Here is a 57,671-nt window from a genome sequence, read left to right as displayed (position 1 = left end):
CGCTTATGAATGGACTCGATTGCCCCTACGTCAAGACCGCGTGTCGGCTGTGCAGCAATTAAGAAGTCAGGTGAACGGTCTACTTCACGAGCAATAATTGCCTTTTGCTGATTACCGCCAGAAAGCGCACGTGCTGGTGTATATTCTGAAGGCGTTCTAACATCAAAATCTTCAATTAATTCTTTCGCCTTCTTATAAATTTCTGGATAATTTAATACGGTATTTTTTGAGTAAGGCTTTTGGTAATACGTTTGCAAAACAATATTTTCACCAATCGCAAAATCAAGGACTAACCCGTGCTTATGGCGATCTTCAGGAATATGCCCGATTCCAGACTCTGTTACCTTACGTGGTCTTAGGCCAACTAACTCTTTGTTGTTCAATTTGATTGAGCCTTTATCGGCTTTACGCAAGCCCGCAATGGCTTCAATAAATTCAGATTGCCCGTTTCCGTCTACCCCGGCAAGACCGACAATCTCTCCAGCTTTGATTTCAAGGTTAAGGGATTTTACAGCATCCACACCGCGTGAATCTTTAACGGTTAAGTCTGTAACAGAAAGCACTGTTTCTTTAGGGACTGCTGGTGTTTTATCCACTTTAAAATTAACTTCGCGTCCTACCATCATAGCAGCAAGCTTGTCCTGGTCTGTTTCGCTTACTTCAACTGTTCCGATCCCCTTACCACGGCGGATAACCGTACAACGATCACATACAGCCATGATTTCTTTAAGCTTATGAGTAATTAAAATAATTGACTTCCCTTCTGCTACAAGGGTCTTCATAATTCCAATCAGCTCTTGTATTTCTTGAGGGGTCAGTACAGCTGTCGGTTCATCAAATATAAGAATATCAGCGCCGCGGTACAGCGTCTTCAAAATCTCTACACGCTGCTGCATCCCGACTGAAATGTCTTCAATCTTCGCATGAGGATCGACCGAAAGACCATAACGCTCTGAGATCGCTTTAACTTCTTTTGCAGCCTTTTTAATATTAACGACTCCAAATTTAGTCGGTTCATTTCCCATTACAATATTTTCAGTAACTGTAAATTTATCTACTAACATAAAGTGCTGATGCACCATTCCAATTCCAAGACGATTGGCAATGTTAGGGTCTGTAATTTCAACTTTTTCACCATGTACGCGAATTTCCCCGCGCTCAGGTTGATATAAGCCGAACAGCACGTTCATTAGTGTTGATTTCCCAGCTCCATTTTCACCAAGTAAGGCATGAATCTCACCCTTTTTAAGCTGGAGTGTAATATTATCATTGGCTACAATGCCAGGAAACTCTTTACGGATGTTATTCATCTCAATAACATAACTCATTGGATTCACTCCTTACATATTTAAGAGAAGGTATGTTCATCGCTGATTGCATGTTTGATCGTTTAGCCAAAAAAGAGGCAATGATGGATTGGGCAAACAGCAATCCGTCATTGTCCCTTCGTACTAAGAGATTGTCATTTCATACCATCTGACTCTTTAAGGTAAAACAAAGGCTAGTGTAATACTAGCCTTTGCTTCTGTATAACTATATGGTTGCTTATTCTAAGCCGTTTAGGTATTCTTCGTACTCATCATCTGTTTGAGGTACGCTGATATCACCTGATTGAATTTGTCCTTTGTAATCTTCAACAGCAGATAAAGCTTCTTCAGAAACATTATCTGTAGAAGGAGCAATACCTACAGCATCTTCTTCAAGACCATACTCTAGAATTTCGCCGCCAGGGAAGTCTCCGTTCATTGTTTGCTCAGAAACGATTGCAACAGCAGTATCTACACGTTTAACCATTGAAGTAAGAGTGACAGATTGACCATCGCCGTATTCGCCTTCTTCGTGTTGGTCACGGTCAACACCGATTGCCCAAACATTTTCTCCGTTACGTGCACGGTTGATTGCTTCTGTAAATAACCCGTTACCAGTTCCGCCTGCAGCGTGATAAATGATGTCAGCGCCTTGGCTGTACATTGTGTTTGCGATTTGAGAACCACGAGATGCATCGTTAAAGCTCTCTGCATATTGAACAAGGATTTCAGCATCTGGGTTTACTGCTTTAACACCAGCTTTGAATCCATTTTCGAACTTCTTGATTAGACCACTTTCAACTCCGCCGATGAAACCTACTTTATCGCCTTCTGTTTGAAGACCAGCAATAACACCAACAAGGAAAGAACCTTCATGCTCTTTAAATGTTACGTTAGCAATGTTGTCATACGTATTTTCTTCAGCATCAAGAACCACTGTATCTACAATAGCAAGCTGCGCATCTTCAACTTGCTCAGCAATTGTACGAATTGCATCTTCCATTAAGAAACCAATACCCCATACAAGGTCAGCATCTTCACGCACTAAGTTACGTAAGTTTGGCTCGAAATCATCCATGGTTTGTGATTGAAGGTAACGGTAGCCTGTTCCTTCTTCAAGTCCAACCTCTTCACCAAATGCAGATAAACCTTCCCAAGCTGATTGGTTAAATGATTTATCATCAATTCCCCCAACATCTGTAACCATTGCTACTTTAAAATCTCCAGCTTCAACTGCTTCTTCAGATGAGTCATCCCCACCATCAGCAGGTGTTTCTTCTGCAGTATCACCTGATCCACAAGCAGCAAGAGCAACAGCGGCAGCAACAGACAGTGATAATGTACGTAACCACTTTTTCATTTTATTTCCCCCTTATAAATGTTTGCATGAGAGCACACAAATTAGTATGGCATATTAACAGGATTATTTAGCCATGACCTAAGATCGATCATACCGGCTTTCACCCTGCTTGTCCATCTATTTTGTAAGCGCTATCTTGCAGGCTTGGCGTTGGTAAGACATCAGACTTCTTATCTCTATGAACAACCATCACCAAACGTCATAAATATATCATGATCTTAGACAATAATAAATACTTTTTTTCATTGTTCACAGGATTTGACACACTTTATCTAAGAAAGCGAATTCAATGTGTTATCTACATGGTAATAAATAGGTATAGAGTGTCTTTACAGTAAAAAAAGACCCCTTTATATAAGGAGTCTTCGAATGATTCATTTATATGATTTACTCAAATACATGAATAAATGGTTCCTCACCCGGATTTCGGACAACCATACTTTCTTGCTGTCCGCCAACTGAGGTCACATATAAATTCACTTTAACATTTTGATTGTTAATACGCTGGTTGATCACATCTGCTGCATATTGAGTTAATGCTACAATCTCAGCCTTCCCTTGAAAACGCAGCGGCACCTCAATCGTTAATTCCTGCAATTGATTATCCACGTAGTAGCCGCGGCCAACTACCCCGACATACGTATCAAAGAAGCTTTGTATATCGTCTTTAATTTGACCGAAAGAAGCTGCATCATTGCTTACATCTTCATTAGCAGCACTTGATGGGAACAAATAATACCGTTCATTCATGCGCTGCCACCGCTCAAGACCTTCCCCTGGCTGTGCCGTTGCCTGCATAAAATAGTTTCCTGGAATGGTGGATTGACGAGGCTGCTCGCGGAATAACGCTACTGTAATCGGTACCCTGTCAAACAAGCCTTCTTCACGATTAGGGTCACGCAGCCTTTGTACGATTAAGTCAGCGATACGCTGCCCCTCTTCTTCCATTTTCTCCTGGCTGATTGGTGTTTCATAGAAATAGTAGCGGCCTTGCTCATCTTCTACTCTGAAGTTATAAACACTGTTCATAGAAAGACCAATAACGATACCGCCAAGTTCATAATTCCCCTGTTCACTTCTAACTAAATAATTATGCTCTAAAATATGTGATAAATAACGAGGCTGATTCTCCTCTTGTTCACGTAAGGTAGCCCCTTCCCCAAGCTCTGGGTTTAACCCTTGTTGATTTTCTACTTGGTCATAACGCATTAACCAGCTGTTAATCTCATTTCTATTAATAAACTGTCCTTCACGAAAGAAATAGTTTTCTGGATCAAACTGCTCTTTCGCGATTTGCGTAAGTCCCATTTCTAGATTATCTAAATCCAAACGGTTGTAAATAACTGAATTACCAAACCCTCTAGACTGGCCGTGTAAATACGATCCATCATAAAGCACACTTTGGTAGTAATTCTCAGGTGTTGACACACGTGGAACAATATCTACCACCTGTTCTTCTTGCTGTGATTCTTCTACAACGACTTCATCGGGTTCTTGCTGAAACATCGGGAAACAACCCGTTAAAAACAGTAGTCCCGTTAAGGAGACCAGCCCCAAACGTCTTACCATTGTAACCTTTCCTCCTCTACACCTGCACTAGAAAAGACTACGTAAGCTCTTTTAACAATGCAGCCTCATCCCAAATCTCAATTCCTAGCTCTTCTGCTTTCTTTTTCTTTGAGCCGGCATCTTCGCCTGCAATCACTATATCAGTCTTCTTACTTACACTGCCAGTGACTTTTCCACCAAGTGTTTCAATTTTTTCTTTCGCTTCATCACGTGTCATCTCATAAAGCTTCCCTGTTAATACAACCGTTTTATTGGCAAACGGGCTTTCAGCAGCTTCCATACCACTAACTGGCTTAGGTCCCTTATAAGTCGTATTTACCCCGTATGATTGCAAACGTTTGGTTAACTCTTTTACTTCATCTGTTTCAAAAAAGCGCACAATAGATGCGGCCATTTTCTCGCCGATCTCGTTTACAGCGACCAGGGCCGCTTCATCTGCTTCGATAATCGCTTCAATTGATTCAAATTTCATCGCAAGCGTCTTTGCTGCCTTTGAGCCGACAAAACGAATCCCCAGGCCAAACAACAGCTTTTCAAGCGAGTTCTCTTTTGAAGCTTCGATCGCCTTGATTAAATTATCAACAGACTTCTCACCCATGCGCTCAAGCTTTAACAGCTCAGAACGATCTAATTGATAGAGATCTGCGACGGTGTGAATTAATTTATGATCAAATAATTGAGCAATGACCTTTTCTCCCAATCCATCAATATTCATCGCTTGTCTTGAAACAAAATGAATTAAGCCTTCACGAATTTGTGCCGGGCATTCCGGATTAATGCAGCGAAGTGCCACTTCCCCTTCTAAACGAACTAGCTCGCTTTCGCATTCCGGGCAATGAGTAGGCATGCTGAAGTCCCTCTCTTTGCCGTCACGGCGGTCCGTCAGCACATTCACTACTTCAGGAATAATGTCTCCCGCTTTTTTCACGATCACCGTATCTCCAAGCTTCACATCCTTCTCACGGATCAAGTCCTCATTATGTAAGGATGCGCGCTTAACTGTTGTACCAGCTACAACAACGGGATCAAGAATAGCCGTCGGTGTCACAACCCCTGTTCTGCCTACACTAAGCTCGATATCACGAAGAACTGTTACGACTTCTTCTGCTGGAAATTTAAACGCAGTTGCCCATCTAGGGCTTTTCGCTGTAAATCCAAGCTCTTTTTGTTGTTCGATGGAATCAACCTTGATGACAATCCCGTCAATTTCATAAGGGAGATCTGCACGTTTATCTAACCACTCATTTGTATACTCAATGACTTCTTCAATTGTCGGACAGTGCTTGCTTTCATTATTCACTTTAAATCCAAGCTCTTTTAGGTAAGCGAGGCCTTCGTGATGAGAAAGAAGGTCTTGGCCTTCTGCGTTACCGATCGCATAAATAAAGATCGACAAGTTCCTTTTCGCTGCAATTTTAGGATCTAACTGGCGCAAAGATCCTGCCGCTGCGTTACGAGGGTTAGCAAATTTCTCTTCCCCCGCCTCGCTTTTCGCTTCATTTAACGCTTCAAACGACTTCTTAGGCATGTACGCCTCTCCGCGCACTTCAAGACTTGCTTCTTGCTTCAGCTTTAAAGGAATCGCAGGAATCGTTTTTAAGTTATTCGTAATATCTTCACCGATGGTTCCGTCTCCGCGAGTTGCTCCGCGGATGAACTTCCCATTCTCATACGTGAGTGAGACAGCCAATCCATCAATTTTAAGTTCGCAGCTATACGTTACATTATCGCCTACACGCTCGCGCACACGTCGGTCAAAATCACGTAGGTCTTGATCATTGAAGGCATTTCCAAGACTGAGCATCGGAATTTGATGTTCTACTTTTTCAAAGAAAGGAAGAGGTTCTCCGCCTACACGCACGGACGGAGAATCCTCACTCACTAATTCTGGATGCTCTCCTTCTAGAGCAATCAACTCTTGCATTAGCTGATCATATTCGGCATCTGTTACAAGCGGCTGGTCAAGAACATAATAGTGATAGCCGTACTCTTCTAATTTCTCTCGCAGCGTTTGTACACGCTTTTCTGCCTCTTGTCGATCCATACTCTTCTTCCTTTCCTATTGCTTAGTAATTGGGGCAAACTTAGCAAATAAGCGCTTCACGCCAGTAGGCTGAGGGAAAGCAATATCAAGCTCAACAGCTTCTCCTTCACCTTTAATGCTGACAACGGTCCCTACTCCCCATTTTTTGTGCTCCGCTTTGTCTCCAACAGCCCAAGCAAATTGATCACCGCCCGTTGAAGTCGATACAGATGCACGCACTTTAGGTTTTGCTGCTGGAGCAGAGGCTGTACCGCGTGACGCTTTCATCCAAGCCGGTGTTGGTTTATCCTCGTTCACTTGTTCAAGACACTCTTCTGGAATCTCTGAAATAAAACGAGACGGCGGGTTTGTATTTGTTTTACCATATAAGGTCCGCATCCTTGCATTCGTTATATAAAGCTGCTTTTCAGCTCTCGTAATCCCTACATAGGCAAGGCGACGCTCTTCTTCCATTTCTTCTGCCTCAAAAAGCGAGCGGCTATGCGGGAAGATCCCTTCTTCCATACCAATTAAGAATACTAGCGGGAACTCCAGTCCCTTTGCGGAATGCAGAGTCATAAGCGTGATCGCATCCTTAGGTTTTCCTTCATCTTCATCGTCAAGCTTGTCAATATCTGCGACAAGCGCAAGATCTGTTAAAAATGCTACTAATGATTTATCATCATTTGATTTTTCAAATTCGTTCGTAACCGTTATAAACTCATCAATATTCTCAAGACGGCTCTGTGCCTCGATCGATTGTTCGTTGCGGAGCATATCACGGTAGCCTGTCTTCTCTAGCAGTTCCTCGACTAACTCAGTCACAGATAAATACTCCTGCATTTGAATCCAGTGAGAAAGCTGGTCTCTAAAGTCTTTTAGCTTGCCGACCGTACGAGCTGTCAGGCCCACTTGCTCAATCTCTTGCAAGGCCGCAAAAAGAGAAATGCCTTGTTCAACAGCATATGCCCCAATTTTATCAACAGTTGTCGCACCTATGCCTCGTTTTGGAACGTTAATAATCCGCTGCAAGCTGATATCATCGTCAGGGTTGGCAATAAGACGCAGATACGCAAGAACATCTTTAATTTCTTTACGATCATAGAACTTAGTTCCGCCGACGATGTTGTACTCGATATTAGACTTCACAAAAAATTCCTCAATTACACGTGACTGGGCATTTGTTCGGTAGAGAATCGCAATATCTGAGTTAGTGTGCTCTCCGCTTCTCGTTGCTTCACGGATCTTCTCGACCACAAACTGTGCTTCCGATTGCTCCGTATCTGCACCAAAGTAACCAATCTTCGGCCCGTCGTCATTTTCTGTCCAAAGGTTTTTCGGTTTGCGGTTAAAGTTGTTCTCAATTACTTTATTTGCTGCATTTAAAATCATTTTAGTGGAGCGGTAATTCTGCTCTAGTAAAATAACGGTCGCATTCGGGTAATCTTCTTCAAAGGATAAGATATTAGCAATATCCGCACCCCTCCAGCGATAGATCGACTGATCAGAATCCCCGACAACGCAGATATTTTCATATTTATCACTAAGCATACGGACAAGCATATATTGTGCTTTATTCGTATCTTGATACTCATCTACCAGGATGTACTGAAACTTGCGTTGATAGAATTCTAATACCTCTGGTACAATCTTGAACAGCTCGATTGTTTTCATGATAAGATCATCAAAATCTAAGGCGTGATTTTTCTTTAATTGTTTTTGGTACTCCACATATACTTCAGCTGCCGTTTGATCATATGGTCCCGTAGCTTGACTCATGCAGTCATCAGGCTTCTTTAATTCATTTTTCCAGCCGCTCATTGTTCCAAGGATGCTTCTTGGATCAAATTTCTTAGGATCAATGTTCTTGTTTTTTAGGATTTGCTTTATAACAGATAATTGATCTGAGGAATCTAAAATTGTGAAATTACGGTTGTAGCCGATGCGGTCAATATCACGACGCAAAATACGGACACACATCGAGTGAAAGGTCGAAATCCAAATATCTTCAGCTACCGGGCCAACAAGTTTTGCCACACGATCTTTCATTTCTCGTGCAGCTTTATTAGTAAATGTAATCGCAAGTACGTTCCACGGCGCAATGGCTTTTTCACGCAGCAAATAAGCGATGCGATGGGTAAGAACCCGTGTCTTTCCACTTCCCGCGCCTGCCATTAGTAATAACGGCCCTTCCGTATGAGTTGTTGCTTGTCTCTGCTCAGGATTTAAGCCTGAGAGCATTTTTTCTATGATCTTTTCTTGCATACTTCCACCACCAAACAAATGTTCTTAGTTTATAGTCTACAATGCCTTACCAGTTGATGCAATCGAATGTCCAGCTGACTTCTGCTTTTAATGAACATTCTATTAAGATTTCGTTGCTTTAACTGTTTCTAATGCAGCTCTTAAATCTTCATAGATGATATTCCCTACAACAATCATATCCGCTGCGTCAGCCATCTCTTGTGCCTCTTTTAGTGAGTGAATGCCACCGCCATAGACGAGTTTCGTTTCATTTAATACGTTTTTCACCTGGTGCACCAAAGAAGGATCTCCGTATGTCCCGCTGTATTCAATATAGAAGATGGGAAAACGGTAGAGGTTCTCAGCCATTCTTGCATAAGCCACCACGTCTTCTACATCAATATCCGTATTCGCTTCTGTCACTTTAGCAGCTTTGGCCTCGGGATTTAAAATGCAATACCCTTCCATCACAATCTCGTCCCAGTTCATGATCGCTCCGTACTCTTTAATCGCTTGATGATGCAGCCCTTGAATCCAGTCAACGCTCTGACTGTTCATCACAGACGGGATAAAATAATAATCAAATCCAGGTGTAATTGCTTCAAGATTTGAGATTTCAAGAGCAGCCGATACAGAGTAACGTCGTACACGAGCTAACAGCTGCAGCGTGTTATCCAATGTCACCCCGTCAGTACCGCCAATAATTAAGCCATCTGTACCTGATTCACAAATGGCTTCTAATTCTTCGTCATTTATTTCTTTATTTGGATCTAATTTAAACACATGCTTCCATTCCTTAAATTCAAGCATGAATCTTCAACTCCTATAATCTACCCTCTTCTATGCAGCAGGGTTTCGCTATGACTTATCTTGTGATTCTGAACGTCATTATATCAAAATCCAAGCCCCTTGTCGCCCGGCAATAGGAACCTAAACCAAACACTCAGTCTCCCAAATAAACAAAAAGCTCCCTCCCATACTTTCTAAGTCAAGGGAGAAAGCTTTTTCATTTTATAGAGATTGACTACCCTGCTTGTTTCGCTTCTGATTCTTGCTCACTTCCATTTTTCTTTCTAGACCAGATTGAAACTAGCGCTGGTCCAGATACATTATGCCAAACAGAAAAAATAGCGCTTGGCAGAGCCGCGAGCGGTGAGAAATGAGCTGCCGCAAGCGATGCCCCGAGCCCAGAGTTTTGCATCCCGACTTCAATGGAGATCGCTCTGCGTTTGGCTTCATCGAGTCCGCATAATTTAGCTGTTACATATCCAAGGAATAATCCAAAGCTATTATGAAGCATTACAGCTAAAAAGACGAGTAAACCTGTTTGAGCAATATTCGCTTGGTTTACCCCGACAACAGCGAGTACGATTGCTAAGATTGCTGTAATGGAAATAATCGGCAACGTCTTCACACTGCTCTCCACAGCTTTCGGGAAAAAGCGTCTTGCAAGCAAGCCAAGAGCAATAGGGATAATGATCACCTGAATAATAGATTGAAACATTGCACCAGCATTTACAGGAAGCCATTGTCCTGCTAACAGCAATAGAATAACCGGTGTTAATAACGGCGCTAACAGCGTTGAAATAGACGTCATAGCAACAGAAACTGGCAGGTCCCCTTTAGCTAGGTACACCATAACATTAGAGGCCGTACCGCCAGGACAGGCGCCGACAAGAATTAATCCTACAGCAAGTTCAGGCGGAAGCTGCAGTAAAACAGCAATCGCATAAGCGACTAATGGCATAATCAAAAATTGAGCAATCACACCAATCACTACAGGTACCGGCTTCTTAGCGACAACACTAAAGTCAACCGCTCTCATCGTAAGACCCATTCCAAACATAATCACACCTAAGAGAAGCGTGATATGAGGGGCGATCCAAGTAAATAACTGCGGTGCAGAAAACGCAATAAAACTACATAAAATAATAATAAGAGCAAAATACTTACTCATCCACAAACCAATTTTTTCGATCTTTCCAACCGGTTGCATCCAACCCCTCCTTTTCAAATATTTAAACAATTCTAACTTTAAAAGAAGGTGAATGCAACCTTATTTGGTGAAATTATCTGACATTATTAGATAGTGGATTTCCGCTCAACTCAAGAAAGCGCTTAACAATTGCACTGGGCACATCTCTTCCAAATCGGACCATCATGAAGTTATCATGATAATTCATAATGTCAGGTTCATTGGTCAACACCTCTTCAAAGCCGCCTTTCATCAGCAGCTTTTGGAGAAGCTTTTTGTAGAGAGAACTATCACCATTAACAGAATCCAGATCCCAGTGCCACCGGTATTCTAGTGATAAAAGTATATTCTTCTCATAGTCGCCTTCATCGAGCAGGGCTGTTAATAATGAACTTGCCGCCTGCTGCTTTCTATACAGAGGAGCCACCTCAACCACACCTAATACGCGTATCTCTTTCATTTTCACCCAACGTTCATATGGCTCAGGCGGTAAGATAATAGCATAACCAACGATAAACTCCTCTGTGTAGGCTATCGCTAGATTTACATCTAAAGTTTGAAAAGCATCCAACATCGCTAGCTGCTGTTCACTTGGCAGCCTGAATTGCCCTAGCCCATCGTGAAACCTGTATTTCTGCAACAGCTTCCCGACGAGGGGGCGGTCAGCTGTTACAGATACCGTCTTATTTTTAGAGTTCATCAAAGCCGTTGTCACTTGAAACTTTCGCATATTGGCGTGATTTTTGTTCAAAGAAATCACTTTTTGCCGCATTTACATCCTCGTAAGCTTTAATCCATTTAAATACATTTGTACGATGTTCAGGAAAAATATGATCGTAGCCAAGCTGCTTTGCTCTTTTATTTGCAATAAATTTTAAATAGGACTCCATCTCATCAGAGGTTACGCCTTCAATCTGCTCACCGATGATATAGTTGAACCACTTCAATTCAAGCTCCACTGCCGTCGTTAGCGACTGTTTGACGAAAGATTCCATCTCTCTGTTGTTTAATTCAGGATGCTCTTCAATTAATTCTTTAAATACATTCGTAAATAAATACACATGCAGCTGTTCATCACGGTTAATGTAATTAATCATCGTTGAAGTAGACACCATCTTCTGATGGCGAGCAAGATTGTAGAAGAAGGCAAAGCCTGAATAAAAATTAACTCCTTCTAAGATCACATCGTAAACAATCGATCTTGCTAATGTATCTGGTGTAGGGTTATCTGCAAATTCCTCGTACCCGTCTACAATAAATTCATTTCTCTCTTTTAAGACAGGATCATTTTTCCAGTAATCAAAAATCTCATCCTGCGTCGCTTTTGGTACAAGACTTGAGAGCACATAGGAGTAACTCTGGTTATGAACGACCTCCTGAAATGAGAGCACACTCATTAATGCAACAAGCGATGAATCTGTTAAGTAGTCAGCTACCTTTAATGAATAATCCGTTTGTACACTATCTAGGAAAGCAAGAAGGCCGATAATCTTTTTAAAGGCCTCTTGTTCTGTTTCTGTTAGATTCTGAAACTGCTTGGCATCATGGCTCATATTAATTTCAAAAGGCGTCCAGAAATTAGCGAGCATGTTTTTATAGAGAGGATAAGCCCAACTGAACCGTACATCATCCCAATTCAATACATTTGAACTTTCCCCGTTAATAATTCCTGTTGAAGCATTCGGGGCGTGTGGATTATAAAGTTTTCTTTTTTGAAGTGTCATTTCATTTCCTCCTCTTAACTTGAACAGCTTTCACAGTCATCTACCGAAAGCGAGGTTGAGCGAACGTAATACGTTGTCTTTAGCCCTTCTTTCCATGCAAGCAAATGTAGATCAAGGAGCTCTTTTGCTTTTACGTTGTTTGGAACATATAGATTAAATGAAATTCCTTGGTCGACATGACGCTGACGAGCCGCATTTTGACGGATGCTCCATGTTTGGTCAACTAGATGAGCCGGCTTATAATACCAAGTTGTCCGAGCATCGAGGTCAGGCGCCACAACAGGAATACGATAATTTTTCTTCTCTTCCACGTAATATTTTTGGAACAGAGGATCAATAGAAGCAGTAGAACCAGCAATAAGAGAGGTCGTTGCATTTGGTGCCACAGCCATCACGTACCCGTTTCTCATGCCATGCTTTGAAATGACCGAACGAATCTCATCCCATTCTGCGCCTTCGTATCCACGTTCGCTAAAGAACTCGCCCGTTTGCCAATCAGACCCTTCATAATGCGGATAGGCACCTTTTTCAGCCGCTAATTCTGCACTAGCTTTAATGGCCGCTTGATTAATCCGCTCATATACACGCTCCACTTCCTGAACGGATTCCTCACTCTCCCAAACGATCGCTCGCTTTGCCAAGTGATGATGCCACCCGTACGTACCAAGGCCGATCGCTCTGTACATTTTGTTCGTCTTCTCTGCTTGTTTTACGCCGATCGAATTTTGATCAATCACATTATCGAGCATCCTTACTTGAATCTTCACGACCCTTTCTACCACATCATCTGAAAATACTTGAGCTAGTGACAATGAGCTTAGATTACAGACAACATAATCTCCCGGCTGCTTTTTGATTGATATCGTATCGTCTTCAAGCGTTTCTTCCACAACGGTTGTCGCACTCATATTCTGCATAATTTCAGTACACAAATTAGAGCCGTATATCATTCCTTTATGCTTGTTTGGATTCAGCCTGTTTGCTGTATCCCGGTAGAACATAAACGGGCTTCCTGTTTCAAGCTGAGAGAGCATGATTCGTTTCATAACTTCAATCGCTGGAATTTCTGTACGCGACAGTTCATTATTCGCTGCACATTGCTCGTACCTTTTACGGAACTCTCCATCTCCTTTTTTCTCATCATAAAAATCTTCAAGAGAGAATCCCATTTTCACCCGAACTTCATGGGGGTCAAACAAATACCAAGTATCTCTCTTCTCAACAGCCTCCATAAATAGATCTGGCAAAGAGACAGCTGTAAAGAGATCATGAGTTCTTTGACGCTCATCCCCGTTATTTAATTTCGCATCGAGAAAAGCAAAGATATCTTTATGCCAAACATCCAGGTACACCGCTATAGCGCCTTGCCTCTGGCCAAGTTGGTCTACGCTGACAGCTACGTTATTTAGCTGCTTCATCCAAGGAATAACGCCTGAGGAAACATTTTTAAATCCACGAATCGATGAACCTCTTGCACGAATCTTCCCTAAATACATACCAAGCCCGCCGCCGTTCTTACTTACGGTTGCCGCATCGGTACAGCTATCGAAAATCGACCTGAGATCATCTTCCACCGTATCGATAAAGCAGCTTGAGAGCTGGCCTCCCGCTTTGCCGGCATTACTCATTGTCGGTGTAGCAACTGTCATATATAAATGTGAGAGCGCCCAATAGGCTTCCTTTACCAATTCAAGCCGGGACCCTCTATTCTCTTCTGACATTAGAGTCATTGCTATAACCATCCAGCGCTCTTGCGGCAGCTCTACGATTTGATCATTAAAGTCCTTTGCCAGGTAGCGGTCTGCTAATGTTTTAATGCCTATATACGTAAACTTTTGATCTCTTGCCGGTTCAAGCGTTAATGCGAGTTCGTATAATTCATCAGTTGAATAAGAATCCAATCTTTCATCATAAATTCCCTTTTCAATCTGCGTTTTAAGATACTCCGGAAAACTTGCACTAAGCACTCTTGGTTCTACCCCTCGTTGTACTGCTATTTGTTCTCTCAAATGGTTGATATAACAAGCAGCTGCAACAAAAGTCCAATGCGGCTCCTCCACAGATAGTTCATTTAAAGCATGTGCTGCACGTTTTTCCCATGTTAAATGCGACGTTTGCTCTAACCAATCACGATCTACCTGCACATCTAGCGGGTTATCTTTTTTCTCTTTTACGTTTATCTTCATTTGTCCCACACTCCTTCATTCAGCTATGTACATTTCATTCGCAAATAAAAAACGCCCTATCTCTCAGGTTTGAGAAATAGAGCGTAAAACGGACTTGGTCATTTGCATACCTTAATCGAGCTAGAATGCACCTTGCAAATAAGCACAAATCTAGCCGCTGCCGTCTCACTTCTCATCCCCCGAAGATAGCTGACTGAGGAATGATGGCAGGTCTCCTGACTTGTGCTTCTCTTTACTCTGAGCCTTCCCGTATAAGCACCTTTCAGCTTTCTTATACAGTGGTTGTCTCATTTCATCCACACTTACAGTTGCGGGGACAGTTCTGGATTTTCACCAGATTCCCTATTAAGCTGCCTAGCAGCACCAACATTCCGCAAAAACAATATATAGTTGTTAATTATGATCACTAATACGATATATTGATAGATTAAACGATATCAGGGGTAGAATGCAAGGATTATATTTTTGGAGATGTTAGGCGGCTGGGTGGTCAGGTGGTTAGGAGTTTTCAGGAAGGATTCTCCCAATATGAAAAATAGGGCCGGGAAGTAAATGTATAGTAGTGGAGTATTGCATAGCTTCAAAGCTTTTCTAAGTAAAAGCGCCAAAAACATGGGTTAGAGCGGATTCGTCGCTCCTGAAATATACTACGCGTTCCGCGGGGAGCTAGTGAGCTTCCTCGGGCTATGCCCTGCGGGATTTCAGCCCTGCTCTAGGCACCGCAAGAGTCTACACATATTTCATCCGCTGGGTTACGTGCTTCGTTACTTTATTTAGTGGAACAATTTAATTATGAGTTACTTTAAGTCAAAGTATTATTGCTTTTATCCGCCATCTGAAAAGGTTACTAATAAGCTTCCACCCATAATAGGAACCACTTATTAACATCCTTCCTCCGTTGATAGGAGCGGAAGGCGCCGACTCCAGCGGGATGCGCGTGGCCAGGGGCAGGGGGGGATATCCCACAGGAGCGTATGCGACGAGGAAGCTCCCGGACCGCCCGCGGAAAGCGTGCGCCAGCAGCGGAGTTCAACAAATAATGCCAGGAGGGACAAGCCCATATCCTTACTTGTCGTATCTGTAAAATCTCGCTTGCCATGCCCACTCTTGAAGTAGAGGATCATCACATGCTAAATGCCGTTAAACAAACGTTTAATTAACTCGATTGGTCAGCTTTTGGCCCATTAGTACGTCTGCTGGCGTCTGCTTGTCGGCAAGCTCCATCAAGCCTTTTTCCCCAACTAAAACAACGGTTGAGCCAAAGGAAAAGTACCCCATCTCTTCACCTCGTGATAAGGTTGAGTTCTTGTGAGTAAGCTCAATCGTGTTAACATTCATCGCTCCTACTTTTACAACAGCTAACTGTTTGCCGGAAACGTCAAGCTCCGTAATGACTCGATAGTTTCTTGAAAGCGGCCTTCTTCCGTAGAGAAGCCCCCAATTATTAACAGGATAAGATCGCCCGCCTAACGCCCATTGTTTTGTGATTTCAGCATCTGCCGGGCTATGGATACGGTGATAATGACTAGGGCTTAAATAGAGAACCATCACTACCCCGCCATCATATTTTTCTGCCGCTTCACTAGACCCTAACATTTCTTCTAAAGTATAACCTTGCCCCTTTACCTGAAACGTGACACCAGGTGCCAGAATATGCTGCTCAGCCAAAATGCCATCAACCGGACTAACGAGGATATCTTCTAGCTGATTAATCGGTCTGCTCTCCGGCTTTAACCTCCGGATGAACAACTCATGCAAACTCTTATAGGAATGAACAGGCTCTAGCATTTCTTGTTCATTTAGATTAAACGTTTTAGTAAACGATCGATTTACTCTTCTGCTCATTTTTGATTCTGCAAAACTCTTTAATATAATAGAGTTCATTTTATGATTTGATAATTCAATAAAAAGACGATACAGCGACTGCTTAACCATTCGTGCCTCCAATAATTTACTTCTCTAAAATTTTTACTGCTGTTCCATATGCGATAATCTCTGCAGCCGAACCCATAACGGTTGATGACTGCAGCCGCATACCAACAATGGCATTGGCTCCTTTTTTCTTCGCCTCATCTACCATCCGATGAATAGCAAGCTTTCTCGCCTCATCCATCATTTCATTGTACCCTTTAATCTCTCCACCGACGATCCCTTTTAATCCAGCTGTTATATCTCGGCCGATATGTTTCGTTTGAATTGTGCCGCCTTTAACGTAACCCATCACTTCAGTAATTTCAGCACCAGCAATTGTATCAGTAGTCACTATCATCATAATCTATTTCCTCCTCTTTTTCTTTTTTCCGCTCAATAATAAATACGATTAGTACAGCGATAAAGCTTAGTATATATAAAGCCAAATTAATGAATGCCCATGTGATGTTAATAAATGCAAAAATAATGGTCAGTATTTGAAAGAGAATAGCGAGACTAATAAGTGAAAACTTCCACTTTCTATACATATTTAACAAGCCACTCTTTCATCGTCGTTAAAAGTTTTCCCGAAAGTGGTTTACTGCCCGCTTGTTTATATGCTTTCTTCAGCTGAAGAATCGAATAATCCTCTGTTTGGTCCCTTAGCATATGATTCATATTCGGTATTATCTTCGCCTCCACCTCGCCGGGTGCATACCTTTCGACTTCAAATACTCGCTCAGGCGTAACTTGCACGTCCTTTGAGCCCGTTACAGCTAAAATCGGACAATCAACTTCTTCAAGTACTTTACGTGCATTAAATTGATAATGTTGCTGAAACCATTTCGCATTCATTTTCATTCCTTGAACACGTACGGTTGCTGATTCTGAGCGAATCATTTTTTCATCGAATTTAGGTCCCTGCTTTTCCGCTCGCTCGGGAACCTTCAACACATTTAACAACTTCCCTTTTATACCGCTTATTTCTTTTAAACTGCGAACAGCCTGCCCTCTTTGATAGGCCAACGCTTCAGCCATCGTCTCAGCAGCACCTGATAATAAAATGACTCCAGCAAGCTCCTCGTCTTTAGCTAAAGCTGGTGCAATCATTGCCCCTTCACTATGACCAATGACAAATACATGATGCGGGTCGACTTCCGGCTGTTCTTTTAAAAAGCGGAGCACAGCTTTTGCATCATCAATCAAATCCCATAAGCCGGCCTCAAGATACGTCCCTGTTGATGCACCGACTCCACGTTTATCATATCTCAATGTGACAAAGCCATTTTCTTTAAAAAATGCGGCGAGCGAGTTATAAAGATTAAACACTTGCCCTCTTTTTCCATTCCCATCACGATTAAGGGGACCAGACCCTGAGATAATGAGTACGGCAGGATAAGACTGCTCTTTTTTTTCAGGCACTTCAAGCGTTCCGCTAATTGTAAGGTCACCACGCTGTATCGAGACCATCTTTTCCATTTTCATTCCACCTCTGGTATTGAAATGGTTGCTAACGTCCGTGCACGTCTATCTTTATTCGGTTTCTTCTCCACTGCTTTCTTAATGAGCTGACCAAGATTTTCAGCAAACTCTTCAAACTCTTCATCACTTAGGTGCATCGTAGTCTGCCAATATCCTAGCCCATCTTCTTTATATGAAGCCGGTTGTTTACTCATGACATACCGTTCAAATTCTTTTGCTAAATTAGCTTGATAGGTCATAAAATAACGAAGATGTTCTTCAGGTGCTGTTTCTTCTAATTCCTTATCTGTGATCGCTAAATTCTCAACCAGCACGGCATATACTTTTTCTACTGTTCCTCTTACTTTGTTCGTTTCCACCACGTGAATCAATTCAGCGTCTGACAACATTTTTAAATGGCGGTACATTGTTGCTTGTGGTACATCGCCTAAATGATCAATCAGCTGCTGTACTGTTTGGTTAGGAGATTTAACAAGTTCCTGAATAATTCTCATACGAATAGGATGAAGCATGATATCTGCTTTCTTTTCAGCCAAAATTTTCCCTCCCTCTTTATTATTATCATTTTATATAATGATAATAATATACTTTATAATATATGTCTACCTTCTCCATAAAAAAGAGGCTCTGTCTTTATGACAGAACCTCTTTGAGCTAGTTAACTTGCTTGTTTTGCAGTTGTTTTAGCTGCTTCATAGAAATTATTAAAATAATCATTTGTCTCAGCTACAATGACTTTCCAAAGCAATAATAAGGCAATTAAGTTTGGAATCATCATCAATGCATTGGCCATATCTGCAAATGCCCATACTGTTGCCAGATTTGCTACAGTACCGACTCCACAAGCTGCGATGTACACTAGACGATAGCCTGCGATACCTTTTGAGCCTGCAAGGTATTCAAAGCACTTCTCGCCGTACACATACCAGCCGACAATCGTCGAGAAACCAAAGAAGATTACTGAGAATGAAACGATATATTCACCAACTACTCCAAGGACCGAGCCGAACGCAGCACTTGTTAATGCACCGCCTTCAAGCGTTGCATCATGAGCAACCCCTGATAAGACACCGCCTGATGGATCCCAGAAGCCTGTAATTAATAATGTCAGCCCCGTCATTGTACAAACAACGATCGTTACAATAAATGTACCCGTCATTGCTACAAGAGCTTGTTTTACCGGGTGGTCTGCACGAGCGTTACCAGCAATTAATGCTGCGGTACCAAGACCAGCTTCATTTGAGAAAATACCACGAGCAACCCCATTACGAATTGCTTCAGAAACGACGATTCCTAAGAAACCACCAGCTGCCGCTACAGGATTAAAGGCATAATAGAAAATTAGTTCAAAAGCAGGAATGATCATATCATAATTTAATATCAAGATGATTAATGCCCCACCCATATATAGGAAAGCCATAATTGGAACAAAGAAACTTGCAACCGTACTAATACGCTGAATACCACCAAAAATAATGACACTTACTAATACTACTAGGATTAAACCAGTTACCCAGTTTGCCATACCAAAGCTGTTGCTCGTTACATCCGCAATCGTATTTGATTGTACACTGTTGCCAATACCTAGAGCGGCAAAGGCACCGAATAAAGCAAAGGCAATAGCAAGACCTTTAAACTTCCGACCGAGCCCTCGCTCAATGTAATACATCGGACCACTGGAGTACTCACCTTTATCATTCTTTACACGGTATTTAACAGCAAGTAATGCCTCGCCATATTTTGTTGCCATACCTAGTAAACCAACAATCCACATCCAGAAAATTGCCCCAGGACCACCTAGCGTAATTGCAGTAGCTACCCCGGCAATATTACCATTACCAATTGTTGCCGCAAGCGCTGTCATCAATGCTTTAAAATGACTTACATCACCTTCAGCTGCAGCATCTTTACTATCTTCTTTACCAAAACCAATCTTAAATGCATAAATAAGACGACGGAATTGCAACCCTTTTAAAACGAAGGTTAAAAATAAGCCTGTCCCAAATAATAAGATTAAACTTGGCGGACCCCATAATACATTATTAATCTTTCCTAGTATGTCTAAGATGTCCATCACATTCACTCCCCACAGATAACGCTTTCATATATTATAATAAGATTGTATATGTTATTCTAACATGACGATGCAAGCTTTTGTTTGTGAGAGCACACAAACTGAAAACGCTTCACTTGTGATTTTAAACAAAAAGACTGACGACTTATGTCTTATTTTATAGAGTAAGGAGTTTTCCCATGAGCGATAACAAACTCAAATCTTTCAACCGGCAGTTTGATTCATTAGAAGAATTTGTTGATGCAATCAGCGAACGTCTTCAATGTCCTGTAACTATTGAAGATTCAAATCACCATCTGCTTGCCTATAGTTCTCATGATGACGGAACGGATGCGGCCAGGATTTCAACTATTATCGGCAGACGTGTTCCAGAGAAAGTCATTAATCGCTTTTGGAAAGAAGGAGTGATCCCAACCCTTAATCAAAGTGATGAACCGCTTATTATCCCGCAAATCAACGATATCGGGCTTGGCAATCGTGTTGCCGTATCCATCCGAAAAAACAATGAAGTGCTTGGCTACATTTGGGTGCTTGAAGTTGGTCGAAAGCTTACGGCTGACGACCTAGCCGACTTAAAGTTCGCTGCAAGCAAAGCCAAAAACCAGCTGCTTCAATTAAACATGCAAAAGAAAAAGAAAGAAAAGAATCATCAGGAACTGCTGTGGCAGTTGATTACAGGAGATGCCAGAGACCACAAGCATATCGCTGATCAGCTTTCGAAAATAGGGATTAACCCCACTAAACCGCTGGCTGTGATTTTATTCAATTTTGAAGTAATGTCCGATGATTTGTATAAAAAGCTTGTTTATGTTGCAAAGACGACTCAAAAAGTAACGATTTTAATTCAGACCTTGGATGAGAATCAAGTCGTCTTTCTCGTTTCTTCCCCTGCTTCAAATGATTTTGTAAAAGATACAAAGGAGTTTGTGGAAACTTTTAAAGCTCAAGTAAGGGAACGTTTTGGGATAATGGAAGTTACCGCGGGCTGCGGGTATGCGTACGACAATTACGAGTGGATTAAGAGGAGCTATGATGAAGCAACAAAGGTCATCACGTTAAAACAAACCTTTACTAAAGAGCTTCAATCAGCCGCTTTTTATCATGAACTTGGGGTATTTCGCTACATTGATCTGATACGTCAAACAATTAAAGAACAGGAAATGACGGTTAACCCTGCTATCCGCAAGCTTGAAAAGTATGATTTAGAGCACCGGACTAATCTGCTTGAGACATTAGGTATCATCCTAGACAAAGACGGCAACATGAATGAAGCAGCAAAAGAGCTTCATTGTCATGTGAATACATTAAATTACCGTCTTAAACGGATTCAAGAGATTGCAAACATTCAATTAAAAGACCCCGTTCAGAAAATTGGTCTCTATTTAGATATGAAGGTCTATTTAAAACGCTAGTCAATGATTTGGACCATTTGTTAAAAACAACAAAAAAACGTTTACATTTTTAATTTTACGCACAATGCGCTCCTCCTTTTGTGGATTTATACTAACGATATAACAAACATCCGACTTAGGGGGACGAAAAACATGATTATCGGTATTCCAAAAGAAATTAAAAATAATGAAAACCGCGTAGCAATTACACCAGCAGGAGTTGTTGCTTTAACAAAAGCAGGTCACGACATTCTAATCGAACAAGGCGCTGGAATTGGAAGCGGATTTGAAGATGTAGATTACACAGCTGCTGGAGCAACAATTATTCCAGAAGCGAAAGATGTATGGGCTAAAGCTGAAATGGTGATGAAAGTTAAAGAACCATTAAGCTCTGAATATGGCTACTTCCGCAAAGGATTAATCCTATTCACATACCTTCACCTAGCTGCTGAGCCTGAACTTGCAAAAGCACTAGTAGACAGCGGCGTTATTGCGATCGCTTATGAAACAGTTGAAGTAAACCGCACTCTTCCTCTTTTAACTCCTATGAGTGAAGTAGCTGGACGCATGGCATCACAAATTGGTGCTCAATTCCTAGAGAAGTCTAAAGGCGGAAAAGGAATTCTATTATCAGGTGTTCCTGGAGTAAAACGTGGTAAAGTAACAATCATCGGCGGCGGTGTTGTTGGTACAAACGCAGCTAAAATTGCTGTAGGTCTTGGTGCTGATGTAACACTTATCGACTTAAGTGCAGATCGTCTTCGCCAGCTTGATGATCAATTCGGAAACGACATTCAAACACTTATGTCTAACCCGCTTAACATTGCTGAGGCAGTAAAAGAATCTGACTTAGTAATCGGTGCTGTATTAATTCCTGGTGCAAAAGCTCCTAAGCTTGTAACAGAGGAAATGATCAAATCAATGACTCCTGGATCTGTAGTTGTTGACGTAGCGATTGACCAAGGCGGTATCATTGAAACAGTTGATCAAATTACAACACACGATAACCCAACTTACACAAAACACGGTGTTGTTCACTATGCAGTTGCTAACATGCCTGGAGCTGTTCCGCGTACATCAACAATCGGCTTAACAAACGTAACAATTCCTTACGCTATGCAGATTGCTAACAAAGGCGTAGAAAAAGCGGTTGCTGAGAACCCTGCACTTGCTCTTGGTGTAAACGTTGCAAACGGTGATGTAACATACAACGCTGTAGCACGTGATCTTGGATATGAGTTAGTATCTGTAGAAGATGCATTAAAGAAAACACCTGTTCAAGCATAAGAATCTACTATAATATAGACTTACACGCACCCCCTCGGTCACCTTAGACTGAGGGGGTCTATTAAAAGATACGCTTATTTGTAAAAGGAGTTTGCCAGATGAAGACGAGCAGTTTTAGAAACACCTATGCACAAATCTCATTACAAGCCCTAAAAGAAAATGCAGCTTCTTTTAAAGCTTCCCTCCAATCTCCTGCATGCAGTTTAATGGCAGTTGTAAAAGGAGACGGGTATGGACACGGGGCAATTGTTGCAGCTAGGTCAGCCTTAAGCGGCGGGGCAGATTATTTAGGGGTAGCCATTCTTGATGAAGCGATTGAGCTTCGGGATGCAGGAATTGAAGCACCTATTTTAGTGTTAGGCTATACCTCTCCACATGCGTTACGAGAAGCGATTTCTCGCAATATTACACTCACTGTGTTTTCTACTGATGTTCGGGATGCTTTGCTTGAGATGGCTTCTGAGGCCGAATCGCCAATAAAGGTTCATATAAAAACGGAAACAGGAATGGGCCGAGTAGGTGTGCAGACCAAAGAAGAGCTGCTCGACGTCATAACTCCTCTCTATCAACATAACAATATTGAAGTAGAAGGTATTTTCACCCATTTTGCTGAAGCTGATAACCTGCAGTCTACGTACACAGATGAACAATTTGCACGATTTTTATCATTTATTGAGGCAATAGAAGAAGTCGATATGAACGTCCCGATTAAACATTGCTGTAACAGTGCCGGAACTCTCTTTCATAAGGATAAACATCTTGATATGGTACGTGTCGGCATCAGCCTGTACGGGTTAAGACCGGACGTTTCCTTAGAATTCCCAATTGAACTTACTCAGGCAATGCGGTTATTTTCTAGTATTGTATCGCTTAGAAAACTTCCTGAAGGCTCATCAATTAGTTACGGGAGAACGCATAAACTCTCATCTGAAAAAGTTGTAGCTACGATGCCGATCGGATATGCCGACGGTCTTTCCCGGGCCTTATCTAATAAAGGGTTCGTCACTTTACACGGCCAAAAAGCACCGATTTTAGGTCGCGTGTGCATGGACCAGACGATGATCGATGTAACACATATACCAGATGCTGCGCTTGGCGATCATGTGGAATTTCCAATCGATGAGATGGCTGAATTAACAGGGACGATTAATTATGAGATTGTTTGCGCGGTCAGCAAGCGTGTTCCGAGGTATTACGAAGAGAAGTATAGCTAAGAGGTTTATTAGAGTGAGGTAGAATCAAGTAAGTAAGCAAGAAACGCACTGATTATGAAATCAGTGCGTTTTGTTTATCCGTAAGTTTAATTTTTTCAACCGGCTAAGGTCAAGATAAATTATTTAACAAATCTCTGCCTCTTTTAAAACTTCTCCGACTTTTTTACAACAGCTTTTTCCGATATATTAAGATCACTGCTATACTCAACAAATTCAACTTCACACCCAGGTCCGATCTCTACTGTCTTTCCACGTACAACGTTTGCCTTCGTATATTCTAGTTTAACTATGTCACCTTCAATAATATCAGCCTGTAATTCTTTACTTAGCGGTTTAATTAATTTATCTAAATGCAGAATGGGTTGCCGATTTCTCTTAACCGTAATTACTTCTCCTCCAATTTCTTTCACTGATGATTTCCCGTGTAAGATGACTTCAACCTGATCTGCATTTAGTAACCCATCAATGGTAAAAGCACCATTTAGCTCTGCTTTCTCCACTTCACAGTCCCCAGCTACCTTAATAATGCCTTCAAGAAGAATGTCGTCTCCTTTTATAGATTGCTTTACTCGTGTATGCCCTTTGATTTTCATTTTCTGAAAAGATGTATTTCCGTCTATTGTTAAATCACCATACACCTCAACCAGCTCAGAGGAAAGACTTCCCTGTACCTTTGTACTCCCGTTGATAACAGCCCGTTGTGATGTGATACCTCCATTTATTTTTACCGAGCCGTTACACTCAAAATCTTTACATTCTACACCATCATGTATGGCTCCTTGACCGTTTATCTCAACCCTTATAAATGAACCACCACCTGACTCACTATTGCCAGAAAGAATTAAATCCCCTTTTGCTTTTTGAGCCATCCCAAGCTCCCCCTTTTTCTTAAATTTGTTTAACTTGAAAAATATTCTTTGAATCTTTTTCATTATTTTTAAACGTAGATCTATATTCTATTTTTTCAATATGACAATTCGGACCTATTTCAATATCATTTCCTCTCACTATTTTTGCTGTAGTATGTTCTAGATAAATGGTATCTCCTTCTATAATTTCTGCTTCTAATGTGTAAGAACGTTTCATGTAACTTCTACTTTTAACGGTGATTTTCTCACTGCCAATTTCAAAGACTCTGCTAGGAGCTACTAGTAAATTAACCTGCAAATCGCCAACATTCAACAATCCTGAGATGTTAAAGCCCCCTTCAAGCTTCATTTCTTCCAGCTCCACATTTTCAGCACCCGTTAGAAAACCTCTCATATCAAGCTTATTTGCTTTTATCGACTTTTTAACTTGCAGCTTTCCAACAATTTTTAGTTCATTACTGCTTAATCTTTCATCTATAATAAGATCACCCGTTACATGCACTTGTTCCATTGTCGCATTTCCATTTATATGACATTCCCCAATAACCTTGGTTTCTTTGGAACGAAGGTCTTCATAAATTTCCCCTTTTCCAGTGACTTTAATTTTTTCATAGTCGCCGCCAGGATACCTTCCTTCTCCTAGAACTTTTAAATTTCTATTTTTGTCCTTTGTCATTTAAAAGCCTCCTTTTACTAAGGAATTCATTAACGCCTCTAATTCAATTTCAACGTCCAGTAACACAGCCACTTTTGTTTTTTCATCAACATAGAAATCATCAGAGTTTGTAATAAGCAACACTGTTACAACACCCATTTTTCTTAACACAATTAAAGAAGCGCGCTTGTCTTCTAACTTATGGAAGTGATCATGTAATGTTTGGACGATTTGTTTTCCTTCTTCCCATCCCACTTCTCCAGTTTCCAACGATTTATCTAAAAGATATAAATATAGCGACGTCTTGAAGGTAACTGTATCAAGCTCACCAAGTTGTTCTTCATAAATAGAAGCAGCATTAACTGAAACAATGTTTTGTTCAAGTAATTCTTTTAATGATATGTTGATATTCTTCTTCTTTGGAGATAAAGCCTTTGCTAATTCATCTAATGACAGCGTATCCTTTAGTTCTTTAATTCTAGTAATTCTTTCGATCATCTTTTCTTTAGGAAAAAAGGTTTCTTGTCCGGTAAACGTTGATTTTCTGATAAACCATTCTTCTGGTATTAACTCTTTTCTTTTCCAACGATAGAGCTGTCCGTATGTAATGTCCGTTTGTTCTAATAAATCTTTTTTCGAGATTAACACTTCATCCATCCTCTTCACCTCTAGCCTCTAACGTAACATAACAATGTTACGTTGTAAAGATTTGCTTGATATATTGACATTCTCATCCTTTCTAACTTTGGATTTAACAATAAAAACAGGGCTCCCATAAGATCATTATAGAATGACCTCTGGCAGCCCCTGCTTTGCTAAAAAAGCGATCAATGTTATTTTTTACACCCATGCACTTTCTTCTTAAAATGCAGGTTAAGTTAGTTCAATCGCTTCTGTACCTTCTGTTTTTAAAGCATGGAGAATGACACCCTTTATGTATGGAGTCATCTCTCTTAACTTTTCAACATTATAAATACCTACATAGTATTGGATGACCAACCCATCGACAAAAGCAACTAACAGTGATGCTCCATTATTGGTGTGAAGAACAGGATATTCCATGGCCGGATCAAGTTGTTGGAGTTTCATTTTCAGATGCTTGAGCATCTCGGTGAATGATTTGCTGAAAGTCCCTTGATAAATATGACCATTTGAATAACGGCTCAAAACACTCTTGATGTCTTCTAAATTTTTATCATTATAATCCCAAGAATCATACAAAAACTGCTCAATGAAGCTTTCTACAGTTGTGCTTTCATTGCCTTTTACGGCTTTTATATAGTCACTTTCCAGTTGTCTTAATAATTTATCCATACCTTGTTGAGAATCTCTACGTTCCATTACAAACAACCTCCTTTCTCCCCTCTACCCATATGTTGGCTTTTTCAGGCCTATTATTTTGTAATTTTGTTCATTAAGATAACAGAAAAAATAAATTCGATTTAAATTTCTGATCACCAAAAAAATAAGCGTACAAACCCTGCTAATTTGTACGCTTATTCTATGCTGTTCATACTTTCCCTCTCAAAACCTAACCCGTTTCGTTCCTGCCTGCCCCATTTCTTTCTAATCAATTCTATCTCTTTACTCGTTTGCTAAATCCCACAATACATCTTTCATCACTGCTACACCGTCTACACAATCAGCTAAATGCGTAAACTCTTCAGGTGAATGGCTTTTACCGTTTACACTTGGTACAAACACCATGGCTGATGGTACGTATTTGCCCATAATCATCGCATCATGTCCTGCTCCGCTGACAAGCGAACGATAAGCCAGCTGATGCCGCTCACAAGATGCTTTAATTGATTCTTGAATGGACTCGGGAACAACAACTGGATCAATTTTCGTTAATTCCTCATGCTCTACTTGAATGCCTCTACGCTCTGCTATTTCACTCGCTCTCGAGACAATTCTCTTATTCAGCTCAACTAAACTTTCCTTATCAATATCTCTTACATCTACGATGATATTCGTTTTACCAGAGATAACGTTTGCTCCGTTTGGCGAGACATCAATCTTTCCTACAGTCGCAACAGCCGTTTCATTTATTTGTCTTGGAAGTTTCTCTACTTCTAGCATAAATTCAGCTGCCGCACATAACGTATCTTTTCGCAGATGCATTGGAGTATTCCCTGCATGATCTGTTTCTCCAAGGAACGTAAATGATTGCCAAGTCGGTCCTGCAATACCACTCACGATTCCAATCTTTTCATTGTTTAATTCAAGCTGCTTTCCTTGTTCAATATGCAGCTCTAAAAACGCATGAATGTCACTCTTCTCACATTTACCAGCTAAGGCAATCTCAGGATCATATCCTTGTTCCTTCATTGCTTCAGCAATACTCACGCCTTCTTTATCACGGTAAGTGTTAAGCTCTTTTTTTGTGATTTCGCCCATCAACGCCTGGCTGCCAAAGATCCCATTATTGAACCTTGATCCTTCTTCATTAACAAAAATCACGAATTCAATCGAACGTTTAGGGCGCTTCCCTTCTTTCATAAGAGCCTCAATCGCCATAAAAGAGCTGACGCAGCCAAGTGGTCCGTCAAAATAACCACCGTTAGGAACGCTGTCTAAGTGAGATCCCGTCATCACTGCCGGCAGATCAGGGTCCTCTCCTGTATATTTTGCAAATAGATTCCCAAATCCATCTTCTCTTACCTCAAGCCCTGCTTCCTTTATCCAGCTGACAAATAAATTCTTAGCCTGCTTCTCTTCTTCCGTATAAACGAAACGAGTGACACCGCCGTCAGCCGTCTTGCCAAATGCAGCAAGCTCTAAGATTCGGTTAGCAAGTGTGGCAGGGTCAATATGTGGATATTCTGCACATTGATTGACCCCTTCAAGTAAGCGCTCATCTGTAAAAATCGTTTGCATAACACGTACACTCCTATCTTATAAGAAAATATTACTTCCTGGGCCAAGCGGCAGACCAATGAAATACCAAATGATAAAGAAAACAATCCATGCGATCCCAAAGAAAATGCTATATGGGAGCATAACCGCAATTAACGATCCAAGACCAAGATTCTTATCATAACGGCGAGCTAACGCGAGCAAGATTGCAAAATATGCAAACATTGGTGTAATCGGGTTTGTAATCGAATCGCCAATTCGATAAGCCAGCTGCGTGAATGCCGGATCATAGCCAAGCAGCATAAACATCGGAACAAATACCGGTCCTAAAATCGCCCATTTTGCCGAAGAGCTTCCAATAAATAAATTCAATCCAGCGCTAATGATGATAAAGCCGATTAACAATGGCAGACCTGTAAAATTCAAGCTTTTCAAGAGATCGGCTCCTGAAATCGCTAAGATAATCCCTAAATTACTCCAGTTAAAATACGAGATAAATTGAGCCGCGAAGAATGCCAGGATAATGTACATCCCCATCGTTCCCATAGATTTCGCCATCGTATCTGCGACATCTTTGTCAGAACGCACAGTTTTTGTGATAAAACCATACGTCAACGCAGGGAATAGAAATAGTCCCATAATAATTGGTACTAGCGAGCTCATGAACGGTGAAATAACAATTCCTCCATCATCTGCACGAAGAACGCCGCTCTCAGGAACAATCATCAAAGCAATGACAGCAAGGTACGCTAGTGTTGTCACCCCTGCCCACTTTAATCCTTTATTCTCAAGTGCTGTGAGCTTCTCTAGTTTCATCTGTGGTCCTGTGTATGTACCTAAACGCGGTTCAACGATCTTATCTGTGATCCAAACAGCGAGAGGAACAATAATAAATGCCGAACCTGCTAAGAAATAATAGTTCATTGCTGGATTGGCAATGAATTCAGAATCAATAATCTGGCCTGCCTCTTGCGTAAATCCAGCAAGAAGAGCATCAAGCATATTTACAATAAGGTTAGCACTAAAGCCCCCTGCAACCGCAGCATATGCCGCTACCATCCCTGCAATTGGATGGCGTCCTACACTCATAAAGACAAGCGCTGCGATCGGCGGCAGGACGATAAAGCCTGCGTCTCCAGCCATATTCGCTAAAATACCAGCAAATACAATTGATACAGTAATAAGAACTTTCGGTGAACCCAGTACCACTTTCTTTAATAAAGCAGATATAAGTCCTACTCCCTCAGCTACGCCAACGCCGATCATTGTTACGAGCACCAGGCCAAGCGGCGGGAATTGAGCAAAGTTTGTGACCATTTGTGTCATGATCATTTGAATTCCATCACGCGTGAGAAGACTGATCGCTTCAACCGTTTCATCCGTTGCCGGGTTAATCACGCTCACTCCTGCCATGGCAGCAAAATGCGAAGCGATAATGACTAGCACAGCAAAAATGATGAAAAGCGTTACAGGATCTGGAAGCTTGTTCCCTACTTTTTCAATCATGTTAAGAAACATCGTAAACAATCCAGATCTCTTTTCTGTTGTGACGTCTTGTTGTGTATTCGGCTGCATCATTTTCTCCCCCTTTTTATTATCAGATAATTTTGATAGTTATGATTATACATAGATTTAGTCTGTTAATGTAACAAAATCCATGCTACTTATTTAGAAATATCACAACATTTTTATCTAATTCACCGCATTACTGCAAGAAAGACAAACGATCTAATTCATTTTTTTGTTTAAATCGATAATATATGAATTCATTTTTTATTAACTGACACATACCTTTACCTTCAAATACATAGTACAATGAATAGTATAATGATTCTGTAAATTAATAAAAGACTGAAGATTAGACAACTAGAGGTGGACGAGCAATGGAAGACACATTAAATCGAAAACAGCTTAAGCTTTTAATGGATGTATCAAACGTCCTGAATTCATCTGTTGATATCGATCACACAATAGATTCGATAATGAGAGAAACCATTAATGCGATTGATGCGGCTGACGGCGGCGTGCTCTTTTTATATGATGAAAAAGAGAATGTTCTTCTGCCCAAATCATCACAAGGGTTTCGCTTGCATAATATTGATAACGTCCGTCTTGCACCTGGAGAATCTATGACAGGCCTCGCTTTTTTGGCTAAGAACTGCTTAGTATTTCCAACACAGGAGTTAATAAAGAAAACAACCTCTTCGATGAATAAAACCAGTTTCATAGAACTTGAAAAAGCGATCCCTCACTACCCTTCTGCTGCCATATGTGCTCCAATTATCCGCGATGGTAAGTCTATCGGTGTGATTACCCTTGACTGTTTTTACTCTAATAAAGAATTTACACAGGAAGACATTAACCTTGTCGAAGCAATCGCCCACCAAGCAGCCGTTGCATTAGAAAAAGCAAATCTCTACAAAGCAAAAGAAGAACACCTGAATGAGATGCAGCACTTAAATGAGAAGATGGTAGAACAAAATGCTCTATTAAAACGGTCTATTGATATCCACTCCAATTTAACCGACCTTGTGTTACATGGTGAAGGGCTCAGCTCAATCATGCATTATATCTATCAAAATATTGGTTATCATGCCATTTTAATAAGTGAGCTTGGCCATGTGATGGCAAGTACTATAGATTCGCCATTTACACCGGCCGAAACGCAAACGCTCCTAAACTCATTAGAAGAAGCTGCAAATGAAACGAATCCTATTAGCCCTATCAAACTCACTTGTAAACAATTAGGCGACGTCTCTGTAGTGTTACTTCCTATTGGATCGGCAGAAGGGAATTTAGGAGTACTTGCGCTGCTTGCAGATGGTGAGATCAGCGAGATGATTTTGGCAGCTCTAGGTCATGCATGCGCTGTTATATCTTTAGAGATTCTTAAGAACCAAGCTGCCTTTGATACAGAACAAACGCTTAAAGGCGAATTTATCGAAGAATTACTCTCCGGAAATGTGGACCGCGCTTTCTTTGAGAGGGCGAAGCATCTTAACCTTTCTGAGAAAGGGCATTTCACTTCATTTATGCTTCGTTTTAGAGAATTTGATGTGACCAATCAATACGATAATCACTTGCAAAGACAGATGGTTGTCCTCATTCAAAAATATATTGATGAGCATCTGCACAGCGGGGTAGCCGTTGCTAAAAATGAGCAAATCCTTGTCGCAATCTCTTTTGAACATCCATCTGCCAGAGAGACGAGGGAATATCAATTAAACGAACTATTGTCGTACATAAAACAACAAATACAGCTGAAAGAATGGAAGACTGACATTCAATGCGGGATCGGCAGAAGCTACACCCATTTAACCCAACTGAAAAAGTCATTCCACGAGGCTTCGAAATGCATCCAATTTTTGCGCAGCTACGATTTGCAGATTGATGAGTTAAGATATCATGACTTAGGCGTTCAGAGGCTTCTCTTGCAAAACACAAAAGAAGAGTTAACTGATTTTGTAGAAGAGACACTAGGCCCGCTTCTTCAGTATGAACGATCTAAAAAAACTGAGTTGCTAGAAACTCTTATACTCTACCTTGATCACAATCAAAATGTAAAAAAGACAGCCGAAGCGATGCATATTCATTTGAACACCTTAGCCTATCGACTTAAACGTGTAGAAACGATTTTAGAAGTAGATTTTCAAGACAGCCGCCAATTTCTTGATGTGCACATGGCGTTGAATTTATATCAATACCTGCAAAAGGGTGCAGTTGAAATTACTAGGATGTAAGTGATTATTTTCAACCTCATCGGGTAAAGGAGATTAAGGAGGAAGGGTGATATACAATCAGAAAGGGTGAGGATATGTCCCTTACAAAAGAAGAGATTCATATGATGTTATATCACTTAATCGATGAGCAGATGATTAAAGTGTACAACTACATTCTCTCATTGCAGAAGGAGAGTCATACTGCTCCTTCTATGGAAGCTGATCGTCAGCTAAAATCTCCCGAACAGTAGAAGTAGAAAACGTACAATAGAAACACAGGCTGCGATTCGTCCGCAGCCTGTTTTTCTTATTCAGCTTCTATTTTTACATGAGCAAATTGCGAGACATCAAATAATCCGGTATCTGTTAGCTTAAGTGCAGGAATAACTGGGAGCGCTAGAAAAGATAAGGTCAAAAACGGGTTCTTATCCTGTTCATAACCTAACTTCTTCAATGCTTCATCAATTTCTTTAATCTGGCGGTTCACCATCTTATAAGGCTCAGATGACATTAAGCCGCCAATTTGAAGGGGTAAGCTTGCGAGAATGTCTTGATGATCTGCTACAACCATCCCTCCCTTTATACGCTCTAGCTCCTTAATCGCAGCAGCAATACTCTCATCATCTGTACCCAAAGCAATAATATTGTGAGAATCATGGGACACAGTGGTAGCAATGGCTCCTTTTTTCAAAGGAATCCCCTTTACAATTCCGACCCCAACATGGCCAAGCTCATGATGACGTTCCGCAACGACAAGTTTTAATTGGTTCTGTTCAACAGATGGTATGAATTCTCCATCTGATATCTTCACCTCTTCAACCAATGCTTCTGTCACAATCGAGCCTAACTTCACACCAATGACTTTCGCTTTATTTGATGCAAGTGGAAGCTTAAATGAGGCCACATCCCACTCTTTCATACGGACGCTGTCTAATAAATAAGAAGGCGGCTCAATTTCGACTCTCAGTTCAGTGACAAATTTGTTGCCTTCAACGACCTTCTCCCCCGCAACGTATACAGCTTCAACTTCCACCTTCTCTAAATCATTTAGCACAAGAAAATCAGCTTGATAGCCTGGTGCAATCGCTCCCTTATCTTTCAACCCAAAGCATTCAGCCGCATTTAAACTCGCAAGTTGAACCGCTTGTACAGGATCCATCCCTAACTTGATTGCTTTACGCACACTGGCATCAATACTTCCTTCTTCTATTAATTCATCTAAATGCTTGTCATCTGTAGCAAACACGTACCTTCTAGCATTATACGGTGTGACGGTTCCAATTAACGCTTCCATATCTTTAGCCGCTGTTCCTTCCCGCATCAGCACATACATCCCGCGAGCTGTTCTCATTGCTGCTTCACTCGCACGCACTGCTTCATGGTCATTTCTAATCCCTGCAGTTAAATAAGTGTTCAGCGCTGTTTCATCAAGTCCGGCTGCATGACCATCAATGATTCTATTTTCTTGATGTGCAGCAAGCAGCTTCGTGACCATCTCTTCGTCTCCATTTAACACCGCAGGATAATCCATCACCTCAGCTAATCCATACGCACCTTTTTCCTTCATAAGACTCCCTGCTTCTTCTGCTGATAAAGAAGCTCCGTTATGTTCAAATGGTGTGGCAGGAACAGAAGAAGGTGCCATGATCTTCACCTCAAGCGGAAGGTATTTCGACGCTTCAATCATATATAAAACAGCTTCAAGTCCGCCTACGTTGGCTATTTCATGCGGGTCAGCGATCACCGTCGTTACCCCGTGTGGAAGAACGACCTTAGCGAATTCTTCTGGAGGTACCATCGCCGATTCAATATGAACATGACCATCAATAAAGGATGGAGAAATGAACTTTCCACTCATATCAATCTCAATCTCGCCTTTATAATCCCCGCAACCAACAATCATTCCGTCACTTATCGCAACATCTGCTTTATATGTGGTTACATTAAATACATCCACCACTGTGGCGTTCTTTAATACCAATTCTGCCTTTTCTCGTTTAGATGCGGCTGCTATTCTTCGTTGTAATTGCTCCTTCTCCAATCTCGTCACTCCTTCAGACATTTTTACTATTGTAGTATGAAACAGCGCCAGATGCACGGGATTTGGGAGGAAAATAGACAAGAAGATTGCCGCCATACAAAAAGACACATGATTTCTCATGTATCTCTCTGTTAAAGAGGAATTCTAAGTTACTCTCCTCTTCTTACCTATGCTCTTTTCGATCTGACGTACGGCCAGAGTCATTTCCTTTAATATCAGCTACTTTTTGTTGGTCTAGCTCCGTCATCGGCTCCTCTTCTGTCGGCTCTGGATTATAACCTTCTTCAGGATCCGTTAGATCAGAGGGCGATTCACTCGTCCCATGCTCGCTAATATCTCTCCACGTGTCCTCTCGATCATAAATCAATTCATTTTCTTCCTCTTCACGAGCTGCGATCGTTGGATTCATCACTTCTTCCTCTACCGGTCTCCTTGTTTCATCCTCTATATTCACATCCGCATGCTCGATCCGGCGTCTAGCTGTCGGGAGAGCTTCTAGCCGCTCAAAAGGAATCGGCTCACCACACACTTCACAAATTCCGTACGTCCCATCTTCTATTGCAGCAAGGGCTTGATTAATTTCTTCTAGTTCATCTTTGGAATGCTGATCAAGAGCTGCTTCTAATTCACGATCATGCAGCTCGGTTGCAAGATCACCAGGGTGGTTGTCGTAGTTGGATAATTCTCCCGTATCCTCCCCCTGGTTTTCTAAGTCTGCCTCGCTCGCCTCATCTGATACTCGGTCTTCTATTTCCTTTTTCATCTGAAGCAGTTTATTTTCTAATGTTTGTAGTTGCTCATTCGTTAACATCGTATATACCTCCAAATTGGTTTCCTATTTAGTCTTAACATAATCAATCTGTTAATAAGGTAATACACGTAATTAAGGAAAAGTAAACATCTTGAGAATGTAAAAAGGCATGAGGTTTATAGATAAACCTCATGCCTTAACTGCTTATTTTTCCTCAACCGGCTCTTCTTCTTTAATTCTCTCTAGGGTCATTTTATAGCCGTCATTTCCATAGTTCAAACAGCGTTTCACCCTCGAAATTGTTGCCGTACTTGCACCTGTTTCCGTCTCAATCTTGTGATATGTATACCCATTTCTAAGCATACGTGCTACTTCAAGACGCTGTGCAAGTGACTGAATTTCATTTATAGTACATAGATCATCAAAAAACTCATAACATTCATCAAGGTCTTTAAGCGACAAGATCGCATTGAACAATTGATCTAATTCTCTACCTCTCAATTTATCAATCTGCATAGATCCACACACCTTTCACTAATTATAGGTTACACTCTCATCCATACCTGGTGAGGAGGGAACAATATTAATCCAAGTCAAGCCTGGCTTGAGTGGCATTTCATTTCCATTCTCGTCAACAGGAAGTATCTTACCGTCAATGTTTTTCCACATCACTTCATTCGCAATACCGCTTTGTATAAGAAGACCTCGCCCGCCTTCGGTAACATTAATTTCCCTGCGGCCTGCATCATCGACTACCCGGTGACTTGTTTCCACGATAAACAAATTTGCTGCTTCTAGAGGCTCGTCCGTTCTGTAATCAACAGTCTGCATCTCCCCGTTAAAGCGGCGATACATTCCTGTTGTCTCATCATACGAGTATGTGACCTCATTACGATTTAGATAATTAATCACAACTTCAGAAGCCGCATTTCCTACTACCTGTATATCATCATTTGTATAAAAAGTAAGCGGAGTGACTTCAGCTTCCCACTCATACCCTTCCTGCTCAATACCCTTTTTTATGTTTTCAAATGTGATATAGGAATTATGTGGGGCTCGGCGGTCACTTGAGCGCTGAAACAAGCTCCCATCATATTGAAGCCCGCTTAAATAATCGGTTCTGCCAGCCCGAAGCTGCTGTTCTGCTCCTGGACTCCAACCGTGTGTCACAAAAGCTGCGTCATACCCATTAACGAGTTCAATATGATATTCTCTTGCACTTCTGACCGGTCCAACTTCTTCTGGCAGCGTGCTGTGGAAAATGGCCACAAAACGTGTCATTTCACCCTCAGCTAACACCTCATACACGACATCCGCATCCACGAGGCCGGTTTGAGGTCTCGCTGCTGGGTGATTATTAATCATGACTGCGACCGGGCGGTTCTTTGCTTCATATTCGCTTTTCATTCCTGTTAGTGGATGAGTAAAAGGTAATTCTGCTGCATTCTCTTCTGACTCTTTCTCCATTGTTTCTGTATCTTGTTCTGTATTTGTTGGTTCACTCTCTTCTGTTGAATCATTGCTGCATCCTGCGACTGTAAACATTGTAGCTGCAACCGCTATAATCATCCACCATTTCATTTAATGTCTACGCCCTTTGCTAAATAATATAAAAACATAAACTCTTTTATAGTTTAACGCATAATCGAAGGAAAGAGTACCGTTTTCTTATGAACATCATAAATCCCGCTTTGTGTGACACGTATATACGGGAGATGGGTGGATGAGAAGAAAAGCAGGCTGTAAATAGGATCTTCATGTTTATATCCACGCTCACGAAGCATACCTACAAACTCTTTTTCTTCTTTGATAACCTCATTCATATTTTTATTAGACAGCATACCGAATAACTTCAATGGGATTGAACCGATAACTTCTCCGTCTTCTACAAGCGCCATCCCTCCGCCTTGTTCTTTTAGTGCATTAAAGGCACTAACCATATCCGAAATGTTTTTACCAATCAAGACGATATCGCCAGTGTTTGAAAACGAGCTAGCAAAGCCTGAGATACGATTTGCGAATCCTTTTAGCATAGAAGTGATCAGCCACTTGCCATTCTTATCTAACATCACAAAGAAGCTTTCGTCGTGATCTTGGCTTAATGTGCGATCTGTGCATTCAATTGGAATTTGATAAGGCTTTAAAATAACGGCATTCACCATTTCAATTCCCATTGGCATCGAAAAATGAAGATCATCTTCTTTTAATTCCCAATCAATTTTCAGAGGCTCAATTCCATAATCCTCCCATGGAAAAGACTCATATCCTTCGCATTGACGCCCATCTCTTACAACCCATTGACCTTTTGCAATGACTGAGGTTGGCTTAGGATCATTTATATCATTTAAAAAGTTCAGGTGAGCCACTCGACCAGGAGCAATCATCCCTAACTTATGATCCAAGTTATAATATTTCGCGACATTATATGTTGCCATCGCATAGGCATCAATTGGTTCAATCCCTGCATCTAAGGCTATTTTAATCAAATGATCCATGACCCCGTCTTCATAAAACGTTGGTGTAGAACCATCTGTAGTCATAATGCAACGATCAAACACATCTACCCCAAGCTCTTGCATTTCTTTAAGCAGCTTCGGCAGATCCGGGCGGATAGATGAGTGTCTTAGAGAGGTTGTATATCCTAAATTCAACCTTCTTACGACCTCTTCTCCTGTCATCGCTTCATGATCACAGGTCACACCAAGCAAGGCCATTTGAGATAATGTCTTCTCTGAAGCTCCAGGCAAATGCCCTTCAATCGGTTTTCTAAGTCTTGTGGTCTCCTGCATCCAATGAAGAGTAGCATCATCTCCAGTCAATACCTTCGGCCAAGAAGTCAACTCCCCGCCTTGGATGACTAAATGATGCTCAAGCCATGCTTTCATTTTAGAATTTGAGAACGCTTCCTCACTTTTTAATTCGGTCTGAGCATCATATCGGCACCACCAATACATAGAGGTTGGAAGCTCATCTAGTGCCTCTATCAAAGAAAGCGCTTTCTTTTTTTCGAGATTTAAAAAGAACATCATGTTGTCATTAATCAAGGTTGTCGTTCCACGTGAAGCTGCATATTTTGCAAAGCTGTGGGGATTATAAAGTTGAAATGGATGAGCATGATGCTCGATATATCCAGGGACTATATATTGATCTGAACAGTCCACAATTTCCGTTCCGTCTAATGTGTTAGGCAGATCGTCTCCAACATAAACAATACGATCCTGTGCAATCCATATATTTGCTTGTAACCATTTCTTTCTCGCATGGTTTAAATAGGTTGCATTTTTTAGGACGAGCGAAGGCGCCTGCTCTCCTCTAACAACTTCGAGTTGTTGGCGTAAACGTTTTTTTGTCCAGCGATAAATTCGCTCCGTCATGTGAAATCACCCGTTTCCAAGTTCCTGTTTTTTGTAAATTATTCTGTTGCTCCTATCGTACCATACAATCACTCATTAACTCACTAAAGTTGTCAAATCTTTTTACATGTTTTTTTAACAAATTCGTGAACACGTTCACAAGAAAGGCAGATGATGAAAAAATGAAACCAAATATTGGACGAATTGATGCATTAATCCGAATTACAGCAGGCTTTACTGTCCTTGCTTACTCAATCGCAAAAATGGTACGAAAACCAAACCGCAATCGATCACTCTTAGCTGCCATGCTAGGCGGTATGAAAATTGCAGAAGGAATTACCCGCTTCTGCCCGCTTGTCTATTTAGCGAAAAGCGAACTAATGGACCACAACCACCACCAAAGCCACGACGACGAACACCACCAAGACGGCAGAGTAATGAACCCGTCATAGGAACGAAAAGCTAAGGTGACTGCACTGGCATGCGGTAAAATTAGGGGCAGCGATATGAAGACGCTCTATGTCTTCATTCGATGCACCGTTTTTACCCGCAGGACAAGGAGCCGCAGCTAGAACCGAAAGGCGGAAGGGCATGTTCTGGCATTCGAAAACTTAGGGGAAGCAAAAAGAAGTCGCTTTTTGTCTTCGTTTGATTCACAAAAGTTTCTCGAAGGACAATGCCATGAAGCTAGACACCCCGAAAGGCGAAGGCGACTTCACTGGCATGCGGTAAAATGAGGGGCAGCGATATGAAGACGCTTTTTGTCTTCATTCGAGGCACCGTTTTTACCCGCAGGACAAGGAGCCGCAGCTAGACCGAAAGGCGGAAGGGCATGCTTCGTTTAAGGTAAACAAAAACCGTATAAGTCTAGAACTTATACGGTTTATCATCACTGGAGGTGACAACATGTTCAATATTCAAGAATATGCAACAGATTCTCTTTTTATTTATATTTTACTGATAGGAAGTATTGTTGCATTTTTATATGTGTTTATGAAGAAGAAACGCGTGAAATAGCTTTGTGGCCTATATCAGAGCGATAAAACAGCCCATCACTTTGGATATGCTTAATGGCCTCATAAACCGTTTCTTTAGCCGTGCTTAGAGTTTTCGCTTTTGAAGCGACTAATAAGACGCGGCCTCCGTTTGTTACCCAGTTATCATCTACACGCTTTGTTCCGGCGTGAAAAACCAATGCTTTGTCGTCTTTTAATGTGTCGAGTCCTTTGATGACTGAGCCCTTCTCATAAGACGCCGGATAACCTTTACTCGCCATCACCACTCCAATGACTGCATCATCAGACCAGCTAAGATTCGGCTTCTCCCCGTTTAACAGCGTTAGCATGACCTGCTCTAAATCAGATTCTAACCGCGGCAGCACCACTTGTGTTTCTGGGTCGCCAAAGCGCGCGTTAAATTCAATTACTTTAGGACCTGTTGTCGTCATCATTAACCCCGCATATAAGATACCTGTAAACGGATGGCCTTCCTTAATCATCGCAGCTGCAGTCGGTTTTAAGATTGTCTCGACCGCTTCTTTAATTTGCTCTTCACCAAACTGAGGTACAGGTGAATAAGCTCCCATGCCGCCAGTATTCGGGCCCTCGTCATTGTCAAATGCCCGCTTATGATCTTGAGCAGCAACCATCGGTACAACGATGTCTCCGTTCACGAATGCCATTAACGAAAGCTCTTCGCCCTCTAAGTATTCTTCAATGACAACTGATGCACCAGCTTCACCAAAGGCATCATCATTAAGCATAGAATGAAGGGCAGCGGTCGCTTCCTCTTCAGTCATCGCTACAACTACACCCTTACCCGCAGCCAATCCGTCAGCTTTAATAACAATAGGAGCTCCCTTTTCTTTTACGTATTGCACAGCCGAATTGTAGTCTGTAAATGTGTCATACGCTCCTGTTGGGATATTGTATTTTTGCATAATCTCTTTTGCAAACGATTTACTTCCTTCAAGACACGCCGCTGCTCTTGTGGGGCCAAATGCTTTTAAGCCAGCAGCAATAAAAGCATCCACTACACCTGCCAAAAGAGGCACCTCTGGTCCAACAACAGTCAACTCAACTTCATTTTCTTTCGCAAATTGGATAAGCCCTGCGTGATCTGCCTCACTGATTGGAACGGTTACTGCCACATCTTTCATCCCATCATTGCCAGGCGCCACGAATACTTGATCCACTTGCTTACTCTGATTTAATTTCCAAGCAATTGTATGTTCACGTCCGCCGCTTCCGATAACAAGCACATTCATCCAAGACGCCTCCTCTTAATGTTTGAAATGACGTACCCCTGTAAATACCATCGCAATATCATAACGATCAGCCATATCAATTGATTCCTGATCACGGATCGATCCGCCTGGCTGAATGATTGCACGCACGCCAGCTTTTGCTGCTGCTTCAACTGTATCACCCATTGGGAAGAAAGCATCTGAACCCATAACCGCGCCTTCCATACGCTCGCTTGCTTGCTCTAGAGCAATCGCAGCTGCCCCGACACGATTCATTTGACCAGCTCCAACACCAACAGTCATTTGATCATTTGCTAGAACAATCGCGTTTGACTTCACGTGCTTCACGACTTTCCAAGCAAGCTTCAATGCACTCCATTCTTCTTCAGAAGGCTCACGCTTTGTCGGTACAGAGATATCCGCTTCATCAAAGCTGAAGGTATCCTCATCTTGAACAAGAAGTCCACCGTGGATCGATGTCAAGCTTGCTTCTTTTCCTTCGGCTTTTGTTGTATCCACTGTTAAGAGGCGAAGGTTTTTCTTTTCTTTTAATACTTCAAGTGCTTCTTCAGTAAATGCAGGCGCAATAATAATCTCTAAGAAGATTTCTTTCATTTTAAGCGCAGTCTGTTTATCTACCTCTTTATTAAGAGCAATAATCCCGCCAAAAATGGAAACTGGATCTGCTTCATATGCCTTATCATACGCTTGTTCAATTGTCTTACCAGTACCCACACCACACGGGTTCATATGTTTAACAGCTACACAAGCAGGCTCTGCAAATTCTTTAACAATCGCAAGAGCCGCGTCTGCATCATTAATATTGTTGTAAGAGAGTTCTTTTCCGTGTAACTGAACAGCTGTAGCAATTGATCCATCTTTTGCAAGCGGCTTTTTATAAAATGTCGCTTTTTGATGAGGGTTTTCACCATAGCGCAAGCTTTGTTTTTTCTCATATGTAACTGTTAGAGTTTCCGGACTTTCTTCGCCTGTTGCTTCCGTTAAATATTCAGCGATGACTGCATCATAAGAAGCTGTATGACGGAATACTTTTGCAGCTAGGCGGCGGCGTGTTTCAGCAGTCACACCATCTTTAAGTTCAGCTAGTACTGTGTCATAATCTTGTGGGTCAACAACAACCGTCACATGCTTATGGTTCTTTGCCGCCGCTCGAAGCATGCTTGGACCGCCGATATCAATATTTTCAATAGCATCTTCAAATGTTGAACCTGGTTTTGCGATCGTTTGTTGAAAAGGATAAAGATTCACAACAACCACATCAATCGGTGTAATATTGTGTTCTTCAAGCTGCGCTTTGTGATCATCTTTATCACGCATCGCAAGCAATCCACCATGAATATTTGGGTGAAGGGTTTTAACACGGCCTTCTAAGATTTCAGGAAATCCTGTCACATCTTGAATCCCTGTTACAGGAATGCCTGCCTCTTGAATTGCTTTTTTCGTTCCGCCTGTAGAAACAACTTCAAATCCTTCTTTCACTAAACCTTCTACAAAAGGGATAATGCCTTCTTTGTTTGATACACTGACTAATGCTCTTCTCTTCATTTGCTCATAACTCCTTCCGGCTCTAAAGACTTTACCCACCCCTTTATAATCGCAGGATAAAGCCGATGTTCCACTGCTTGTATCTTTGTTGTTAATGTTTCCATTGTATCATCTTGATCAACCTGTACTGTTTCTTGAGCAATAATCGGACCGGTATCCATTCCTGAATCTACAAGATGGATCGTCACACCAGTCTCCCTTACACCAGCATTCATCGCTTGGCCGATCGCATCAAGACCAGGGAATTGCGGCAATAAAGATGGATGGATATTTACTATTTTCCCTTCGAATGCCTTAAGCAGCGTTTGCCCTATCAGGCGCATATATCCAGCTAACGCAATAAACTGTACGTTTTTCTCTTTTAGCTTCTTGACCAACTCGGACTCGTAGCTTTCTTTATTTTTGAAATCAGATGGCTTGAAACTAAACGTGTCGATCCCTGCATTTTTTGCTCGTGTTAATGCAAATGCATTCGGCTTATCACTCACAACAAGCACCACTTCACATTCGAGCACACCGCTTTTTGCTTGATCAATAATCGCTTGTGCATTTGTTCCGTTTCCAGAAGCAAAAACAGCTATCCGCCTCATCAATCAATGCCTCCAATCGTCACTCCTGCACCGCTTGTCACTCGACCGATAATAAATGCTTTCTCGCCTTGCGCTTCAAGGGTACGAATCACGTTAGTATGGTCTTTTTCAGGAACGACCGCAATCATTCCAATTCCCATATTAAACGCACTAAACATATCCTTTTTTGATAGACTGCCGTACTCTTCAAGCAGTGAGAAAACAGGGTGGATCGGCCAAGAGCCAAAATCAATTTCAACACCGCAGCCATCAGGAAGCATACGCGGAATATTTTCGTAAAAACCGCCTCCGGTTACATGGGCCAGGCCGTGAACAGAGTAAGTACGAAGCACTTCTAATAAAGGCTTCACGTAAATTCTCGTTGGTGTAAGCAATTCTTCTCCTAACGTGCCATCAAGTCCAGGAAGAGTGTCATGTAACGAAAGCTTGTTGTCCTCTAGAAATACTTTTCGTACTAAAGAGAAGCCGTTGCTGTGGAGACCGTTTGATGAAAGCCCAATCACAATATCGCCTGGAGTAATTTCTTCACCTGTAAGTAAATCGCTCTTCTCAACCGCACCGACTGAAAAACCGGCTACATCATATTCATCTTCACTATACATGCCCGGCATTTCAGCTGTTTCTCCGCCAATTAAGGCACAGCCTGCTTGCTCACAGCCATCAGCCACACCTTTTACAATCGACTCAATCCGAACGGGATCAGCCTTTCCTACAGCTAAATAATCAAGGAAATACAATGGCTCAGCCCCTTGAACTACGATATCATTCACACACATCGCAACCGCATCAACACCGATCGTATCGTGCTTATCCATCATAAACGCAAGCATCAGCTTCGTTCCTACCCCGTCTGTTCCTGATACTAATACGGGCTCCTTCATTTTTAAGCTTGAAAGGTCGAACATGCCTCCAAAACCGCCTAATCCCCCCATGACTCCTGGGCGATTTGTACGATTAACATGCTGGCCCATACGGCGAACGGCTTCATACCCTGCTTCAATGTCTACTCCGGCTTGCTTATATGCTTCTGACATCCTTGGTTCCTCCCCTTTATTCCAATAAATCGGTTGTTATACTTTTGCATGTGGATGAAGTGTATCCGCATAGATCTCTGTTGGGTACTGTCCTGTAAAGCATGCTAAACACTGCCCACAATTAGGTTCTAGACTATCACGGCCAATGCCAGCCATAAGTCCTTCTGTTGATAAGAAAGCTAATGTATCTGCACCCATCATGTCTCTCATTTCTTCAATGGAATGATTTGATGCAATCAGCTCTTCTGTTGTTGATGTATCGATTCCGTAAAAGCACGGGTTCTTTATAGGCGGTGAACTGATACGTACATGAACTTCTTTTGCCCCCGCTTCACGAAGCATCCGTACAATTCGTCTACTCGTTGTTCCGCGTACAATCGAATCATCGATCATTACCACGCGTTTCCCTTCAACTACACCACGCACGGCTGACAGCTTCATTTTCACTCCTTGCTCACGAAGCTCTTGCGAAGGCTGGATAAACGTCCGGCCGACATAACGGTTCTTAATTAATCCAAGCTCATACGGAATACCGGTCTGCTCTGCATAGCCAATCGCTGCTGAAATACTAGAATCCGGTACTCCTGTCACAACATCCGCTTCAATAGGTGCTTCATATGCCAGCTGCTTTCCGAGATTCTTTCTTGCGGTATGAACATTCACCCCATCAACATTGCTGTCAGGACGAGCAAAATAGACATACTCCATACTGCAGATTGCTCTTGGCTGCGAGCTGACAAAACGCTCAGAACGTAAGCCATTATCATCAATAATTACAAGTTCACCCGGCTGCACATCCCGCTCGTACTCAGCCCCAATAATATCAAATGCACAAGTCTCACTTGCTACCACATAAGCATCTCCAAGGCGTCCAATAGAGAGCGGACGCAAGCCATTCGGGTCAAGAGCGACCATTAGTTGAGTCTCGTTCATGACCGCAAATGCATAGGCCCCTTTTAACATACTTAGAGCATTTTTCAGTTGATCCTCTAGTGTGTAGTACCCGCTGCGTTTAATTAAATGAGCTAACACTTCTGTATCAGAAGTCGATTGAAAGATACTGCCTTGCCCTTCTAGCTGATGCTTCAGATTGTTGGCGTTCACTAGATTACCGTTATGAGCAAGCGCTAAACCCCCACGCTGAGAGCGGAACAGGAGCGGCTGCACATTGGCAAAGCCGCCTCCGCCTGCTGTAGCGTAACGAACGTGGCCAACCGCTCCTTTTCCGTGCAGCAACGTTAGGTCCTCTGGTCTGAATACTTCATTTACAAGCCCCATTCCTTTATGAACGGAGAGCTGCTCACCGTCTGTGACGACGATGCCAGCTCCTTCTTGTCCTCTATGCTGTAAGCTGTGCAGTCCATAATACGTAATTTGAGCAGCATCCTTATGACCCCAGACAGCAAATACACCACATTCTTCATTTAAGCCTTTGATTTCAGCAAACATGGAATGGCTCCCTTCCAAGCCTTAGTCATTTCATCTACTGATACATTCAGTACCGTCTTCTCATCAGCTGATTTCACAACAAGCGATGGATCATTTGTGACGTAACCAATTAAGGTCGCTTTTACTACTTGTTCAAATTGAGCTTGGTTCGCAGGCTTCACTGAAACGATAAATCTAGATTGAGATTCTGCAAACAGCTGTGAGATAATCTCCCCATTTAATACTGCATCTGCCCCAAGTTCTGTTCCAATTAAGCTCTCTGCAAGTGCTACTCCCACGCCGCCTTCTGCTACGTCATGAGCAGAGGCAACAAGCCCTGATTTGATTGCTGTTAATAACATGTTTTGATGAGCTTTCTCCACTTCAAGATCAAGTGTAGGCGCCTTGCCTGAGATCGATCCGTTCAGCATTTTTTGAAGCTCACTGCCTCCAAATTCAGCCTTTGTATCACCAATGAGATAGATGAAGTCTCCTGCTTCTTTAAATGTTTGAGTCGTGATATGATCTACATCTTCAATAAGTCCTACCATGCCGATTACCGGTGTTGGGTAAACAGCAACGCCGTTCGTTTCATTGTAAAGAGAGACATTTCCGCCGATAACAGGTGTTTCAAGAACACGGCAAGCCTCGCTCATGCCGTCAGTTGATTTCTCTAACTGCCAGAAGATCTCTGGTTTATCAGGACTTCCGTAATTTAAACCATCTGTTAAGCCAAGCGGTGTCGCACCAGAACAAACGATATTACGAGCAGCTTCAGCAATCGCGATTTGACCGCCTACTTCTGGGTCTAAATATAAGTAACGTGAATTACAATCAGTTGTCATCGCAAGTGCCTTGCGTGTTCCACGGATACGAACAACTGCCGCATCAGAACCCGGTGTGACAACCGTATTTGTCTGAACCATGTGATCGTATTGGTCATACACCCACTCTTTGCTTGCGATCGTTGGCTGCGCAAGCAATTGGACTAATGTTTCTTTTGGATCGTCAATTTCCGGTGTCCATGCCTCTTGTTTTTGGAACTCCTCGTAGTAAGCAGGTACCTTCGATGGCTTGTGATAAACCGGTGCTTCTTCTGCCAGTGCATCAACTGGTACATCAGCTACAATGTCTCCGTTGTGAAGAAGGCGAAGACGTTTGTCATCAGTTACAACTCCAACTTCAGCTGATAGTAAGCCCCAACGATCAACGATTTCTTTAATCTCTTGTTCGCGGCCTTTTTTGACAACGATGAGCATGCGCTCTTGAGATTCTGAGAGCATCATCTCATATGGCGTCATCCCTTTTTCACGCTGAGGGATGAGGTCTAGGTTCATCTCAATACCTGAGCCCGCTTTACTTGCCATCTCTGCTGAAGATGACGTTAATCCAGCTGCACCCATATCTTGAATCCCTACAAGGGCGTCTGATTGGATCAACTCAAGGCATGCTTCTAGCAATAACTTCTCCATGAATGGGTCGCCAACTTGAACGGCTGGACGTTTTTCATCCGAATCCTCACTAAGCTCTTCAGAGGCAAATGTGGCCCCGTGAATTCCATCACGCCCCGTGCTTGCTCCAACATACATCACCGTATTGCCGACACCTTTTGCCTGACCCTTTTGAATATCCTTATGGTCAATTAAACCGACACACATGGCGTTTACTAGCGGATTCCCTTCATAACAAGGATCAAATTGAACTTCGCCGCCAACAGTCGGTACACCGATACAGTTACCATAGCCAGCAATCCCAGCTACAACCTCTTCAAATAAGTAACGAACTTTTGGTGATGTCAACTCACCAAAACGCAGTGAATTTAATAACGAAATTGGACGAGCTCCCATTGAAAATACATCACGAAGAATACCGCCTACACCTGTAGCTGCTCCTTGATAAGGCTCAATCGCTGAAGGATGATTATGGCTCTCGATTTTAAATACGACAGCTTGCGAGTCGCCAATATCAATAATCCCCGCTCCTTCTCCAGGCCCTTGAAGAACCTTCTCTCCCTCAGTCGGGAATTTGCGTAGCAGCACTTTTGAATTTTTGTAGCTACAGTGTTCAGACCACATGACTGAAAATAAGCCTGTCTCCGTATAATTTGGTGTGCGTCCTAAAATGGATTCTGCCAGCTCAAATTCCGCATCTGTCAGACCCATTTCCAAGTAGAGTTTCTCTTCTTTTACACGTTCTGCTGTAGGCTCAAGTAGTAGCGACATGAGTTTCCCTCCAATTTCGTACAATTGATTGAAATAATGCTAATCCATCGTCACTTCCAAGCAATGCTTCCACTGCACGCTCAGGGTGCGGCATCATCCCTAAAACATTTCCTGCTTCGTTCATAATTCCAGCAATCTGATGACGTGAACCGTTGATATTGTCTTGGTAACGGAAAATAATCTGTCCGTTCTTTTCAAGTTCGTTAAAAGTTGCATCATCACATTCATAGTTTCCTTCGCCATGCGCGACTGGGATCGTAATTTCCTGACCCTTTTCATAGCCTGCTGTAAACATCGTTTTTTCATTTTCAACCGTTAAGACAGCTGGTCTACAAATGAACTTCAATCCCTCGTTACGCTTCATCGCCCCAGGAAGAAGACCTGCTTCTAGTAAAATTTGAAATCCGTTGCATACACCTAGCACTGGCTTTCCTTCTTTAGCAGCCTCAATGACAGCTTTCATAATAGGAGCAAAGCGTGCAATCGCACCTGAGCGTAAATAGTCGCCGTGCGAGAACCCTCCCGGAAGCAAGATGCCGTCAAATCCCTGAAGAGAGGTTTCATGATGCCATACGTACTCTGCTTCAGCTCCTAGAGCATCAGAGATTGCATGATACATATCAGCATCACAGTTTGAGCCAGGAAAAACGATTACTGCAAATTTCATGACGGGACAACCTCCTCGATTTCATAGCGGTAGTCTTCGATTACTGTATTAGCAAGCAGTTTCTCACACATCTCTTCGATTCTAGCTTCAATATTTTCGGTCTCATTTACAGCAAGCTCTAAGTATTTACCAATACGTACATCTTCTACTTCTTTGTAATCCATTGTGTGCAGAGCACTTTTCACTGCTACTCCTTGAGGGTCTAGTACACTTTCTCTTAACGTTACATACACTTTTACTTTGTACATGTTGGGCCTCCTAGTCGAGTTAAAATTTCTTGATAACCAGCTTGCAAGTTTCCTAGATTACGTCTGAATAAATCTTTATCAAAACGTTCGTTTGTTTCCATATCCCAAAGACGGCATGTATCCGGTGAAATTTCATCTGCTAAAAGAAGTTCACCGCTCTCGGTCCGGCCAAATTCAAGTTTGAAATCAATTAATTTAATATCAATTGTGGCAAAAAGCTTTTGCAGGTGCTCGTTTACTTTACGCGCCATTAATTTTAACTGGTCTACCTCTTCAGGAGTTGCAGCTGCGAGTATCGCAATATGATCTTCTGTAATAAGGGGGTCTCCTAATGCATCGTCTTTATAGTAGAATTCCACAACAGGACGTGCGAGTTTCAAGCCTTCTTCAAGTCCTAAGCGTTTAGCCATACTTCCGGCTACCTGATTTCTCACAACAACTTCAAGTGGAACAATATCTACTTTTCTAACTAACTGATCAGTTTCTGATAGTCTTTCAACAAAATGAGTTTCAAGCCCCTCTGCCTCTAAATGCTTAAAGATGAGAGATGTGATTTCATTATTCAGCCTTGCTTTACCCTCAAGCTGAGCTTTCTTTTCTCCATTAAAAGCAGTTGCGTCATCTTTATAAGAAACCCACAAAATACTTTCGTTATCTGTACGATATATTTTCTTCGCTTTTCCCTCGTATAGCAGTTCACGTTTTTCCATACTCCACCCTCACAATCAGAATATTGGCAATATTACTTTTGGAAGAGGAGCGCTGTTCACTCCTCTATTTTATTTAATTCGCTTCTAGTCCCAGACGCTTGAAGATTGTATCCACATGCTGCAAGTGATAGTTGTAATCGAAGCAATCATCAATCTCTTCTTTTGAGAGTACAGCAGTAATTGCTTCTTCAGCTTCCACTAGCTCACGGAATTGAATCCCTTTTTCCCATGCCTCCATCGTCTTCGGCTGAACAAGATCGTATGCTTCCTCACGAGCCATTCCTTTATCAATCAGTGATAATAATACACGCTGTGAGTAAATTAAACCGTACGTACGAGTCATATTACGCTTCATATTTTCAGGGAACACCGTTAAGTTTTTCACGATATTTCCGAAACGATTTAACATGTAGTTAAGCGCAATTGTTGCATCTGGAAGAATGATACGCTCAGCTGAAGAGTGAGAAATATCACGCTCATGCCATAATGGAACATTCTCGTAAGCTGTCAGCATATGACCACGGATCACACGTGCAAGTCCTGTCATATTTTCAGAGCCGATTGGGTTACGCTTATGTGGCATAGCCGATGATCCTTTTTGTCCTTTAGCAAAGAACTCTTCCACTTCACGCGTTTCACTCTTTTGCAGACCGCGGATCTCTACAGCGAACTTCTCAATCGATGTAGCGATAAGAGCAATCGAAGCCATGTATTCTGCATGACGATCACGCTGCAATGTTTGTGTAGAAATCGGGGCTGCATTAAGTCCAAGATTTTCACAAACAAGCTCCTCTACACGAGGGTCGATATTAGCATAGGTTCCAACAGCACCTGAAAGTTTACCGAAACGAACCCCTTCTGCTGCATGCTTAAAGCGCTCGATGTTGCGTTTCATTTCCTCATACCAAAGGCCAAGCTTCAAGCCAAATGTCGTTGGCTCAGCGTGAACACCGTGCGTACGTCCCATCATTACAGTGTACTTATGTTCAATCGCTTTATCTTTAATGATGCCTAAGAAACGCTCTAAGTCAGCCAGTAAGATCTCATTTGCTTGTTTAAGCAGATAAGATAAAGCCGTATCAACCACATCTGTAGACGTTAGTCCGTAATGCACCCACTTGCGCTCTTCCCCTAGTGTTTCTGAAACGGCACGAGTGAAAGCAACTACATCATGTCTTGTTTCTGCTTCGATTTCGTGGATACGAGCGACATCAAAGCTTGCGTTCTCACGAATTTTAGCCACATCTTCTTTAGGAATTTCGCCAAGCTCTGCCCATGCTTCACATGCTACGATCTCTACTTCTAACCATGCTTTGTAACGATTTTCTTCTGTCCAAATGGCACCCATTTCAGGACGTGTATAACGTTCAATCATCTAACCATCCTCCAACTTTATAAGTAAAATACCTTACTCATTCTAGCACATTCGCTTCACTCTTCGCTTGAGCTTTTCAAGTGCATCCTCCACCGTGTCACCCATCGCCGTAATATGGCCCATTTTCCGGTTATCTTTTGCTTCTTTTTTGCCGTATAGATGAAGTTTCGCCTCACTTAAATAATCAAGTTCGCTTATTACTTCCTCTAGATGCTGACCTAGGATGTTCTCCATCACTGTCGCTCCTAAAAGATGCGTTGACCCAAGCGGCAGTCCGCAAATCGCTCTAATATGCTGCTCAAATTGAGAAGTGAAACAACCTTCTATCGTGTAATGCCCTGAATTATGAGGCCTTGGTGCTAGCTCATTTACAATCACTTCACCCTCATTGGTCACAAACATCTCAATAGCTAGTATGCCCGTTAAACCGAGTCCGTCTGCTATTGTCTCTGCTATTGTTTCAGCTTTCTTTAGCCACTCTGCCTCTACTCTTGCTGGCACGATTGATTGGTGAAGAATACTGTTGACATGAATGTTTTCACTTACCGGGAATGTCTTCACTTCCCCTAGAGTTGAGCGAGTGACAATAATGGAAATCTCACATTTAAAAGGGATAAACCCTTCTAGCACTAGCTCTCCTGATTCTAACAGTTGCTTCGCTTCCTTGAGTAATTCAGCTTCATCATGCACAACAGCCTGCCCTTTTCCGTCATAGCCGCCACGACACGTCTTCAGCACGGCTGGAAAACCAATATCTTTAGCTGCAGCTTGGCAGTCGTTTAGATTCTTTATCGACTGATACGGGGCGACCTCTATACCAAGTGAGGAAACGGAATCTTTTTCACGAATCCGATGCTGTGTTGTTTGAAGCAGTTTAAATCCTTGCGGGAAATACGCTTCTTCTGTCAAAAGCGCCGCTGTTTCGGCATCAATATTTTCAAATTCATAGGTGATCACATCTGAGACGGCCGCAAGTTCTCTCGCTGCTTCTTTATCGTCATATCTTGCTTGAATAAGTACATCGGCTAACCCTTCACATGGAGAGGATGATGCAGGCTCGAGCACCGCTGTTTTGTAGCCCATTTGTTTCGCTGCTATACAAAGCATTCTGCCGAGCTGGCCGCCGCCAATAATTCCAATCGTAGAACCTGGTCGAATCACTTTGCTCATAGCGTCTCACTGCTTCCTAAGACTGCTTTTTTTGTTGCTTCACGTTTATCTATTAATCTAGATTGAACCTCTCTATCAGTTGAACCTAAAATTTGTGCTGCAAGAAGACCGGCATTTTTTGCTCCGGCAGCCCCGATGGCTACAGTGGCAACAGGAACTCCGCCAGGCATTTGTACAATTGAGAGGAGAGAATCCATCCCTTTAAGAGATTTTGATTCAACAGGCACTCCTATCACCGGCAGTACCGTTTTAGCGGCTACCATGCCAGGCAGATGCGCTGCTCCTCCTGCCCCTGCAATAATGACTTCTAGCCCTCGCTCGATTGCCGACTCTGCATATTCAAACATCAAGTCAGGTGTACGATGGGCAGAAACAACTTTTTTCTCGTATGGAACCTTAAGCTCATCTAAGATCTCACATGCATGTTTCATCGTTTCCCAATCCGATGTGCTCCCCATAATAACTCCCACAACTGGCTTCATCATGTTCTCCCCTTTGTTGCGTTTTCTATAGCACTTTACTCATAAAAAAAGCGCAGAATTAGCTATCTTTGTCTACTGAGAGAAAGGAAGCTAATTCCACGCTTTCATGACACTTCAATAAACCTATCCTAATGAAGTGACACTTTCCCTCATAGTCCAACGATTTACGGTCATTGGGTAGAGACTTTCGGGCCTTATTCCCGTGATTATATGAGGTGATATTCTGTTTTCTCGTTTATTCATCTTCATCTTACAAGCAGATACACGATCTGTCAACAAAAAGTCGAACGATGATAAAAAGTCAGACTATTATTGTTCGCCTTCTACCAATTTCCCTTCAAATACGATTTTCTGTCTAACAGGAATATATTCAACCTGACGCCCCTTCTTCTTCTCTTCAAATACAGGTTCTTCCATCCGGCGAACGGGTTGATAGCCCTCTTTTTGCATACGATCTAAGCAGTCTCCGATTGATTCATTTTCGCCGACTTCAAATTTCATTTTTTTCTTTTTAGCCACTATTGCTACCTCCGTATTCCTTTAACCCAGAATCCTCCAAAAAATGCTTTTGGTTCGTGTGAAATAATAAAAGCCTTCGGGTCGAGCTCTTTCACCGTTTGATAGAGATTTTGCTCTGACCGTCTCGAGGTTAGTATCTCCATCATCAAACGCTCCCCTTCTCGCCCGTAAGCGACCCAATTTGTCACACCATACCCTTTATCTCTTAAAGCATTGGGGATGTCTGGTTCATATTCTTTTGTAATTACATTTACAGTGATATATCCGAGTGCCAGCTTCTCTTCTACCTTCATACCAATTATAACACCTATCCCATAGCCTAAAGCATAGGCAATCAAATTTTGAGGCTGATCAAGATTATCAAGCACTAAGCTAAGTCCAATCACGTAGACTAGAATTTCGATTACGCTGACACCTGCAGCTAAATACCTCTGTCCTTTTAAAGTGAATATCATCCTAACTGTAAATAACGTAACATACACCACATTAATAATTAAGATGGTCAAGACCATAACAAGCGCATGTTCCATCAGAAATGCAGCCATTTCCTCCCCCTCCTCACCCTTTAGTTCATATTAGGTGTAATCGTACCACGTTAATTCTACTGAATGATATAGGTGATTTGGTTGAATCATCGTTTCTTTTATCTCTTTTCCTCGAATAAAAAAAGGCCAGCTCAGCCGGCCTTTACTCATCATAACTTGGGATGAATCGTCCCTTTTCTTTAAACACTTCCTCATAATCAGTCGCTTCTTTTAACGCTCGCTCCTCTTCTTTAATTCTCACTCTTAAGATGACTGCATTTAAGAGTGAGAAGACGATTGCGGTCCAGTATGCTTGAAAAATCAGCGGCAGAGCAAAGAGTTCTAGTGTAACAATGACATAATTAGGGTGACGCATAAAACGATACGGTCCTTTTGCAACTACTTTTGCGCCTGGCAGGATCATGATACGTGTATTCCAGAAACGTCCAAGGGAGGACAATGCCCATACACGTCCTATTTGCGCAATCAAAAATACAACGAGAGGGATGAGTGACCACTTTACTCCTCCCGCTTGCACAGAAGACACTTCTATAAGCAGGGCGACAAAAAAGAACGCATGCAAGACAAAAATATATTTATAATGTTCCCTGCCAGCCTCATAACCGCCTTGTTTTTTCATCCATTTTGCATTTTGATTCGCAATGACGACTTCAACCAATCGCTGAATGATGACAAATCCGATAAAAATATATACCAATCCCACTAATGAACACCCTCCCATTGAAGTAAAACTAACTCTGAACAAAAGCCAGGACCAAGGGCCGCCATCAGTCCGTAAGATCCTGGTGCCATTTCTTTTTTCATAAATTCCTCAAGCACGTATAAGACCGTAGGAGATGACATATTCCCATGCTTCTTTAATACTTCTCTTGAAACAGCCGTCATGGACTTCGGAATAGAAAGGGTTTCTTCATATGCTTCTAATACTTTTTTGCCTCCAGGGTGAGCCACAAACGCATCAACTTGTCCGGATTCTAATTTATTTTGCGTTAGAAATTGATCCACATTAGGCTTAAGCCATTTTTTAATAATAGATGGAATATCACGTGAGAAGACCACATGCAGCCCAGTATCTCTCACATCCCAGCCCATCACTTCTTCAGAATCAGGCATAAGCGTACTCATGGTTTCCCGTATAACCGGTCGAACAGATTTTTCACATTTATTTATCATAGAAGAATGATCACCCGAAACTAAGGCACAGGCAATGCCATCTGCAAATAACGATGTTCCAACAAGGTTGCTTTTAGAGCGGTCATTACGTTGAAACGTTAAACTGCACAGTTCTATACAGACAACAAGTACATTGGATTCAGGATAAGCTCTGCAGTATTCATACGCACGGCTGATTCCAGCCGCTCCGCCGGCACAACCTAATCCCCATATTGGGATTCTCTTCGTATGAGCAGAAAAAGGAAGTACATTCATAATCCTTGCATCAATACTTGGTGTGGCCATACCAGAACTAGACACAAGAATAATTGCTTCAATGTCTTCTACATCCACATCTTCTTTTAGAAACAGCCGATTACTTAAACATTTCTTAATCCCTTCTGCCCCGTATTTAGTCGCCAGTTCAATATAGAGATCATTCTTCTCCTTAAGAGAATGATCTTCCTTGAACCAATCCATCGGCACAGCAAACTGTCTTTCATCAATCTGCCCGTTTGAAAATACAGTCAGAAGCCTTTCGATATCTTGAAAGCTCTCACCAAACAGCTCTCTCGCAAACTCTGTTGTTGTATTTTGATTTAATGTGTTGGGCGGAGTATACGTACTAATTGACATAATTGAAGGCATGATAACCACCTACCCTATTGTTGTGGGTTTATTTTGCCCCGAACAATTATTTCCATTCATTTACTCTTATGTGAAATAAAAAAGAACTCTTTCATAGGAAAGAATTCTCTAAATCTCATTTCGTTTTTTTGTAAATGCCTCAACCCATTCAGAAGCTAACTCCTTAATTTCCAGCATTTTTGTCAGGTCTTCTTTGGTTGCAGCAGGATTATTTCTGCACCTATTCACTTCCATCACGGTTGGATTATGAGAATATGATTCAATGCGTTTAAGACCATCCTCCACTGAAGCATGCCCTTCTTTTAACACCCTAAAATAAAACCCGCTGTACCCCGTTTCCTTCACCCATAACGGCATTTTGGGCTGCTGGTGCTTAATACCGAGTTTATAGCATGGATGTCTCGGCTGGCTAATTTGCACAACAGCCGATCCAAGCTCAAATACATCGCCTATATGTACCTCTTCTTCTAACCATCCATATAAAGTGATATTCTCACCAAATGCCGAATATCCGACCGGCTGACCTAGCCTTTCTTCCCAAAAAGGGTAGCGATCGTATGAATATGCACAGATTGCTTTATCTACGCCCCCGTGGTTTACCAAGTCTGATTGCGTATCACCCTTGATTCCTAACGAATGGATTTCAACTCTTTGATCAGTAGGTTCCTTAAAAATACTTGTCTTTATTAGCTGCTTCCCATGTGCCACTTTCCTAGGCTGGCCAATATGTATCGCATGAATGGTTGTTGACATCTCTGTTTTCCCTCCCTCTCAAATATACGCTTATATAGAGTTGATGAATCTTAATGCCTCTTCTATTTCCTGTTTGGACACGTCGTAATGTGTCGTAAATCGTACCACGGAAGGACCAAACGATACAGCTTTAACACCTGCATCAGACAGTTTCTCGATAAACTCATTTGAAGCCAGCTTTTTACCAGACACATCTACTAACACAATGTTAGTATCTACGGTATTCACAACCTCCAAGCCATTCACTGACCCGATTCCCTCTGCTAGAATCTTTGCATGGTGGTGATCTTCACTTAAACGGTCAACCATTTCACTTAACGCAATAAGCCCTGGAGCAGCGATTGTTCCAACCTGTCTTAATCCGCCTCCGAGCCTCTTTCTCCACTTTCTTGCGCTCGTTATAAATTCTTTCGGTCCAGCAATGATCGAACCAATCGGTGCCCCTAGTCCTTTAGATAAACACACTTGAACCGTATCCGTATATTGGGTGAACTCTTTCAATGAGCAATTACTTGCTACAGCAGCGTTAAATAATCTTGCCCCGTCTAAATGAACAGGCACAGCATGAGCTGTTGCCACCTCAAAAATAGCTTTCATATTTTCTGCGGAGACAATAGCACCCCCAGCGCGATTATGAGTGTTCTCTACACAAATCAATCCTGTTTCTGGTTCGTGAATATCATTTCCTCGAATGGCAAGCTCAATTTGACGAGGGTCCATTTCTCCTTTATTACCGGGGATTGTTCTTGTTTGTACACCAGCAAAAGCAGAAATTGCCCCTCCTTCATAATAGAAAATATGAGAATCTTGCTCGAGCAAAACTTCATTTCCGCTTCGACAATGTGTTAATACAGCAATTTGATTTCCTTGGGTACCACTCGTCACAAACAAAGCATCCTCTTTGCCTAACATTTGGCTAGCAAGCTCTTCTAGTCTTCTTACCGTAGGATCTTCCTTGTATACATCATCGCCCACTTCTGCCCGGTACATCGCTTCTCGCATTGCAGCAGTTGGTTTAGTCACTGTATCACTTCTTAAGTCAATCATACCCACACTCTCCCATCAAACAAAAAACCTCTATATCTAGAGGCTTTCTTTTTCTTTCTATTATAAAGGAGATCTTTTGATTCCGTCCTTATTCTTGATCAATTAATTTAGACAGATAGGTGATTACTCCTTTTCTCCCTAAAGACTGAATAGCTTTTATCGTATGTGAGACCTGCTGAAGCTTCCCTTTTTCCTCTAGCATATGAATGATTCGATGCACAGGAACTTTCTTATTTGTCTTAGGTGAAATAATCTCATCTTCCTTATAAATCCCAAAATGATCTTCTAAATAATGTGTAAGCACATATATCAATCCTTCCTTCTATTATTTTCCTTATTAAGATCTTAACGTACTACAGCTTGGCTACACTATTGCTCTGTCAGTTTATCTACTCAAAAAACTAAATTAGTCATATTCTCTTACAATCTATCTTATTTTTGGGACACCTCTACTCTGAGTTACATAGTATATGGCAAGACCTGCAGTTTCGTTCTTCTGCATATTATTCGGACGGGCAATGAACGACGGGTTTTAAAAGTAACTGTTTGAAAGGAGAAAATTATAATGTTTAATGAACTTAAACCAATCTTTATCTTCTTCACTCTCTTTTTAGTCGTTTGTTTTAGTGTTATGACCTATTTAGGCTATCAAATGATTGAAATAAAGACGGAAAGAGTAGAAATGCTTAAAGGAGAAATTATAGAGAAGCATGAAGCAGGAGATTCCGTTACGAGCGAATTACGTCAATATACACATGAACTCAGCACACTAGAAAAGCAGCATAACTTACTGTATACATGGTACTTTAAATATCTTTTTGATTATCCAGAACGAACTCCAATGTATTGGGACAGGCATAATTCTGAATTGATTATCGGTGAGAGGTCATAGAGTATATAGAGGAAGATAGGAAGGGCCGGGTCCAAGCGCTTGTTTGATTGATATAGGCGCGCAGCTGCTCCGGTCACTAATTGCGTCAGTACGAGCGGCTATTACATTGGCAGACTCCTAAATTGCGCCTATTCCTTTAATGATCGCGTCTATTGAGACGTCAATTGCGCCAATGTCATCTGATTGCGTCTGTTCAGGAAGGAAATGCATCATTGTGGGGAACCATTGTTTCTACTTTATTCATTATTGCGCCGGTTCCGTGGTCAAGCTTATATGAATAGGAAAGTAAAAAGCACAACCCATTTGGATTGTGCTTTATCGCCTGGCAACGTCCTACTCTCACAGGGGGAAGCCCCCAACTACCATCGGCGCAAAAGAGCTTAA

General features: G+C 41.9%; 54 protein-coding genes and 2 riboswitches (1 of these 56 running past the window's edge). Of the genes, 8 read left to right on the top strand and 46 right to left on the bottom strand.

What is annotated here, in order from left to right:
* The 15 genes from A33I_RS17925 to A33I_RS17850 all read right to left on the bottom strand — a co-directional run.
* A protein-coding gene (locus A33I_RS17925) for an ABC transporter ATP-binding protein (RefSeq protein ID WP_022629696.1) crosses the window boundary here: on the bottom strand, nt 1–1,328 show its 5' portion. It extends 202 nt beyond the left edge of the window; only the first 1,328 of its 1,530 coding nucleotides appear in the window; its start codon is at nt 1,326–1,328; its stop codon lies off the left edge, out of view.
* A 217-nt stretch (nt 1,329–1,545) separates the two neighbouring features.
* On the bottom strand, nt 1,546–2,667 hold the full coding sequence (locus A33I_RS17920) for a BMP family lipoprotein (RefSeq protein ID WP_012957395.1): 1,122 nt from the start codon (nt 2,665–2,667) through the stop codon (nt 1,546–1,548).
* A 387-nt stretch (nt 2,668–3,054) separates the two neighbouring features.
* On the bottom strand, nt 3,055–4,236 hold the full coding sequence (locus A33I_RS17915) for a CamS family sex pheromone protein (protein ID WP_022629695.1): 1,182 nt from the start codon (nt 4,234–4,236) through the stop codon (nt 3,055–3,057).
* 37 nt (nt 4,237–4,273) lie between these two features.
* Entirely contained in the window at nt 4,274–6,280 is a 2,007-nt protein-coding gene (gene ligA / locus A33I_RS17910) for an NAD-dependent DNA ligase LigA (protein ID WP_022629694.1), read from the bottom strand.
* A gap of 15 nt (nt 6,281–6,295) precedes the next feature.
* Nucleotides 6,296–8,524 carry a DNA helicase PcrA gene (gene pcrA, locus A33I_RS17905; protein WP_022629693.1) on the bottom strand — a complete coding sequence of 743 codons (2,229 nt, stop codon included), beginning with the start codon at nt 8,522–8,524 and terminating at the stop codon, nt 6,296–6,298.
* Nucleotides 8,525–8,626: 102 nt separating this feature from the next.
* Nucleotides 8,627–9,313, bottom strand: coding sequence for a heptaprenylglyceryl phosphate synthase (gene pcrB, locus A33I_RS17900; protein ID WP_022629692.1), 687 nt, complete (start codon nt 9,311–9,313; stop codon nt 8,627–8,629).
* Between the two features lie 214 nt (nt 9,314–9,527).
* Nucleotides 9,528–10,499 (bottom strand): bile acid:sodium symporter family protein, encoded by a 972-nt coding sequence (locus tag A33I_RS17895; RefSeq protein ID WP_022629691.1) that lies wholly within the window; start codon nt 10,497–10,499, stop codon nt 9,528–9,530.
* A gap of 73 nt (nt 10,500–10,572) precedes the next feature.
* Nucleotides 10,573–11,181 carry a GNAT family N-acetyltransferase gene (locus A33I_RS17890; protein WP_161808693.1) on the bottom strand — a complete coding sequence of 203 codons (609 nt, stop codon included), beginning with the start codon at nt 11,179–11,181 and terminating at the stop codon, nt 10,573–10,575.
* Nucleotides 11,168–12,202: a ribonucleotide-diphosphate reductase subunit beta gene (locus A33I_RS17885; protein WP_022629689.1), complete on the bottom strand. Its 1,035-nt coding sequence runs from the start codon at nt 12,200–12,202 to the stop codon at nt 11,168–11,170. Before A33I_RS17885 ends, A33I_RS17890 begins: the two co-directional genes overlap by 14 nt.
* Nucleotides 12,203–12,216: 14 nt before the next feature.
* Entirely contained in the window at nt 12,217–14,388 is a 2,172-nt protein-coding gene (locus A33I_RS17880) for a ribonucleoside-diphosphate reductase subunit alpha (RefSeq protein ID WP_022629688.1), read from the bottom strand.
* 188 nt (nt 14,389–14,576) lie between these two features.
* Nucleotides 14,577–14,771: riboswitch (cobalamin riboswitch) on the bottom strand.
* Between the two features lie 769 nt (nt 14,772–15,540).
* Nucleotides 15,541–16,323, bottom strand: coding sequence for a phosphatidylserine decarboxylase (locus A33I_RS17875; RefSeq protein WP_022629687.1), 783 nt, complete (start codon nt 16,321–16,323; stop codon nt 15,541–15,543).
* A 16-nt stretch (nt 16,324–16,339) separates the two neighbouring features.
* The gene (locus A33I_RS17870) at nt 16,340–16,660 is read right to left on the bottom strand and encodes a YbjQ family protein (RefSeq protein WP_022629686.1); all 321 of its coding nucleotides are present in this window, start codon (nt 16,658–16,660) and stop codon (nt 16,340–16,342) included.
* 179 nt (nt 16,661–16,839) lie between these two features.
* Nucleotides 16,840–17,778 carry an alpha/beta hydrolase family protein gene (locus A33I_RS17860; protein WP_022629684.1) on the bottom strand — a complete coding sequence of 313 codons (939 nt, stop codon included), beginning with the start codon at nt 17,776–17,778 and terminating at the stop codon, nt 16,840–16,842.
* 2 nt (nt 17,779–17,780) lie between these two features.
* Nucleotides 17,781–18,317, bottom strand: coding sequence for a helix-turn-helix domain-containing protein (locus A33I_RS17855; protein WP_022629683.1), 537 nt, complete (start codon nt 18,315–18,317; stop codon nt 17,781–17,783).
* Between the two features lie 122 nt (nt 18,318–18,439).
* The gene (locus A33I_RS17850; protein ID WP_022629682.1) at nt 18,440–19,855 is read right to left on the bottom strand and encodes an alanine/glycine:cation symporter family protein; all 1,416 of its coding nucleotides are present in this window, start codon (nt 19,853–19,855) and stop codon (nt 18,440–18,442) included.
* A gap of 179 nt (nt 19,856–20,034) precedes the next feature.
* On the opposite strand from A33I_RS17850, the gene A33I_RS17845 reads away from it, so the two are divergent.
* The 3 genes from A33I_RS17845 (at nt 20,035) to alr (ending at nt 23,747) form a co-directional block, all read left to right on the top strand.
* Nucleotides 20,035–21,267 carry a PucR family transcriptional regulator gene (locus A33I_RS17845; protein WP_022629681.1) on the top strand — a complete coding sequence of 411 codons (1,233 nt, stop codon included), beginning with the start codon at nt 20,035–20,037 and terminating at the stop codon, nt 21,265–21,267.
* Nucleotides 21,268–21,399: 132 nt separating this feature from the next.
* The gene (gene ald, locus A33I_RS17840; protein WP_022629680.1) at nt 21,400–22,533 is read left to right on the top strand and encodes an alanine dehydrogenase; all 1,134 of its coding nucleotides are present in this window, start codon (nt 21,400–21,402) and stop codon (nt 22,531–22,533) included.
* 98 nt (nt 22,534–22,631) lie between these two features.
* A complete protein-coding gene (alr, locus tag A33I_RS17835; RefSeq protein WP_022629679.1) occupies nt 22,632–23,747 on the top strand; it encodes an alanine racemase in 1,116 nt (371 codons plus the stop codon).
* A 143-nt stretch (nt 23,748–23,890) separates the two neighbouring features.
* Here the strand turns inward: alr and A33I_RS17830 are convergent, their stop codons facing one another.
* From A33I_RS17830 to A33I_RS17805, 6 genes are all read right to left on the bottom strand, one after another.
* Entirely contained in the window at nt 23,891–24,616 is a 726-nt protein-coding gene (locus A33I_RS17830; protein WP_022629678.1) for a hypothetical protein, read from the bottom strand.
* Between the two features lie 19 nt (nt 24,617–24,635).
* Nucleotides 24,636–25,292 (bottom strand): hypothetical protein, encoded by a 657-nt coding sequence (locus tag A33I_RS17825; RefSeq protein WP_022629677.1) that lies wholly within the window; start codon nt 25,290–25,292, stop codon nt 24,636–24,638.
* Nucleotides 25,293–25,928 (bottom strand): YhbD family protein, encoded by a 636-nt coding sequence (locus A33I_RS17820; protein ID WP_022629676.1) that lies wholly within the window; start codon nt 25,926–25,928, stop codon nt 25,293–25,295. It abuts the gene before it with no gap.
* A gap of 216 nt (nt 25,929–26,144) precedes the next feature.
* Complete coding sequence (locus tag A33I_RS17815) at nt 26,145–26,612, bottom strand: hypothetical protein (protein ID WP_022629675.1); 468 nt, start codon at nt 26,610–26,612, stop codon at nt 26,145–26,147.
* A gap of 243 nt (nt 26,613–26,855) precedes the next feature.
* A complete protein-coding gene (locus A33I_RS17810) occupies nt 26,856–28,151 on the bottom strand; it encodes a Zn-dependent hydrolase (RefSeq protein ID WP_022629674.1) in 1,296 nt (431 codons plus the stop codon).
* Between the two features lie 18 nt (nt 28,152–28,169).
* Nucleotides 28,170–29,705, bottom strand: coding sequence for an AbgT family transporter (locus A33I_RS17805; RefSeq protein WP_022629673.1), 1,536 nt, complete (start codon nt 29,703–29,705; stop codon nt 28,170–28,172).
* Between the two features lie 308 nt (nt 29,706–30,013).
* On the opposite strand from A33I_RS17805, the gene A33I_RS17800 reads away from it, so the two are divergent.
* Nucleotides 30,014–31,870 carry a helix-turn-helix domain-containing protein gene (locus A33I_RS17800; RefSeq protein WP_022629672.1) on the top strand — a complete coding sequence of 619 codons (1,857 nt, stop codon included), beginning with the start codon at nt 30,014–30,016 and terminating at the stop codon, nt 31,868–31,870.
* A 74-nt stretch (nt 31,871–31,944) separates the two neighbouring features.
* The gene (locus tag A33I_RS20975; RefSeq protein WP_022629671.1) at nt 31,945–32,100 is read left to right on the top strand and encodes a hypothetical protein; all 156 of its coding nucleotides are present in this window, start codon (nt 31,945–31,947) and stop codon (nt 32,098–32,100) included.
* Between the two features lie 56 nt (nt 32,101–32,156).
* Here the strand turns inward: A33I_RS20975 and ade are convergent, their stop codons facing one another.
* From ade to A33I_RS17775, 5 genes are all read right to left on the bottom strand, one after another.
* Nucleotides 32,157–33,911: an adenine deaminase gene (gene ade, locus A33I_RS17795; protein WP_031311815.1), complete on the bottom strand. Its 1,755-nt coding sequence runs from the start codon at nt 33,909–33,911 to the stop codon at nt 32,157–32,159.
* Nucleotides 33,912–34,053: 142 nt separating this feature from the next.
* Complete coding sequence (locus tag A33I_RS17790; protein WP_022629669.1) at nt 34,054–34,701, bottom strand: TraR/DksA C4-type zinc finger protein; 648 nt, start codon at nt 34,699–34,701, stop codon at nt 34,054–34,056.
* Nucleotides 34,702–34,845: 144 nt separating this feature from the next.
* Nucleotides 34,846–35,157: a YerC/YecD family TrpR-related protein gene (locus tag A33I_RS17785; protein WP_012957366.1), complete on the bottom strand. Its 312-nt coding sequence runs from the start codon at nt 35,155–35,157 to the stop codon at nt 34,846–34,848.
* An 18-nt stretch (nt 35,158–35,175) separates the two neighbouring features.
* Entirely contained in the window at nt 35,176–36,222 is a 1,047-nt protein-coding gene (locus tag A33I_RS17780) for a DUF3048 domain-containing protein (protein ID WP_022629668.1), read from the bottom strand.
* A gap of 53 nt (nt 36,223–36,275) precedes the next feature.
* On the bottom strand, nt 36,276–38,015 hold the full coding sequence (locus tag A33I_RS17775) for an adenine deaminase C-terminal domain-containing protein (protein WP_022629667.1): 1,740 nt from the start codon (nt 38,013–38,015) through the stop codon (nt 36,276–36,278).
* Nucleotides 38,016–38,176: 161 nt separating this feature from the next.
* On the opposite strand from A33I_RS17775, the gene A33I_RS17770 reads away from it, so the two are divergent.
* Both A33I_RS17770 and A33I_RS21485 read left to right on the top strand, forming a co-directional pair.
* Nucleotides 38,177–38,446 carry a YgaP family membrane protein gene (locus A33I_RS17770; RefSeq protein ID WP_022629666.1) on the top strand — a complete coding sequence of 90 codons (270 nt, stop codon included), beginning with the start codon at nt 38,177–38,179 and terminating at the stop codon, nt 38,444–38,446.
* 454 nt (nt 38,447–38,900) lie between these two features.
* The gene (locus tag A33I_RS21485) at nt 38,901–39,011 is read left to right on the top strand and encodes an EYxxD motif small membrane protein (RefSeq protein WP_012957362.1); all 111 of its coding nucleotides are present in this window, start codon (nt 38,901–38,903) and stop codon (nt 39,009–39,011) included.
* Here the strand turns inward: A33I_RS21485 and purD are convergent.
* The 19 genes from purD to A33I_RS17675 all read right to left on the bottom strand — a co-directional run bounded on the left by purD (nt 38,986) and on the right by A33I_RS17675 (nt 56,699).
* Nucleotides 38,986–40,260 (bottom strand): phosphoribosylamine--glycine ligase, encoded by a 1,275-nt coding sequence (gene purD, locus A33I_RS17765; protein WP_022629665.1) that lies wholly within the window; start codon nt 40,258–40,260, stop codon nt 38,986–38,988. The two genes, A33I_RS21485 and purD, sit on opposite strands and share 26 nt — an antisense overlap.
* Nucleotides 40,261–40,275: 15 nt before the next feature.
* A complete protein-coding gene (gene purH / locus A33I_RS17760) occupies nt 40,276–41,805 on the bottom strand; it encodes a bifunctional phosphoribosylaminoimidazolecarboxamide formyltransferase/IMP cyclohydrolase (RefSeq protein WP_022629664.1) in 1,530 nt (509 codons plus the stop codon).
* On the bottom strand, nt 41,802–42,395 hold the full coding sequence (gene purN, locus A33I_RS17755) for a phosphoribosylglycinamide formyltransferase (RefSeq protein WP_022629663.1): 594 nt from the start codon (nt 42,393–42,395) through the stop codon (nt 41,802–41,804). Before purN ends, purH begins: the two co-directional genes overlap by 4 nt.
* Nucleotides 42,395–43,429 carry a phosphoribosylformylglycinamidine cyclo-ligase gene (purM, locus tag A33I_RS17750; protein WP_022629662.1) on the bottom strand — a complete coding sequence of 345 codons (1,035 nt, stop codon included), beginning with the start codon at nt 43,427–43,429 and terminating at the stop codon, nt 42,395–42,397. The genes purN and purM overlap by 1 nt, the downstream gene beginning before the upstream one ends.
* 36 nt (nt 43,430–43,465) lie before the next feature.
* Complete coding sequence (gene purF / locus A33I_RS17745) at nt 43,466–44,878, bottom strand: amidophosphoribosyltransferase (protein WP_022629661.1); 1,413 nt, start codon at nt 44,876–44,878, stop codon at nt 43,466–43,468.
* Nucleotides 44,854–47,079 (bottom strand): phosphoribosylformylglycinamidine synthase subunit PurL, encoded by a 2,226-nt coding sequence (purL, locus tag A33I_RS17740; RefSeq protein ID WP_022629660.1) that lies wholly within the window; start codon nt 47,077–47,079, stop codon nt 44,854–44,856. Before purL ends, purF begins: the two co-directional genes overlap by 25 nt.
* Complete coding sequence (purQ, locus tag A33I_RS17735) at nt 47,063–47,746, bottom strand: phosphoribosylformylglycinamidine synthase subunit PurQ (RefSeq protein WP_022629659.1); 684 nt, start codon at nt 47,744–47,746, stop codon at nt 47,063–47,065. Before purQ ends, purL begins: the two co-directional genes overlap by 17 nt.
* Nucleotides 47,743–47,994, bottom strand: a complete 252-nt coding sequence (gene purS, locus A33I_RS17730) for a phosphoribosylformylglycinamidine synthase subunit PurS (RefSeq protein ID WP_012957354.1) — start codon at nt 47,992–47,994, stop codon at nt 47,743–47,745. The genes purQ and purS overlap by 4 nt, the downstream gene beginning before the upstream one ends.
* Nucleotides 47,982–48,704 carry a phosphoribosylaminoimidazolesuccinocarboxamide synthase gene (purC, locus tag A33I_RS17725; protein WP_022629658.1) on the bottom strand — a complete coding sequence of 241 codons (723 nt, stop codon included), beginning with the start codon at nt 48,702–48,704 and terminating at the stop codon, nt 47,982–47,984. Before purC ends, purS begins: the two co-directional genes overlap by 13 nt.
* Nucleotides 48,705–48,777: 73 nt before the next feature.
* Complete coding sequence (gene purB / locus A33I_RS17720) at nt 48,778–50,079, bottom strand: adenylosuccinate lyase (protein WP_022629657.1); 1,302 nt, start codon at nt 50,077–50,079, stop codon at nt 48,778–48,780.
* A gap of 42 nt (nt 50,080–50,121) precedes the next feature.
* Nucleotides 50,122–51,249 (bottom strand): 5-(carboxyamino)imidazole ribonucleotide synthase, encoded by a 1,128-nt coding sequence (purK, locus tag A33I_RS17715; RefSeq protein WP_022629656.1) that lies wholly within the window; start codon nt 51,247–51,249, stop codon nt 50,122–50,124.
* Complete coding sequence (gene purE, locus A33I_RS17710; protein ID WP_022629655.1) at nt 51,246–51,731, bottom strand: 5-(carboxyamino)imidazole ribonucleotide mutase; 486 nt, start codon at nt 51,729–51,731, stop codon at nt 51,246–51,248. The genes purK and purE overlap by 4 nt, the downstream gene beginning before the upstream one ends.
* A gap of 132 nt (nt 51,732–51,863) precedes the next feature.
* Nucleotides 51,864–51,965: riboswitch (purine riboswitch) on the bottom strand.
* A gap of 75 nt (nt 51,966–52,040) precedes the next feature.
* Nucleotides 52,041–52,232, bottom strand: coding sequence for an NETI motif-containing protein (locus A33I_RS17705; RefSeq protein WP_031311813.1), 192 nt, complete (start codon nt 52,230–52,232; stop codon nt 52,041–52,043).
* 23 nt (nt 52,233–52,255) lie between these two features.
* Complete coding sequence (locus A33I_RS17700; protein ID WP_022629653.1) at nt 52,256–52,795, bottom strand: DUF2179 domain-containing protein; 540 nt, start codon at nt 52,793–52,795, stop codon at nt 52,256–52,258.
* Between the two features lie 142 nt (nt 52,796–52,937).
* A complete protein-coding gene (locus A33I_RS17695) occupies nt 52,938–53,498 on the bottom strand; it encodes an isoprenylcysteine carboxyl methyltransferase family protein (protein WP_022629652.1) in 561 nt (186 codons plus the stop codon).
* The gene (locus A33I_RS17690) at nt 53,498–54,595 is read right to left on the bottom strand and encodes a type III polyketide synthase (RefSeq protein WP_022629651.1); all 1,098 of its coding nucleotides are present in this window, start codon (nt 54,593–54,595) and stop codon (nt 53,498–53,500) included. The genes A33I_RS17695 and A33I_RS17690 overlap by 1 nt, the downstream gene beginning before the upstream one ends.
* Before the next feature lie 108 nt (nt 54,596–54,703).
* Nucleotides 54,704–55,348: an MOSC domain-containing protein gene (locus tag A33I_RS17685; protein ID WP_022629650.1), complete on the bottom strand. Its 645-nt coding sequence runs from the start codon at nt 55,346–55,348 to the stop codon at nt 54,704–54,706.
* A 30-nt stretch (nt 55,349–55,378) separates the two neighbouring features.
* On the bottom strand, nt 55,379–56,395 hold the full coding sequence (locus tag A33I_RS17680; protein ID WP_022629649.1) for a threonine aldolase family protein: 1,017 nt from the start codon (nt 56,393–56,395) through the stop codon (nt 55,379–55,381).
* An 88-nt stretch (nt 56,396–56,483) separates the two neighbouring features.
* On the bottom strand, nt 56,484–56,699 hold the full coding sequence (locus A33I_RS17675) for a hypothetical protein (protein ID WP_022629648.1): 216 nt from the start codon (nt 56,697–56,699) through the stop codon (nt 56,484–56,486).
* A gap of 261 nt (nt 56,700–56,960) precedes the next feature.
* On the opposite strand from A33I_RS17675, the gene A33I_RS17670 reads away from it, so the two are divergent.
* Complete coding sequence (locus A33I_RS17670; protein WP_022629647.1) at nt 56,961–57,287, top strand: hypothetical protein; 327 nt, start codon at nt 56,961–56,963, stop codon at nt 57,285–57,287.
* Nucleotides 57,288–57,480: 193 nt separating this feature from the next.
* On the opposite strand, the gene A33I_RS21360 is transcribed toward A33I_RS17670, so the two are convergent.
* On the bottom strand, nt 57,481–57,671 hold a 191-nt coding region (locus tag A33I_RS21360), incomplete at its 5' end, for a hypothetical protein (RefSeq protein ID WP_041203610.1).

The sequence above is a fragment of the Alkalihalophilus marmarensis DSM 21297 genome (assembly GCF_000474275.2).
Taxonomy (GTDB): Bacteria; Bacillota; Bacilli; order Bacillales; family Bacillaceae_D; genus Alkalihalophilus; species Alkalihalophilus marmarensis.
Note: the sequence above shows the minus strand (reverse complement) of the source record. Positions and strands in the feature narration are given on the sequence as shown.

Coding starts and splice junctions, on each gene's coding strand:
- A33I_RS17850 (WP_022629682.1), bottom strand. CDS start 19,855: ATGGACATCTTAGACATACTAGGAAAGATTAATAATGTATTATGGGGT.
- ald (WP_022629680.1), top strand. CDS start 21,400: ATGATTATCGGTATTCCAAAAGAAATTAAAAATAATGAAAACCGCGTA.
- A33I_RS17870 (WP_022629686.1), bottom strand. CDS start 16,660: ATGATGATAGTGACTACTGATACAATTGCTGGTGCTGAAATTACTGAA.
- ade (WP_031311815.1), bottom strand. CDS start 33,911: ATGTCTGAAGGAGTGACGAGATTGGAGAAGGAGCAATTACAACGAAGA.
- pcrB (WP_022629692.1), bottom strand. CDS start 9,313: ATGCTTGAATTTAAGGAATGGAAGCATGTGTTTAAATTAGATCCAAAT.
- A33I_RS17830 (WP_022629678.1), bottom strand. CDS start 24,616: ATGGCTCAAAAAGCAAAAGGGGATTTAATTCTTTCTGGCAATAGTGAG.
- ligA (WP_022629694.1), bottom strand. CDS start 6,280: ATGGATCGACAAGAGGCAGAAAAGCGTGTACAAACGCTGCGAGAGAAA.
- A33I_RS20975 (WP_022629671.1), top strand. CDS start 31,945: ATGTCCCTTACAAAAGAAGAGATTCATATGATGTTATATCACTTAATC.
- purF (WP_022629661.1), bottom strand. CDS start 44,878: ATGTTTGCTGAAATCAAAGGCTTAAATGAAGAATGTGGTGTATTTGCT.
- purD (WP_022629665.1), bottom strand. CDS start 40,260: ATGAATGTGCTTGTTATCGGAAGCGGCGGACGTGAACATACAATTGCT.
- A33I_RS17780 (WP_022629668.1), bottom strand. CDS start 36,222: ATGAAATGGTGGATGATTATAGCGGTTGCAGCTACAATGTTTACAGTC.
- A33I_RS17825 (WP_022629677.1), bottom strand. CDS start 25,292: ATGACAAAGGACAAAAATAGAAATTTAAAAGTTCTAGGAGAAGGAAGG.
- purL (WP_022629660.1), bottom strand. CDS start 47,079: ATGTCGCTACTACTTGAGCCTACAGCAGAACGTGTAAAAGAAGAGAAA.
- A33I_RS17680 (WP_022629649.1), bottom strand. CDS start 56,395: ATGATTGACTTAAGAAGTGATACAGTGACTAAACCAACTGCTGCAATG.
- A33I_RS17845 (WP_022629681.1), top strand. CDS start 20,035: ATGAGCGATAACAAACTCAAATCTTTCAACCGGCAGTTTGATTCATTA.
- pcrA (WP_022629693.1), bottom strand. CDS start 8,524: ATGCAAGAAAAGATCATAGAAAAAATGCTCTCAGGCTTAAATCCTGAG.
- purE (WP_022629655.1), bottom strand. CDS start 51,731: ATGAAGCCAGTTGTGGGAGTTATTATGGGGAGCACATCGGATTGGGAA.
- purB (WP_022629657.1), bottom strand. CDS start 50,079: ATGATTGAACGTTATACACGTCCTGAAATGGGTGCCATTTGGACAGAA.
- A33I_RS17920 (WP_012957395.1), bottom strand. CDS start 2,667: ATGAAAAAGTGGTTACGTACATTATCACTGTCTGTTGCTGCCGCTGTT.
- A33I_RS17705 (WP_031311813.1), bottom strand. CDS start 52,232: ATGAAATTTGAAGTCGGCGAAAATGAATCAATCGGAGACTGCTTAGAT.
- alr (WP_022629679.1), top strand. CDS start 22,632: ATGAAGACGAGCAGTTTTAGAAACACCTATGCACAAATCTCATTACAA.
- A33I_RS17700 (WP_022629653.1), bottom strand. CDS start 52,795: ATGGCTGCATTTCTGATGGAACATGCGCTTGTTATGGTCTTGACCATC.
- A33I_RS17785 (WP_012957366.1), bottom strand. CDS start 35,157: ATGCAGATTGATAAATTGAGAGGTAGAGAATTAGATCAATTGTTCAAT.
- A33I_RS17860 (WP_022629684.1), bottom strand. CDS start 17,778: ATGGAAAAGATGGTCTCGATACAGCGTGGTGACCTTACAATTAGCGGA.
- purN (WP_022629663.1), bottom strand. CDS start 42,395: ATGAGGCGGATAGCTGTTTTTGCTTCTGGAAACGGAACAAATGCACAA.
- A33I_RS17690 (WP_022629651.1), bottom strand. CDS start 54,595: ATGCCTTCAATTATGTCAATTAGTACGTATACTCCGCCCAACACATTA.
- A33I_RS17670 (WP_022629647.1), top strand. CDS start 56,961: ATGTTTAATGAACTTAAACCAATCTTTATCTTCTTCACTCTCTTTTTA.
- A33I_RS17685 (WP_022629650.1), bottom strand. CDS start 55,348: ATGTCAACAACCATTCATGCGATACATATTGGCCAGCCTAGGAAAGTG.
- A33I_RS17915 (WP_022629695.1), bottom strand. CDS start 4,236: ATGGTAAGACGTTTGGGGCTGGTCTCCTTAACGGGACTACTGTTTTTA.
- purC (WP_022629658.1), bottom strand. CDS start 48,704: ATGGAAAAACGTGAACTGCTATACGAGGGAAAAGCGAAGAAAATATAT.
- purM (WP_022629662.1), bottom strand. CDS start 43,429: ATGTCAGAAGCATATAAGCAAGCCGGAGTAGACATTGAAGCAGGGTAT.
- A33I_RS17770 (WP_022629666.1), top strand. CDS start 38,177: ATGAAACCAAATATTGGACGAATTGATGCATTAATCCGAATTACAGCA.
- purQ (WP_022629659.1), bottom strand. CDS start 47,746: ATGAAATTTGCAGTAATCGTTTTTCCTGGCTCAAACTGTGATGCTGAT.
- A33I_RS17875 (WP_022629687.1), bottom strand. CDS start 16,323: ATGGTTAAGCAGTCGCTGTATCGTCTTTTTATTGAATTATCAAATCAT.
- A33I_RS17820 (WP_022629676.1), bottom strand. CDS start 25,928: ATGGATGAAGTGTTAATCTCGAAAAAAGATTTATTAGAACAAACGGAC.
- purH (WP_022629664.1), bottom strand. CDS start 41,805: ATGAAGAGAAGAGCATTAGTCAGTGTATCAAACAAAGAAGGCATTATC.
- A33I_RS21485 (WP_012957362.1), top strand. CDS start 38,901: ATGTTCAATATTCAAGAATATGCAACAGATTCTCTTTTTATTTATATT.
- A33I_RS17790 (WP_022629669.1), bottom strand. CDS start 34,701: ATGTTAACGAATGAGCAACTACAAACATTAGAAAATAAACTGCTTCAG.
- A33I_RS17815 (WP_022629675.1), bottom strand. CDS start 26,612: ATGGAACGTAGAGATTCTCAACAAGGTATGGATAAATTATTAAGACAA.
- A33I_RS17800 (WP_022629672.1), top strand. CDS start 30,014: ATGGAAGACACATTAAATCGAAAACAGCTTAAGCTTTTAATGGATGTA.
- A33I_RS17885 (WP_022629689.1), bottom strand. CDS start 12,202: ATGACACTTCAAAAAAGAAAACTTTATAATCCACACGCCCCGAATGCT.
- A33I_RS17810 (WP_022629674.1), bottom strand. CDS start 28,151: ATGCAAACGATTTTTACAGATGAGCGCTTACTTGAAGGGGTCAATCAA.
- A33I_RS17775 (WP_022629667.1), bottom strand. CDS start 38,015: ATGACGGAGCGAATTTATCGCTGGACAAAAAAACGTTTACGCCAACAA.
- purK (WP_022629656.1), bottom strand. CDS start 51,249: ATGAGCAAAGTGATTCGACCAGGTTCTACGATTGGAATTATTGGCGGC.
- purS (WP_012957354.1), bottom strand. CDS start 47,994: ATGTACAAAGTAAAAGTGTATGTAACGTTAAGAGAAAGTGTACTAGAC.
- A33I_RS17880 (WP_022629688.1), bottom strand. CDS start 14,388: ATGAAGATAAACGTAAAAGAGAAAAAAGATAACCCGCTAGATGTGCAG.
- A33I_RS17805 (WP_022629673.1), bottom strand. CDS start 29,705: ATGCAGCCGAATACACAACAAGACGTCACAACAGAAAAGAGATCTGGA.
- A33I_RS17895 (WP_022629691.1), bottom strand. CDS start 10,499: ATGCAACCGGTTGGAAAGATCGAAAAAATTGGTTTGTGGATGAGTAAG.